The organism is Aureimonas endophytica, assembly GCF_014642635.1.
Classification (GTDB): domain Bacteria; phylum Pseudomonadota; class Alphaproteobacteria; order Rhizobiales; family Rhizobiaceae; genus Plantimonas; species Plantimonas endophytica.
In genome coordinates, this window is sequence record NZ_BMIQ01000001.1 from 557,117 (window position 1) to 612,105 (window position 54,989).

The window sequence follows — 54,989 nt, forward strand, 5'->3', positions numbered from 1 at the left end:
GCGCCTATCGGCTGGAGGTCTCCGGGCTGGTCGAGCGCCCGCTCAGCCTGTCGCTGGACGAGATCCGCAACATGCCGGCCCGCACGCAGATCACGCGGCACGACTGCGTCGAGGGCTGGAGCTGCATCGCGAAATGGACTGGCACGCCGCTCGGGCCCCTCCTCGATCAGGCGGGCGTCAAACCGACGGCGCGCTACGTCATGTTCGAATGTTACGACACGATGGAGCAGGGCTTCGCCGGGCCGGTGAAATATTACGAATCGATCGATCTGATCGATGCGCGGCATCCGCAGACGATCCTCGCCTATGGGCTGAACGGCGCGGCTCTGCCGGTGGCGAACGGCGCGCCGCTGCGCGTGCGGGTCGAACGGCAGCTCGGATACAAGATGGCGAAGTATGTCCGCGCCATCCGCCTGACCGACACGCTCGCCGGTGTCGGCGGCGGGCGCGGCGGTTATTGGGAAGACTACGGCTACGACTGGTTCGGCGGAATCTGATCAGGCCGCGCCGACCAGAATCGCGGCCGCCCGCATATCGGCGAAGCGCCGGGCGCGGCGCGCCTCGGCCTCTTCGTCGGCGCCCCATTGCTCGATGTTCCAGTCCTCGTCGACATGGGCGGCGGCCCAGGCGCGGTCGAGCGTCAGGCGCCCTTCGGCCACGGCGAGAGCGATCAGCGTGGAGCCGGTGATCGTCGTCATCTGATGCAGCGCGGCGATGCGGAACGGGTCGCTCTCGCCGGAAAGGCGCCCCCGGACGGCCGCGAGGCTCGCTTCCGGCTGGGCGACATGCATAACGCCCTCGCCGAGCAGGAATCGGGCCGCCAGCAGCCGTTCGGCCTCGGCGACGAGCGGGTCCCAAAGATCCTTCTGGCGCGCCACCAGCCGTTCCGGCCCATCGGCGCGATAGAAGAGAAGATCGGTCTCGGCATAGCGCGCCACCTCGTCGCGCACCGGGATCGGATCGTCGGCGACGCCGTCGATCACCGTGTTGACGAGACGCGTCAGAGGCATGGTGCCGGGATCGATCCGCTCGCCCTGCGCCCGCCATTCCGCCGCGATCGCCTCCGCCACCGCCAGCGACGGGACGGAAAGCGGGCGGCGGGATGGCGTCTTCAGCCCCTTTCCGTCGAGCAGCACGGCAAGACCGCCGTCGCGCGGCTCGACGGTCACATCCGTATAGAAGCGCTTCGGCAGGTCCGGCTGGGCCATTCGCTGGAGATCGGACATGGGTCAGGCCTCGCTGGCGCTTTCGTCGAAACCGAAGAGGTTGAAGGTCTGCACCATATGGGGCGGCAACGGCGCGATCTGATCGATCAGTCCGCGCCCGTCGGGATGGGGAATGCGGATGCGCCGCGCGTGGAGATGCAGGCGCTTCTGCACGCCGCCCGGGAACTCCCAGTTCGGATCGTCCTCGAAATACTTCGGATCGCCGATGATCGGATGACCGAGATGGGCGGCATGGACGCGCAGCTGATGCGTGCGCCCCGTATAGGGCTCCATCTCCAGCCAGGTGAAGCGCTGGGCGAGCGCTTCCACCACGCGATAATGCGACAGCGCATGGTCGGCGCCGGGATCGCCATGCCGGGCGATGCGCATGCGGTCGCCGTCCGGCGTCGATTCCTTCACGAGATAGGTGGAGATGCGCCCCTCCCGCTCGCGCGGCACGCCCTTCACCACCGCCCAATAGACCTTCTGCGTGTCGCGCTCGCGAAAGCTCTTGGTCAGCGCCACGGCGGCGCCGCGCGTGCGCGCCACGACGAGAATGCCCGACGTATCGCGATCGATGCGATGGACGAGACGCGGCTTCTCGCCCTTCTTGTTGCGCCAGGCTTCCAGCATGGCATCGACATGGCGCGAGACGCCGGAGCCGCCCTGCACGGCAAGGCCCGCCGGCTTGTTGAAGACGAGCACCTTCTCGTCCTCGTAGAGCAGCATCTGCGAGAGCACGTCGCCATCATGCCGATCGCGGATCGTGTTCATGGTCAGGGGGCCGGTCTTGCCGCGCGCGGCGTCGGCCTCGATCGGCGGCACGCGGATGATCTGGCCGGGCGCGACGCGCATGTCGGCCTTGGCCCGCCCGCCATCGACGCGGATCTGGCCGGAGCGCAGCAGCTTCTGCAGATGGCCGAAGCCGAGGCCGGGATAATGCAGCTTGAACCAGCGGTCGAGCCGCAGCCCCGCCTCGTCCGCCTCGACCTTCACTTGTGCGACGACCGCCATCCGCTATCCCTATCCTGTCGGCGGCAGCGATAGCATCATGCGAAGTGGCGCGCGAGCGCCAGCCCGGCGAAGAGCGCGCCGAAGCCGAGGATGAGGGTGCCCGCCACATAGGCGAAGGCCGTCGCGGCCTCGCCCCGCTCCCAGAGCACGGCCGTGTCGAGCGCGAAGGACGAGAAGGTGGTGAAGCCGCCGATGATGCCGGTGGCGACGAAGACGCGAAGCTCGGCCGAACCGCCGAGGCGCCGGGCCAAAAGCTCGATGAAGACCCCCATCGCGAAGGCGCCGACGAGATTGACCGTGAAGGTGCCGAGCGGCAGGCCCGGGCCGAAGAGGCGCGCCGCGCCGAGATTGACGAGCTGGCGGCCCACCGATCCGATGGCGCCGCCAAGCGCGACGAGGACGATCTGGTTCAGCATCGCGGGCCTCGCGCCTTCCCTCATTCGCCCCGTTCGCGGCGCAGCCGCGCCCAGTGATCCAGGCGCTTGGCGAGCGTCGCCTCGAAGCCGCGCGGCGTCGGGTCGTAGAACTGCTGGCGGCCGAGCTCCGAGGGGAAATAGTCCTGGCCGGAAAAGGCATCGGGCTCGTCATGGTCGTAGCGATAGCCGGAACCGTAGCCCTCGCCCTTCATCAGCTTGGTCGGGGCGTTGAGGATATGCTTCGGCGGCAGTAGCGAGCCGTTCTCCTTCGCCGCCCGCATCGCCGCCTTATAGGCGGTGTAGAGGGCGTTCGATTTCGGTGCGGTCGCGAGATAGACGGTCGCTTGCGCCAAGGCGAGTTCGCCTTCGGGCGAGCCGAGATAGTCGTAGGCATCCTTCGCGGCGCTGGCGATCACCAGCGCCTGCGGGTCGGCGAGGCCGATGTCCTCGGAGGCCATGCGCACCAGACGGCGGCCAAGATAGAGCGGGTCCTCGCCGGCATCCAGCATGCGGCAGAGATAGTAGAGCGCCGCGTCCGGGTCCGAGCCGCGCACCGATTTATGCAGCGCCGAGATGAGATTGTAATGGCCGTCCTGGCTCTTGTCGTAGACCGGGGCGCGGCGCTGGACGATCCGCTGCAGCGTCGCCGCGTCGAAGACCTCGCCGGGCTTGGCGGCGCGCCACACTTCCTCGGACAGCGTCAGAATCGCGCGCCCGTCGCCGTCCGCCATGCGGACGAGCATCGCCCGCGCCTCCTCGTCCAGCGGCAGCGTGCGTCCTTCCACCGCCTCGGCCCGCTCCACCAGCCGGGCGAGGCTCGCCGCGTCATGCGGGTGGAAGGTGAGGACGCGGGCGCGGGACAGAAGCGCGGCGTTCAGCTCGAAGGACGGATTCTCCGTCGTCGCGCCGACGAGAACGACCGTGCCGTCCTCCATCACCGGCAGGAAGGAGTCCTGCTGGGCGCGGTTGAAGCGATGGATTTCGTCGACGAAGAGCAGCGTCTGCCGGCCGTTCTGGCGACGCAGACGGGCCGCCTCGAACACCTTCTTCAGATCGGCGACGCCCGAGAAGATCGCGGAAATCTGCTCGAAGGCGAAATCGACCTGCGAGGCCAACAGACGGGCGACGGTGGTCTTGCCGGTGCCGGGCGGCCCCCAGAAGATCATCGAGCCGAGCGAACGGGTGCCGAGCATGCGCGTCAGGACGCCTTCCGGCCCGGTCAGATGGTCCTGGCCGACGACATCGCCGAGCGATTGCGGCCGCAGCCGATCGGCGAGCGGGCGCGCCGAGCCCGGCGCCGGGATGCCAGCGGGGGCCTTGTCGCGCGGCGGCGGCTCGCCGAAGAGATCAGCCATCGGCGCGGGTCATCGCACGACCTGCGCCAGCTTCTCGCCGTCGCGCATGATCTCGAAGCGCCAGCCGCGCCGGGTGTTCCCCGCCATCTTCTCCAGCGCGGCGGCGGAGCCGACCGCATCGCCGTTCAAGGTCAGGATCACGTCGCGCGGCTGCAGGGCGAAGCGCGCGGCGAAGGAGCCGGGCTGGATCGCGGTGACGACGACGCCCGTCATTTCCTGCGGCAGGTCGAGCTCGTCCGCCAGCCTCGGCGAGAGATTGGCGACGGTGGCGCCGGCGAAAGGCGTCTCGCCATCCAGCGTGCGCCGATCGGCGGCGGGCGTTTCCGGCGCCGGCTTCAGGGCGACATCGAGCGATTCCCGCTTGTCGCCGGAGAGGATCGTCAGCTTGGCGGAGCGGCCGATGCCGGCCGTCGCAAGGCGATAGCCGAGCGTATCGGGATCGATCACCTCGAAATTGTCGATGGCGAGCACGACGTCGCCGGCCTTGAGACCGGCGGCGGCGGCCGGCGTGTCGCGGATCACGTCCTCGACCAGGGCGCCGCGCGGGCGATCGAGGCCGAGCGCCTCGGCCACGTCGCGCGTCACCGGCACGAAACTCGCGCCGATGAAGGGCCGCTCGAACCGCCCGCCCTTCTTCGCCGATTCGACGAAGACGCGGACCATGTTCGACGGAATGGCGAAGCCGATGCCCTGTGACCCGCCGGAGCGCGAGAAGATCGCCGTGTTCACGCCGATCAGCTGGCCATGCACGTCGATCAGCGCGCCGCCGGAATTGCCGGGGTTGATCGCCGCATCCGTCTGGATGAAGAAGCCGAAATCGTTCTTGCCGATATGCGTGCGCGCCAGGGCCGAAACGATGCCGTTCGTCACCGTCTGACCGATGCCGAAGGGATTGCCGATGGCGAGCACGAGGTCGCCGATCTCCAGGCGATCCGAATCGGCGATGCCGAGCGTCGGCAGGGGGTTCGAGTCCTCGATCTTCAGGACGGCGAGATCGATGCGCTCGTCCTTCGACAGGATCCTGGCATCGAATTCCCGACCGTCGGCCAAAGCGACGCGCACCTCGTCGGCATCGGCGACGACATGGTTGTTGGTGACGATCAGGCCGCTCGAATCGACGATGACGCCGGAGCCGAGCGAGGATTGGACACGCGGCCGCTGGCGCTGCATCTGCCGGCCGAAGAACTGTTCGAAGAGCGGATCGCCGGCGAAGGGCGAACGCTGCTGCGGCAAGGTCTTGGCGGCATAGACGTTCACCACCGCTGGCGCGCTCTTCTTCACCAGCGGCGCGAAGGACATCTTCATCTGCGCCGCGTCGCCCGGCACCACGGCGCCGGCCTGGGCGGCGGGCGTCGCGGGAACGATCGGCAACGGCGTCTCTGCGAGCGCCCGGACGGAGCCGGAACCGAGACCGGCAAGCAGCATGACGGCTAGAACGGAACGATTCTTCACGCGACGATCCTCTCCGGCGACATCCGCGTCCGACGGCGGCTTTGGCTCATGGCCCTGAAGCCATGCCATTGCAACGAAAAAGGGGCCGCGAGCGGCCCCTTCCGACTGATCCGACGATGATATCCGCTCAGCGGGCGGAGACGTCCGCCGCCTGCATAGCCGGGCTGTCCCCCGCCGGGAGCTCGGCAGTGGCGTAGCTGGCGGTCAGGACGCCGAAGGCGCAGAAGGCCGCGAAGAGGGTAAGAAGCGTACGGCGCATGGAGGGGAGGCTCGGCTGGGGGTTGGTTTCCGTATGGTGCACGGAACTCATTTATCTTGCGTAAATTGCCACCGATCGGCGGCGGGATGGATTGTTCGCCATAGGAATGCCCTGTTCCGGCTTCGGTTTCGTCACGGTCGAAAAATCCTGCCGGAAAGCATGCGCCGCGCTATCGCATGGTTGACGCAAGCTTCGCTATCGCAAGCCGGCAACACCCGCGCCGTCTCGAAATTATGCACAGCCCGAAAGGGTTTAATGCAGACGGGCGGGAACGAGACCGTGCTCGGCGAGCGACAGCGCCGTGGCGGCGACCGTCTCTTCCGGCGGCAGAAAGGTCACACCCAGAATGTTTGTCGCCGGCCCGGCATCCAGATGCTTGATGCGTCCGAGCTCGGGCAGGGCTTGAGCCGCCTCCGAGGAGACGCGTGCGGCGAGACGGACCACCGGATCGGGCAGCGTCGCCTTCGGCAACCGCCAGCGCGCCTGCGGCACGGCGCGCCCGATCGCCGCCGCCATTTCGCGGAACGAGAGCGGGCCGGCGCTCGTGATGAAGCGGCGTCCGGCGGCCTCCAGCCGCTGCAAGGCCCGGACATGGGCCTGCGCCACGTCGCGCACGTCGACGATGCCGAGGGTGATCCGTGGCACGACGGGCAGAAGGCCCTGCATCATCATGCGGACGAAATGGACCGAGGTGCCGTGCTCGTCGTCGAGAAGCGGTCCGAGCACCAGCGAAGGATTGATGGTGACGAGATCGAAGCCGGCTTTCGCCGAAAAGTCCCAGGCCGCCGTCTCGGCCAGCGTCTTCGACAGGGCATAGGCGCTGATCGAGCGACTCTGGACGTTCGAGAAGTCGGCTTCGGTGAAGATCTGGTCCGGCCGATTCTCATGCCCGTAATAGATCGCGGCGACGGAGGAGGTGAGGACCACCCGTTCGGCCCCGGCCCGCTCGGCGGCGCGGAGCACCCGCAACGTGCCGCCCTTGGCGATGTCGGCGAGCGCCAGCTTGTCGCCCGGTGCTCGGCGCGGAAAGGGCGAGGCGACATGCAGGACGCAACGGCAGCCGGCGGCTGCCTCGTCCCAGCCGTCGTCCTGCGTCAGGTCGGCCTTGACGATCTCGAAGCGACGCTGGTCGAGCCCGAGCGCGCGAAAGGCGCGCAGCGTGTGCTCGCGCTTGCTGGAATAGCGGACGGTGCCGCGAACCCTATAGCCGGCCTGGAGCAGCGCCACGCAGACATGCTTGGCGATGAAGCCGGAAATGCCGGTGAGAAGAACGAGATCGCCTTCGGCCAATGCCGTCGCTCCAAGCCCTACGCCAAACTCAAGGCCAGAGATGCCGAAGGGCCCCGTAGGGCCCTTCCATGACTTCCGAATGTCGTCGCGGACGATCAGGCGGCGGCGTCCTCGCCGGCTTCCGCCTCGACGCGCTCGCGATCGAGCTTGCCGCGCGCGTCGACGTCGCGGTCCACGAATTCGATGACCGCCATCGGGGCGTTGTCGCCGCGACGGAAGCCGGCCTTCAGCACGCGCGTATAGCCGCCATTGCGCTCGGCATAGCGCGGGCCGAGCACGTCGAAGAGCTTCGTCACGACGCTCGGGTCGCGGACCTGCGAGATGGCCTGACGGCGGGCATGGAGATCGCCGCGCTTGCCGAGCGTGATCATCTTCTCGACGATCGGACGCAGGTCCTTCGCCTTCGGCAGCGTGGTGACGATCTGCTCATGCTCGATGAGCGAGGCGACCATGTTGGCGAACATGGCCTTACGGTGGCTGGCGGTGCGGTTGAGCTTCCGGCCGCGATTGGCGTGACGCATGGGTTCAGTTCCTCGAAAAGGGCCGGATCGTGCCGGCGGACGGCATCCTCGCTAACCCGGACGGGCCGGGTGCATGTGCCTTTGGATGATTGGCAGGCGAAGACCCGCCGCCCGGAGGCGACGGGTCGAGTCGTTGGGGATCAGTACTGATCCTCGAAGCGCTTGGCCAGGTCGTCGATGTTCTCCGGCGGCCAGGACGGCACTTCCATGCCGAGGTGCAGGCCCATGGAGGCCAGCACTTCCTTGATCTCGTTCAGCGACTTGCGACCGAAATTCGGGGTGCGCAGCATCTCCGCCTCGGTCTTCTGGATGAGGTCGCCGATATAGACGATGTTGTCGTTCTTCAGGCAGTTGGCCGAGCGGACCGAAAGCTCCAGCTCGTCCACCTTCTTGAGGAGGGCCGGGTTGAAGGCGAGTTCGGCGATCTGCTCGTCCTGGGCGCTCGCGCCACCACGGGCATCGCGCTGCGGCTCCTCGAAATTGACGAAGACCGAAAGCTGGTCCTGCAGGATGCGCGCCGCATAGGCGACGGCGTCCTCGCCCGAGATGGAGCCGTCGGTGACGATCTCCATGGTCAGCTTGTCCTTGTTGAGGTCCTGGCCCTCGCGGGTCGCCTCGACACGGTATGAGACCTTCTTCACCGGCGAGAAGAGCGCGTCGACCGGAATGAGGCCGATCGGCGCGTCCTCGGCCCGGTTCTGATCGGCCGGCACGTAGCCCTTGCCCGTGTTGACCGTCAGCTCCATGCGGATCTCGGCGCCCTCGTCGAGCGTGCAGATCTCGTGCTCGGGGTTGAGGATCTCGATATCGCCGACCGTCGAGATGTCGCCGGCATAGACGACGCCCGGACCCGACTTGCGCACGACCATGCGCTTCGGGCCTTCGGACTGCATCTTGATGGCGATTTCCTTGACGTTCAGCACGATGTCCGTGACATCCTCGCGCACGCCCGGGATCGAGGAGAATTCGTGCAGCACGCCGTCGATCTGGATCGCGGTGACGGCCGCGCCCTGGAGCGAGGACAGGAGCACGCGGCGCAGCGCGTTGCCGAGAGTCAGGCCGAAACCGCGCTCCAGCGGCTCGGCGACGAGCGACGCCTTGGCGCGATTGCTGCCGCTCTTGAAGACGACCTGATCCGGCTTGGTGAGATTCTGCCAGTTGCTTGCGATCATGACGATCAGCCTTTCAGTTCCTCGCCACCATCCAATCGTGGCGATAGGTCTGAGACGGGAGCCCGACCGCTCCCTGAACGAACGACATCCGCCCACCCGGCTCCGAAGAGAAACCGTGGCGGGCGGACGAAAAGACGGTGCGGTCTTAGACGCGGCGGCGCTTGCGCGGACGAACGCCGTTATGCGGGATCGGGGTCACGTCGCGGATCGACGTGATGGTGAAGCCCGCGGCCTGGAGGGCGCGCAGCGCCGACTCACGACCCGAACCCGGACCCGACACCTCGACCTCGAGGGTGCGCATGCCATGCTCCTGCGCCTTGCGGGCGCAATCCTCGGCGGCGATCTGCGCGGCGAAGGGGGTCGACTTGCGCGAGCCCTTGAAGCCCTGCTGGCCGGCCGACGACCAGGAAATGGCGTTGCCCTGCGCGTCGGTGATCGTGATCAGCGTGTTGTTGAAGGTCGACTGGACGTGCGCGACGCCCGTCGAGATGTTCTTGCGCTCGCGGCGGCGAATGCGCTGCTCCTTGGCCATTCTTTTTCTTCCTTAGATATCCACACCGCCGTAATGCCAGCGGCTCCACCACAGAAGCGCTCCCTCGCGGAGCGCCACCGATTACTTCTTCTTGCCAGCGATCGCCTTGGCGGGACCCTTGCGGGTGCGGGCGTTCGTATGGGTGCGCTGACCGCGAACCGGCAGGCCGCGACGATGACGCAGGCCGCGATAGCAGCCGAGATCCATCAGGCGCTTGATGTTCATGGTCGTCTCGCGACGCAGATCGCCCTCGACCTGATAGTCGCGGTCGATGATCTCGCGGATCTGCAGGACCTCGGCATCCGTCAGGTCGTTGACGCGACGCTCGGGCGCAAGATTCACCTTCTCGCAGATCTGCTGCGCATAGTACTTGCCGATGCCGTGGATGTACTGCAGCCCGATGACGACGCGCTTGTTGCTCGGGATATTGACGCCTGCGATACGGGCCAAGGACCGTACTCCTCAAGAGATGGGCGCTACGCCCGAATGTTGCTGGTGAAACGCCATGGACCAAGACGAGGAGGCTGAGCATTCGCAAAGGAAAGCCGCCCCGGTCGCGCCGGATTCGCGTTTGGTTCGTGCTATAGGCCCCGGCGCCCGGTAAAGTCAACCTTTCTAGGCATTTCCTTCACGCATCGGCTTTCGGCCGGGCACCGGCGCAGGGCGCGGCCGGAAACAGGCCGCCGGGGATCTCGCGGCGCGGCTGCAGGAAGAGCGCGACGAGGGCGGTCCAGCCCGTCTGATGCGCGGCGCCGAGCCCGGCGCCCGTCTCGCCGTGGAAATATTCGTGGAACGGCATCAGATCGGCGAAATGCGGATCGGCGGATGCGAGAGTCTGCGCGCCGAGCACCGCACGCCGCCCTTGCCCATCGCGCAGGAAGATCGTCGTCAGCCGGCGGGCGATCTCGTGGGCGGCCTCGGAGAGCGAAAGCTGGCGCCCGCTGCCGGCCGGACATTCCACCTTGTAGTCCGGCCCGTAGAAGTCCTCGAACGTGTGCAGGGCCTCGATCAGCAGCGCGTTGACCGGCATCCAGATCGGGCCGCGCCAGTTCGAATTGCCGCCGAACATGGTGGTGGTCGATTCTCCCGGCTCGTAATCGACGCTGAAGACCTCGTCGCCGGAGCGGAAGCGAAACGGATCGGCGGCATGGGCCTTCGAAACCGAGCGCAGGCCGTAATCCGACAGGAACTCGGTCTCATCCAACATCCGGGCGAGCAGCGCCCGCATCCGATGGTTCCGCAGAAGCGCGAGGAGCAGACGACCGCCCTCGCCCGGCCGATCGACATCGGAAACCTCGCTCGTCAGGTCCGGCCGATGTTCGAGCATCCAGCGCATGCGCGCCGCGAAGCCCGGAAAGCGCTGGCGCACATCGCTGGTCAGCACTTCCACGGCGCAGAGCGGAATGAGTCCCACCAGGGAGCGGACGCGCAGGAATTCCTTGCTGCCATCGGTCAGTTCCAGAACGTCGTAGAAGAACTGATCCTGCTCGTCCCACAGGCCCGTGCCGCCGGTCTTCGCCATGGCGGAGGCGATGCCGAGGAAATGCTCGAAGAACTTGGAGGCGATGTCCTCGTAGACCGCATCCGCCTCCGCGAGGAGCAGCGCGATATGCATGAGATTCAGCGCATACATCGCCATCCAGGCCGAGCCGTCGGACTGGTCGATATAGCCTCCCATCGGCAGCGGCGCCGAGCGATTGAACGGTCCGATATTGTCGAGCCCGAGAAAGCCGCCCTGGAAGAGGTTGCGTCCGTCGACATCCTTGCGGTTCACCCACCAGGTGAAGTTCAGCATCAACTTGTGGAAGACGCGCTCCAGGAAGGCCCGGTCGAAGCGGCCCGTCAGCGCCGCGTCCATCCGGTAGACGCGCAGCGCCGCCCAGGCCTGAACCGGCGGATTGGCATCGCCGAAGGACCATTCATAGGCCGGCAGCTGTCCGTTCGGATGCATGTACCATTCGCGGCCGAGGAGAAGCAGCTGGCTCTTGGCGAAGTCCGGGTCGATCAGCGCCATGGTGACGGCGTGGAAGGCGAGATCCCAGGACGCGTACCAGGGATATTCCCACTTGTCCGGCATCAGGATCACGTCGGAATTGTCCAGATGATCCCAATCCGCGTTGCGCCCCGCTTTCCGGCTCTCCGGCGGCTTGGGCTGCGCCGGATCGCCGTCCAGCCAGCGATGGACGTTGAAGTTGTAGAACTGCTTCGACCAGATCAGGCTGGCGAGCGCCTGGCGCTGCACGAGCCGCGCATCGGGGTCCGCCATGTCCCATTGCAGGGCGCGATAAAACTCGTCCGCCTCGTCGCGCCGCAGGCGGAAGACATTGTCGAAGGTGGCGACGCCCATATCGGCGCAGCTCTCGGGCGCGAGGCGGTAGCGCAGCACAAGCTTTTCACCGGAGGCGAGGACGTGGCGGCTATAGGCGGCGCATTTCGACCCCGTCTCGGCGGCGGGGCCGTTGCCGCCGGCGGTCACCCAATCGCCGATCGCGTCCTTCGGCAGGCGATCGCTCGGCGCTTCGCCGAAAAGCAATGTTCGATTCGTCTCGTTCTCGCAGAACAGGAACCGTGCCTCCTGCAACGCCGAGAAGCGGAGGGCGGGACGCTGCCCCTTCCGCCCGACGACGGTGTTCGGGCGATCCGGCACGATCTCGGCGCGCGGATTGCCGTCCTTCCAGTCCCAGGTGTTGCGCGCCCAGAAATGCGGGAGAATGCAGAGCGGCGCCGCATCCGGCCCGCGATTCTCGACCGTCACCCGCATCAGGATGCTGTCGGCGGCCGCCTTGGCATATTCGACCGTGACGTCGAAATAGCGTCGTTCGGCGAAGACGCCCGTATCGGCCAGCTCGTATTCCGGCAGGTTCTGCCCGCGCCGCCGGGCGTTTTCCGCGATCAGTTCGGCATAGGGAAAAGCGGCCTGCGGATATTTGTAGAGCATCCGCAGATAGGCGTGGCTCGGCACGGCATCGAGATACCACCAGAGCTCCTTCACGTCCTCGCCGTGATTGCCCTCCTCGTTGCCGAGCCCGAACATCCGCTCCTTCAGGATCGGATCGCTTTCGTTCCAGAGCGCCAACGCCAGACACCAGCGCTGCTTCTCGTCGGAAAAGCCGGCGATACCGTCCTCGCCCCAGCGATAGGCGCGGGAGCGCGCATGCTCGTGCGGGAAATAGCGCCAGGCATCGCCATCGGCGCTATAGTCCTCGCGGACCGTGCCCCATTGCCGTTCGCTGAGATAGGGTCCCCATTGGCGCCAGCCGCCCGCGGCCGCCTCGACGATGCGTCGCCCTTCCGCCGTCTCGAAAAGATGCGGAGCCTCCGTCCGACCGTCCATGTCGCCTCGCCGCCCGTGCCATGTCCCGTTGCGACATAGCAGGAAGCGGGGGCGGAAAAAGCAGAAGGCGGAAGCGGCACCATGCCGCTCCCGCCTTTCATTCGCTTGCCGTGATGGACCGAGCTCGAATCAGGCCGGCTGCGGCGCCGATTCGGTTCCGAGAACCGACTCGATGTCGGCGAACACCTCGTCGATCGGCTTCATGCCATCGACGAACTTCAGCACGCCCTTGCAATAGTAGAAGCCGACCAGCGGTGCGGTTTCCTTGTAATAGGCCTTGAGACGCGTCCGCATCGTCTCGGCATTGTCGTCGGGCCGACGAACGAAATCCGAATGCCCGCACTTGTCGCAGACGCCCTCGACCTTCGGCCGATGCGTGTCGTCGTGATAGGTGGTGCCGCAATTGGCGCAGGAGAAGCGGCCGGACACGCGGCGGACGAGCTCGTCGTCCTCGACGCGCATCTCGACCACGCAGTCGAGCTTCAGACCCTTGCCCTTCAGCATGGCCTCCGTCGCGTCGGCCTGCGCCAGCGTGCGCGGAAAGCCGTCCAGGATGAAGCCGTTGGCGCAATCCGGCAGTTCGATCCGATCGGCGACGATCTGGATGACGATCTCGTCCGACACGAGCTTGCCCGCCGACATGATCTCCTTGGCGCGCAGACCGACATCGGTCTTGGCCGCGACGGCCGCCCGCAGCATGTCCCCCGTGGAGAGCTGCGGGATACCGAATCGGTCGATCAGCTTCTTGGCTTGGGTCCCCTTCCCCGCCCCCGGTGGGCCCAGCAGAATCAGTCTCATCTCACTCCCCGTCTGCCGCCCCGCAGCTTCGCCTTGCGGACGAGTCCCTCGTACTGATGCGCGAGAAGATGTCCCTGGACCTGGGCGACCGTATCCATCGTCACGCTGACGACGATCAGCAGCGACGTACCGCCAAGATAGAACGGAACGCCGAGCGCCGAAATCAGGAATTCCGGCAGCAGACAGATGATGATCAGATAAATCGCGCCGATCACCGTGATGCGGGTCAGGACATAGTCGATATGTTCCGCCGTCCGCTCGCCGGGGCGGATGCCCGGAATGAAGCCGCCATGCTTCTTCAGATTGTCGGCCGTGTCTTTCGGATTGAACACCACCGCCGTGTAGAAGAAGGCGAAGAAGCCGATCATCGCCGCATAGAGCAGCATGTAGAGCGGCTGGCCGTGGCCGAGCGAGGCGACGATCGCCGTCGCCCAGCCGGGCAGATTCGCCGTGTTACCGAAATTGGCGAGCGTCACCGGCAGTAGCAGCAGAGAGGAGGCGAAGATCGGCGGGATGACGCCCGACGTGTTGAGCTTCAGCGGCAGATGCGACGTGTCGCCCTGGAACATGCGGTTGCCGACCTGCCGCTTCGGATATTGGATCAGCAGGCGGCGCTGCGCGCGCTCGAAGAACACGATGAAGGCGATGCAGGCGATGGCCGCAACGATGACGATCAGGATCACGGCGGTCGACAGCGCGCCGGTGCGGCCGAGATCGAGAAGATGCGCGACGGCGGTCGGCAGATTGGCGACAATGCCGGCGAAGATGATCAGCGAGATGCCATTGCCGATTCCGCGCGAGGTGATCTGCTCGCCCAGCCACATCAGGAACATCGTGCCGCCCGTCAACGTGATGACGGTGGAGAGGCGGAAGAACAGGCCCGGATCGGTGACGAGGTTCTGAGAGGTCTCGAGTCCGACCGCGATGAAATAGGCCTGGACCACGGCAAGCAGCACCGTGCCGTAGCGCGTATACTGGTTGATGATCTTGCGCCCCTGCTCGCCCTCCTTCTTGAGAGTTTCGAGCGACGGCACCACCGAGGTCATCAGCTGGATGATGATGGAGGCCGAGATATAGGGCATGATGCCGAGGGCGAAGATCGCCATGCGCCCGACGGCGCCGCCCGCGAACATGTTGAACAGCCCGAGAATGCCCGTCGACTGCTGCTGGAAAGCGCGCGCCAGGGCGTCGGGATTGATGCCGGGCATCGGGATATACGTGCCCAGGCGATAGACGAGAAGCGCGCCCAGCGTGAACCAGATGCGTTTCTTGAGGTCGGTCGCCTTGGAAAAGGCGCCGAAATTCAGGTTTGCGGCAAGTTGTTCCGCGGCCGAGGCCATCTCGTCATTCTCCGGCTAGCCACCGAGAAGGGTTCGCGGCCCGCGCCATACCCGCCCGATCACTCGCGAGAGATATGCGGTCCCGGAAACCCGAGCAAGCGGAGGCGCCGAGCGCCTCCGCCGGGGATCGTCTTAGGCTTCGGCCTCGGCGACCGGGGCCGCCGGCAGGGTCAGCGAACCGCCCGCCTTCTCGACCTTCTCGACGGCCGACTTCGACGCGCCGTTGGCGACGAGCGCGACCTTCGCGGTCAGTTCACCATCGCCCAGCACCCGCAGGCCGTCCTTCACGCGACGCAGCACGCCGGCGGCCTTCAGCGCCTCGACATCGATCGTCGCCTTGGCGTCGAGCTTGCCGGCATCGATCGCCTGCTGGATGCGGCCGACCGACACGATGTTGAAGTCCTTCGCGAAGATGTTCACGAAGCCGCGCTTCGGCAGACGGCGATAGAGCGGCATCTGGCCACCCTCGAAGCCGTTGATGGCGACGCCCGAGCGGGACTTCTGACCCTTGACGCCGCGACCGGCGGTCTTGCCGGAGCCGGAGCCGATACCGCGACCGAGACGCTTGCGCGAATGCGTGGCGCCCGGCAGATCGGAGATCTCGTTGAGTTTCATCGGAATGTCCTCCAGCCTCAGGCTTCGTCCACGATGCGGACGAGGTGGCTGACCTTGGCGATCGCGCCCCGGATGGAGGGCGTGTCCTCCAGCTCGCGACGGCGATGCATCTTGTTCAGGCCGAGCCCGATCAGCGTCTCGCGCTGCGTGCCCGGGCGGCGGATCGGGCTGCCGATCTGTTCGACGACGATCGTCTTGCCCGCGGTCTTGGTGTTCGACATGGCGTTCTGCTCCTCAGTCGCGCGGGATCACTCTTCCGCGCCGCCGAGGCCGCTGCGACGGGCCTGGAGCGTGGAATACTTGATGCCGCGGCGGGCAGCGACGTCCTTCGGATGCATCGAGTTCTTCAAGGCATCGAAGGTGGCGCGCACCATGTTGTAGGGGTTCGACGAGCCGAGCGACTTCGCCACGACGTCGTGCATGCCGACCGCCTCGAAGACCGCGCGCATCGGACCGCCGGCGATGATGCCGGTACCGGCCTCGGCGGAGCGAAGGAAGACCTTGCCGGCGCCATGGCGGCCGGCGACGTCGTGATGCAGCGTCCGCGCCTCGCGCAGCGGCACGAAGATCAGGTCGCGCTTGGCGGCCTCGGTCGCCTTGCGGATCGCCTCCGGAACTTCGCGGGCCTTGCCGTGGCCGAAGCCGACGCGACCCTTCAGATCGCCGACGACGACGAGCGCGGCGAAGCCGAAGCGACGACCACCCTTCACCACCTTGGCGACGCGGTTGATGTGAACGAGCTTGTCGACGAAGCCGTCGTCGCGCTCGCGGTCCTGACGATCCTGCCGATCGTTTCTGGGCGCCATGATCCTATCCTTATTCTTTTCCGGAAGGCGCTGCGGGAATGGGCCGCCCGATGAGCGACCCGGCTCAAGGCCGAAGCCGGAGCCCTATTGGAACTCCGGCTTCGCCCATAACGGATGGATGACGGAAAGAGAAGGGTCGCCCCTGGCCTTTCGCGCTCCGATCAGAAGGTCAGACCGCCTTCGCGAGCGCCCTCGGCCACGGCCTTGACGCGACCGTGATAGATGAAGGCGCCGCGATCGAAGACGACCTCGGTGACACCGGCTTCCTTCGCGCGGGACGCGAGAAGCTTGCCGACGGCAGCGGCCGCCTCGGTGTCCGCGCCGGTCTTCAGCGAGGACTTGAGGCTGGCGTCGAGGGTCGAGGCGGCGGCAAGGGTCACACCCTGCACGTCGTCGATGACCTGAGCGTAGATGTTCTTGGACGAACGGTGGACGGAAAGGCGCGGACGCCCGTTGGCCACCGCCTTCAGCGAGCGGCGAACGCGCGCGGCGCGCTTACGGAAGTTTTCCTTCGGGGAAGCCATGGTTCGGACCTTACTTCTTCTTGCCTTCCTTGCGGACGATCCGCTCGCCGGCATATTTCACGCCCTTGCCCTTATAGGGCTCGGGACCGCGATATTCACGGATCTCCGCCGCGACCTGGCCGACCTTCTGCTTGTCGATGCCTGTGACGACGATCTCGACCGGACGCGGGACGGCGACCGTGATGCCTTCCGGCACCTGATACACCACCTCGTGGCTGTAACCGAGGGCCAGCTGCAGGTTCTTGCCCTGCATCGCGGCACGATAGCCGACGCCGGAGATCTCGAGACGCTTCTCGAAGCCGGTCTTCACGCCCGTGAAGATGTTCGAGATCATCGTGCGCGACATGCCCCACTTGGAGCGGGCCGTCTTCGATTCGTCGCGGGGAGAGACGGCGACGGCGCCGTCTTCCATCTTCACCAGAACCTCGTCGTTCACCACGAACGAGAGCTCGCCCTTCGCGCCCTTCGCGCTGACCGTCTGGCCGTTCACCGAAACGGTGACGCCATCCGGGATCGCTACGGGCTTCTTGCCGATACGGGACATTGGAAAAACCTATCCTTCGTCGTGAGCGGGTCCGCCGGCGTCAGACGACGCGGCAGAGGACCTCGCCCCCGACATTCTGCTCACGCGCGTTGTGGTCGGCCATCACGCCCTTCGGGGTCGAAAGGACGGAGATGCCGAGGCCGTTGGCGACGTGCGGGATCGTCTTCGCCGAAACGTAGACGCGGCGGCCAGGCTTGGACACGCGGGCGATCTCGCGGATCACCGACGCGCCTTCGTAGTACTTGAGTTCGATCTCGAACTCCGACTTGCCGTTCTCGAAGGCGGTCTCGGTATAGCCGCGGATATAGCCTTCGTCCTTCAGCACGTCGAGCACGCGACCGCGCAGCTTCGACGCCGGGGTGGAAACCGAAGACTTCTTGCGCTCGACCGCGTTGCGGATGCGGGTGAGCATATCGCCGAGGGGATCAGAAAGGGACATGATACGCTCTCCTTACCAGCTCGACTTCACGATGCCGGGGATCTGGCCCTGATTGCCGAGTTCCCGGAGCGCGATACGCGACATCTTCAGCTTGCGATAGAAGGCCCGCGGACGGCCCGTGACCTCGCAGCGGTTGCGGATGCGCGTCTTCGACGAGTTGCGCGGCATGCCGGACAGGCGCAGCTGCGCCCGGAAGCGCTCCTCGATCGGCGCCTCCTGGTCCATGATCACCGCCTTCAGCGCCTCGCGCTTGGCGGCCAGCCGATCGGCGAGCTCCCGCCGACGGTTGTTCTTCTCGATCGAGCTCTTCTTGGCCATTGCAGGCTCCTCTACTCGCGGCCGTTACTGGCGGAAGGGGAAGTTCAGCGCCTTGAGCAGGGCGCGGGCTTCCTCGTCGGTGTTCGCCGTCGTACACACGATGATGTCCATTCCCCAGATCTGGTCGACCTTGTCGTAGTTGATCTCGGGGAACACGATGTGCTCCTTCAGGCCCATGGCGTAGTTGCCACGGCCGTCGAAGCTCTTGGGGTTGAGGCCGCGGAAGTCGCGGACGCGCGGCAGCGCGACCTGGATCAGGCGGTCCAGGAACTCATACATGCGATCCTTGCGGAGCGTCACCTTCGTTCCGATCGGCATGCCCTCGCGGACCTTGAAGCCGGCGATGGAGGTGCGCGCACGGGTGATCACCGGCTTCTGGCCGGCGATCTTGGCGAGATCCTCGGCCGCGACCGAGGGCTTCTTGGAGTCGCCGGTCGCCTCGCCGACGCCCATGTTGATGACGACCTTGTCGAGCTTCGGCACCATCATCTCGTTGGCATAGCCGAACTGCTTCAGGAGGTCGGCGCGGATCTGGTCCGCATAGACCTTCTTCAGGCGAGGAGTGTACTGGGCCTCAGGCATCGATCTGCTCTCCGGAACGCTTGGCGACACGCACCTTGCGGGCGTTCTCGCCCTCGCCCACCGTCTTGAAGCCGACGCGGGTCGGCTTGCCGTCCTTCGGGTCGGCGATCGACAGGTTCGACAGGTGGATCGAAGCTTCCTTCGACACGATCCCGGCTTCCTGGCTCGCCGTCTGGCGCTGGTGACGCTTTACCATGTTGACGCCACGGACGACCGCGCGGTCCTCCTTCGGCATCACCTGCAACACTTCGCCGGTGCGGCCCTTGTCCTTGCCGGCAGTCACGACGACCTTGTCGCCCTTCTTGATCTTCTGCATCGTCGCGGTTCCTTAGAGCACTTCCGGCGCCAGCGAGATGATCTTCATGTGGTTCCGGGCGCGAAGCTCGCGCGGAACCGGTCCGAAGATGCGGGTGCCGATCGGCTCCTTCTTGTTGTCGATCAGGACGGCCGCATTCGTATCGAAGCGGATCACGGAGCCGTCAGGCCGCCGGATATCCTTGGCGGTGCGCACGACGACCGCCTTCATCACATCGCCCTTCTTCACGCGGCCGCGCGGAATGGCCTCCTTGATGGACACGACGATCACGTCGCCCACCGAGGCATATTTCCGCTTCGAACCGCCGAGCACCTTGATGCACATGACACGACGCGCGCCGGAATTGTCCGCGACGTCGAGGTTTGTTTGCATCTGAATCATGTCAGCCGCCTTCGAACTGCGAGACAGGATCTCGCCGGAAGGCGGCGAGACTCATGCCGTTTGAAACTCTTGCGGGCCGGCGCCCCGATGCGCTCGGCCCTTCTTTCCAGGCGTCATCGGATCGCTCCGTTCCGCCGCGAGAAGTCAGGCGGTCGCCGCCTCGTTCTCCACCACGATCCAAGTCTTGTCCTTCGAGATCGGCTTCGTCTCCTGGATGAAGACCTGGTCGCCGACCTTCTTCGTGTTGTTCTCGTCGTGCGCCTTGTACTTCTTCGAGCGACGAACGGTCTTCTTGAAGAGCGGGTGCGTGAAGCGGCGCTCGACGAGGACCACGACGGTCTTGTCGTTCTTATCGGAAACGACGGTTCCCTGCAAAATGCGCTTGGGCATATCGTTTCGTCCTTACTTCGCGGCCGACTTCTGGCCGGCGATGGTCTTGATCCGCGCGATGTCGCGGCGAACCTGCCGGATGCGCGAAGTGTTCTCGACCTGGCCGGTGGCGCCCTGGAAGCGCAGGTTGAACTGCTCCTTCTTGAGCTTGGCCAGCTCGTCGGTGAGCTGGTCCTCGGTCATGGTCTTCAGGTCGGCGGCTTTCACAACGGCCTCCTTATTCCGGAATGCGCTGGATGAAACGCGTCTTGATCGGAAGCTTCGCGGCGCCGAGGCGAAGGGCCTCGCGCGCGACGTCTTCCGGGACGCCGTCCAGCTCGAACATGATGCGTCCGGGATGGACGCGGGCCGCCCAGTACTCGATCGCGCCCTTGCCCTTGCCCATGCGGACTTCGGTCGGCTTCGCCGTGACCGGCAGGTCGGGGAAGATGCGGATCCAGACGCGGCCCTGACGCTTCATCTGGCGGGTGATCGCGCGGCGGGCCGCCTCGATCTGGCGCGCGGTGACGCGCTCCGGCTCCATGGCCTTCAGGCCGAAGGAACCGTAATCGAGATTGGTGCCACCCTTCGCGGTGCCGTGAATGCGTCCCTTGAACGCCTTCCGGAACTTCGTGCGCTTTGGCTGCAACATTTCAGTTCACTCCATCCGGTCTCAGGCGTGCTCGCGCTCGCGCTCGCGACGGCGCTGACCGCCGGCCGGAGCCTCGCCCTCGACCGCGCGGCGCTCGGAGGCCATCGGGTCGTGCTCGAGGATCTCGCCCTTGAAGATCCAGACCTTCACGCCGCAAACGCCATAGGCGGTGTGCGCTTCGGCCGTACCATAGTCGATGTCGGCGCGCAGCGTGTGGAGCGGCACGCGACCTTCGCGGTACCATTCCATGCGCGCGATTTCCGCGCCGCCGAGACGGCCCGAGCAGTTGATGCGGATGCCTTCGGCGCCGAGACGCATCGCGGACTGCACGGCGCGCTTCATGGCGCGGCGGAAGGCGATGCGACGCTCGAGCTGCTGCGCGATCGACTGCGCGACCAACGTCGCGTCGGTCTCGGGCTTGCGCACCTCGACGATGTTGATGTGCGTCTCGGCCTTCGTCATCGTGCCGAGCTTCTTGCGAAGCTTCTCGATGTCGGCGCCCTTCTTGCCGATCACGATGCCCGGACGCGCCGAGTGGATCGTGATGCGGGCCTTCTTGTGCGGACGCTCGATGACGATCTTCGAGACCGCCGCCTGCTTCAGCTCCTCCAGGAGGAACTTGCGGATCGCCAGATCCTCGTGCAGCAGCTGGCCGTATTCGCCGGTATTCGCGAACCAGCGCGAGTCCCAGGTGCGGTTGATGCCGAGACGGAACCCGGTCGGATTGATTTTCTGGCCCATCAGGCGGCCTCCTCCTGCTCGGCGACCTCGCGGACGACGATCGTGAGATGCGAGAAGGGCTTCTCGATCCGGCTCGCGCGGCCGCGGCCACGGGCGTGGAAGCGCTTCATCACGATCGACTTGCCGACATAGGCCTCCGCGACGACGAGCGCGTCGACGTCGAGATCATGGTTGTTCTCGGCATTCGCCACGGCGCTCTGAAGGGTCTTCAGAACCGTCTCGGAGATCCGCTTGCGCGAGAAGGTCAGGTCCGCGATCGCCGTGCCCACCTTCTTGCCGCGGATCATGGCGGCGACGAGGTTCAGCTTCTGCGGGCTGACGCGGATCGTGCGGGCGACCGCGCGGGCCTCGTTGTCCTTGAGCTGGCGTTCCAGCTTCGGCTTGCCCATCGTTACTTCCTCTTCGCCTTCTTGTCAGCGCCGTGACCGTAATAGGTGCGGGTCGGGGCGAACTCGCCGAACTTGTGGCCGATCATCTCCTCGTTGACGGAGACCGGGATATGCTTGTTGCCGTTATAGACGCCGAAGGTGAGACCGACGAACTGCGGCAGGATCGTGGAGCGGCGGCTCCAGATCTTGATCACCTCGTTGCGGCCGCCCTCGCGAACCTTCTCGGTCTTCTTGAGAAGGTAACCATCGACGAACGGGCCCTTCCAGACTGAACGGGTCATGAAAAGATCCCTTCCTTACGACTTACGCTGATGACGCGAGCGCGCGATGAACTTGTCGGTCGACTTGTTCGAGCGCGTGCGCTTGCCCTTGGTCGGCTGACCCCAGGGCGACACCGGATGACGGCCACCCGAGGTGCGGCCTTCACCGCCGCCGTGCGGGTGGTCGACCGGGTTCATCGCGACGCCGCGAACATGCGGACGCTTGCCGAGCCAACGCGAGCGACCGGCCTTGCCGAGGCTCACATTGCCGTGGTCGGCATTCGACACCGCACCGACCGTCGCGAAGCAGGCGCCGGAGACGAGACGCTGCTCGCCCGAGTTCAGGCGCAGGATCGCCATGCCGGCATCGCGGCCGACGAGCTGGGCATAGGTGCCGGCGGAACGGGCGATCTGGCCGCCCTTGCCGGGCTTCATCTCGACATTGTGGATGATCGTGCCGACCGGCATGGCCGAAAGCGGCATCGCATTGCCCGGCTTCACGTCGACGCCGGAGGTGTTCGACACGACGTTGTCGCCGACCGCCAGGCGCTGCGGCGCCAGGATATAAGCGAGCTCGCCGTCTTCGTACTTGATCAGCGCGATGAAGGCGGTGCGGTTCGGATCGTATTCGAGACGCTCGACCGTGCCGACCGCGCCGAGCTTGCGGCGCTTGAAGTCGATCAGGCGATAGGTGCGCTTGTGACCGCCGCCCTGGAAGCGGGCCGTGACGCGACCATAGTTGTTGCGGCCGCCCTTGGAGGAGAGACCCTCGGTCAACTGCTTGACCGGCTTGCCCTTCCAGAGGCCCGAGCGATCGACGATGACCAGCTGGCGCTGGCCGGGCGTCGTCGGATTGTAAGTCTTCAATGCCATGACTTGTTTCCCCGCGCTCGACCCTTAGAGACCCGTCGAGACGTCGATCGAGTCGCCGTCGGCGAGCGTGACGATCGCGCGCTTCTGATCGCTCTGGCGGCCGACGCGGCCACGGAAGCGCTTGACCTTGCCCTTGCGGATCAGCGTGTTGACCGCCGTGACCTTGACGCCGAACAGCGCCTCGACGGCCGCCTTGATCTGCGGCTTGGTCGCCTTGAGGGCAACTTCGAAGGTCACTTGATTGTATTCCGACACCATGGTCGACTTTTCCGTGATCACCGGCGCGGTGATCACGTCGTAGTGGCGAAGGTCGCTCATTTGAACCGCTCCTCCAGGGCTTCGACCGCGGCCTTGGACAGAACCAGCGTCTGGCGGCGGAGAATGTCGTAGACGTTGATGCCCTGGACCGGCAGGACGTCGATATTGGCGATGTTGCGGGCCGAGCGCGAGAAGCCCTCGTCCAGCTGCACGCCGCCGATGAGAAGCGCGTTGGACAGGCCGAGCGTCTCGAAGGTCTTCGCGACCGCCTTCGTCTTGGCTTCCGCCGCGACGAGCTCGTCGACGACGATCAGGCCGCCGGCCTTCGCCTTCGCCGAGAGGGCGTGGCGCAGCGCCAGGGCGCGCACCTTCTTCGGCAGGTCATGGGCGTGGCTGCGGGCCTGCGGGCCGTGCGCCTTGCCACCGCCGCGGAACTGCGGCGCGCGGGCCGAGCCGTGACGGGCACGACCGGTGCCCTTCTGCTTGTAGAGCTTGGCGCCGGTACGGGCGATCTCGGCGCGGCCGAGCGACTGATGCGTGCCCTGCTGGCGCTTGGCCAGCTGATAGCGGACCATGCGCTGCAGGATGTCCTCGCGCGGGTCGAGGCCGAAGATCTCGTCGGCCAGCGTCAGCGTGCCGGCATCCTTGCCGTCGAGGGTCTTGACGGTGACGTCCATTTACTCGGCTCCCTCGGAAGCGGCGGCGGCCTGCCCGCCCTTGGTCGCAGCGGCGCGGAGCGCGGCCGGCTTGGGCGCGGCGTCCGGCAGCTTGCTCTTCACGGCGTCGCGGATCTCGATCCAGCCGCCCTTCGAACCCGGGATCGCGCCACGGATCAGGATGAGGCCCTTGTCGGCATCGGTGCGGACGACTTCGAGGTTCTGCGTCGTGACGCGAACCTGGCCCATATGCCCGGCCATCTTCTTGCCCTTGAACACCTTGCCGGGGTCCTGGCGCTGACCGGTCGAACCATGCGAGCGGTGCGACACGGAGTTACCGTGGGTCGCGCGGCCGCCACCGAAATTGTGGCGCTTCATGACGCCCTGGAAGCCCTTGCCCACCGACGTGCCCGTCACGTCGACCTTCTGGCCGGGAACGAAATGCTCGGCCGTGATCTCGGACCCGACCTCGATGAGGTTCTCGTCCGACACGCGGAACTCGACGAGCTTCGACTTCGGCTCGACGGACGCCTGGGCGAACACGCCGCGCATTGGCTTCGAGACGTTCTTGACCTTGGTGAGGCCGGCGCCGAGCTGGACGGCGGTATAGCCGTGCTTGCCCTCGGTCCGCTGCGCCACGACCTGCAGGTTCTCGACCTTCAGGACGGTGACCGGAACATGCTCGCCGGCGTCGTTATAGACGCGGGTCATGCCGATCTTCTGTGCGATAACACCTGACCGCATGGGATCTGGTCCTTCCCTATGGTCCGCTTAGAGCTTGATTTCGACGTCGACGCCGGCGGCCAGGTCGAGCTTCATCAGCGCGTCCACGGTCTGCGGGGTCGGGTCGACGATGTCGAGAAGGCGCTTATGCGTGCGCATCTCGAACTGCTCGCGCGATTTCTTGTCGATATGGGGCGAACGGTTGACCGTGAACTTCTCGATGCGGGTCGGCAGCGGGATCGGGCCACGCACATTCGCGCCGGTGCGCTTCGCCGTCGACACGATCTCGCGGGTCGATGCATCGAGAACACGGTGATCGAACGCCTTCAGGCGGATTCGGATATTCTGGCCGTTCATCAAATTCGTCCTCTCGTCGAGGTCGCCTGTTCAAAGGCGTTGTCCCGAGCGCTTCGGCGTTCTTCAATCTGTCATCCGGTCCGCCCTTCCGGCGAACCCTCTGCCCTGCCCTTCGGGGTCACGGGCGAAGCCGCGCGGCCTGTTGAGCCGCGCGGTTTGCTTTTGCGGTGTATGTCTTACTCGACGATCGAGGAGACGATGCCGGCGCCGACGGTGCGGCCGCCTTCGCGGATGGCGAAGCGCAGCTTCTCTTCCATCGCGATCGGAACGATCAGCTTGACGTCCATCGTCACGTTGTCGCCCGGCATCACCATCTCGGTGCCCTCGGGAAGCGTCACCACGCCCGTCACGTCCGTCGTGCGGAAGTAGAACTGCGGACGGTAGTTGGTGAAGAACGGAGTGTGGCGGCCGCCCTCTTCCTTGGTCAGGATGTAGGCCTCGGCCTTGAACGTCGTGTGCGGCTTCACCGAACCCGGCTTGCACAGAACCTGGCCGCGCTCCACGCCCTCGCGGTCCACGCCGCGAACCAGCGCGCCGATGTTGTCGCCCGCCTGGCCCTGGTCCAGAAGCTTGCGGAACATCTCGACGCCCGTCACCGTCGTCTTCTTCGTGTCGCGGATGCCGACGATCTCGACTTCCTCGCCCACCTTCACAACGCCGCGCTCGACGCGGCCCGTCACCACCGTGCCGCGGCCCGAAATCGAGAATACGTCCTCGATCGGCATCAGGAACGGCTGGTCGATCGGGCGCTCCGGCGTCGGGATATAGGCATCCACCTGCGCCATCAGCTCGCGAACCGCGTTCTCGCCGATCTCCTTGTTGGAGTCCTCCAGCGCCGCCAGCGCCGAACCCTTCACGATCGGAATGTCGTCGCCCGGGAACTCGTAGCTCGACAGAAGCTCGCGGATCTCAAGCTCAACCAGCTCCAGAAGCTCCGCGTCGTCGACCTGGTCCACCTTGTTCATGAACACCACGATCGCCGGAACGCCCACCTGGCGCGCCAGAAGAATGTGCTCGCGCGTCTGCGGCATCGGGCCGTCCGCCGCCGAACACACCAGGATCGCGCCGTCCATCTGCGCCGCGCCCGTGATCATGTTCTTCACGTAGTCCGCGTGCCCGGGGCAGTCCACATGCGCATAGTGCCGAGCCGGCGTCTCGTATTCCACATGCGCCGTCGAAATCGTGATGCCGCGCGCCTTCTCTTCCGGCGCCGCGTCGATCTGGTCGTACGCCTTGTATTCCCCGAAATACTTCGTGATCGCCGCCGTCAGCGACGTCTTCCCGTGGTCAACGTGCCCAATCGTCCCAATGTTAACGTGCGGCTTCGTCCGCTCAAACTTACCCTTGGCCATAACGGCACTCCATCATCTCGTGTGGGCAAAGCCCGAATGTGGTTGGTCCGACGCGTCGCGTCAGGCGTACTTCTTCTGGATCTCGTCCGCGACCTGGTTCGGAACCTGCTCGTAATGATCGAAGGACATCGTGTACTGCGCACGGCCCTGCGACATCGAACGGAGCGTGTTCACATAGCCGAACATGTTGGCCAGGGGAACCATCGCATTGACGGCCGTCGCGATACCCCGGGACTCGGTGCCCTGGATCTGACCGCGGCGGGAATTCAGGTCGCCGATGACGTCGCCGACATAGTCTTCCGGCGTCACGACCTCGACCTTCATGATCGGCTCGAGCAGCTTCGGACCGGCCTTCTGGATGGCCTCGCGGAAACCGGCGCGGGCCGCGATCTCGAAGGCAAGAACCGAGGAGTCGACGTCATGGAACGCGCCGTCGATGAGCTCGGCCGAAATATCGACCATCGGGAAGCCCGCGAGCGGACCGGAGGTCATGACCGACTGGATGCCCTTCTGGACGCCCGGGACATATTCCTTCGGGACCGAGCCGCCGACGATCTTGGACTCGAACTTGAAGCCCTCGCCCGCCTCGGACGGCTTGAACACCATCTTGACGCGCGCGAACTGGCCCGTGCCGCCCGTCTGCTTCTTGTGAGTGTAGTCGACCTCGGCCTGACGGGTGATCGTCTCGCGATAGGCGACCTGCGGGGCGCCGATATTCGCCTCGACCTTGTATTCGCGCTTCATGCGATCGACGATGATGTCGAGGTGAAGCTCGCCCATGCCGGCGATGATCGTCTGGCCGGACTCTTCGTCGGTCTTGACGCGGAAGCTCGGGTCCTCGGCGGCCAGACGGTTGAGCGCGAGGCCCATCTTCTCCTGGTCGCCCTTGGTCTTCGGCTCGATCGCGATCTCGATGACCGGCTCCGGGAACTCCATGCGCTCCAGAATGACCGGCTTCAGCGGGTCGCAGAGCGTGTCGCCGGTGGTCACTTCCTTAAGACCGGCCAGCGCCACGATGTCGCCGGCATAGGCTTCCTCGATGTCCGAACGCGAGTTCGAATGCATCTGGAGCATGCGGCCGATGCGCTCCTTCTTCTCCTTCACCGTGTTCTGCAGCGAGGCGCCCTTGGCGACCTTGCCCGAATAGATGCGGCAGAAGGTGAGCGAGCCGACGAACGGGTCGTTCATGATCTTGAAGGCGAGCATCGAAAGCGGCTCGTCGTCCGACGAATGACGCTCGACCTCGGCATCGGTCTTCGGATCGATGCCCTTGATGGCCGGAACGTCAAGCGGCGACGGCAGGTAGTCGACGACGCCGTCGAGCAGCGGCTGCACGCCCTTGTTCTTGAAGGCCGAGCCACAGAAGATCGGCGTGAACCACACGTCGCAGGTGCCCTTGCGGATCAGCGCGCGCAGCTTCTCGTTATCGGGCATGTTGCCCTCGAGATAGGCTTCCATCGCGGCCTCGTCGACTTCGACGGCGCCCTCGATGAGCTTCTCGCGATATTCCTCGGCCTGATCCTTGAGGTCGGCCGGGATCTCGACGACGTCCCACTTCGCGCCGAGGGTCTCGTCGCGCCAGATGAGGGCCTTCATCTCGATGAGGTCGATGACGCCCTTGAACTCGTTCTCGGCGCCGATCGGCAGCTGGACGACGATCGGACGCGCACCGAGGCGGCTCTTGACCATCTCGACGCAGCGGAAGAAGTCCGCGCCAGTCTTGTCCATCTTGTTGACGAACATCATGCGCGGCACGTGGTACTTGTCGGCCTGGCGCCAGACGGTTTCCGTCTGCGGCTCCACGCCGGCATTGGCGTCGAGCAGCGCGATCGCGCCGTCGAGCACGCGCAGCGAACGCTCGACCTCGATGGTGAAGTCGACGTGCCCGGGGGTGTCGATGATGTTGAAGCGACGGGTCTTGCCGTCGCGACCCTGCCAGAAGGTGGTCGTCGCGGCGGACGTGATGGTGATGCCGCGCTCCTGCTCCTGCTCCATCCAGTCCATCGTGGCGGCGCCGTCATGGACTTCGCCGATCTTGTGGGACTTGCCGGTATAGAAGAGGATCCGCTCGGTCGTCGTCGTCTTGCCCGCGTCGATATGGGCCATGATGCCGAAGTTGCGGTAGTCTTCGAGATTATATTCGCGGGCCATGGGGCGTCGCCTTTCGAAATCGGTCGCGGGTTACCAGCGATAATGCGAGAAGGCGCGGTTCGCTTCCGCCATGCGGTGCGTGTCTTCGCGCTTCTTGACGGCGGTGCCGCGATTGTTGGACGCGTCGAGCAGCTCGGCCGAGAGGCGGTCGACCATCGTCGTCTCGTTGCGATTGCGCGCCGCGCCGATCAGCCAGCGGATGGCGAGAGCCTGGCGACGCTCCGGACGGACATCGACAGGAACCTGATAGGTGGCGCCGCCGACGCGGCGGGAACGGACTTCGACATGCGGCGCGATGTTGTCGAGCGCCTGATGGAAGACGGCGAGCGCATCCTGACGGCTCTTGTTCTGAACCGAGTCGAAGGCGCCGTAGACGATCGTTTCGGCGATCGACTTCTTGCCGTCATACATGACGGCGTTCATGAACTTGGTGACGACGAGATCGCCGAACTTCGGGTCCGGGTGGATCTCACGCTTCTCGGCACGGTGGCGACGGGACATCTATTCGTTCTCTTCGATCTGACGCGGCGGGCTTACTTCGGACGCTTCGCGCCGTACTTCGAACGACGCTGCTTGCGGTCCTTGACGCCCTGCGTGTCGAGCACGCCGCGGATGATGTGGTAGCGAACGCCCGGAAGATCCTTCACGCGGCCGCCGCGGATCATGACGACGGAGTGCTCCTGGAGGTTGTGACCCTCGCCCGGGATGTAGCCGATGACCTCGAAGCCATTGACCAGACGCACCTTGGCGACCTTACGAAGCGCCGAGTTCGGCTTCTTCGGCGTGGTGGTGTAGACGCGCGTGCAGACGCCGCGCTTCTGCGGGTTGGCCTCGAGAGCGGGAACCGTATTGCGGTCCGTCGGACGAACGCGCGGCTTCCGGATCAACTGGTTGATGGTCGGCATTCCAGCCTTGCCTCTTCGATCAGTTCAGGTTCGGAACGAGCAGCCCATCGCGGACCGTGTTAGCCATGCGCGAAACCGGGCATTTGATCCACCTGATTGGCGGATTGCCCGGACACGATGCAGAGGACCGGAACCGGTCATGCGGCCAGCAATGTGACAACTCGTTGAACGAAGCCTTGTTTGAGGCGCTGTTCCGGGGCGTGGCGCCCTGCGGAAAATCAGCCTCACATCGGCTCTGTTGAAGCGCTAAGTACAGATTCGTTGGCGGCACGTCAACCCCGTGGGCGCAGGGCTTTGCGGCTTGTTAAGAAATCGCTCGCGTGTGGTCGCGGATCGCGTTCACGCGGTCCACCGGCTGGGTCTCTCATGCCGCCGGCCAAGACGAATTCGCCCGCCAAAGGCGTGGAGCGGCCCGTTTCCCAGCGGTCTTCTTCGGCGGGTCGATAGTTTGCTTGAAGCGCGGCGAATCGACTGCCGCGCCCTGCCCACCCTATACGAAAAAAGGCCGCCCTTTCGGACGGCCTTCTTCCATTCCATCGATCGACGCGGCTTACTCGGCCGCGTCGGTCATTTGCGTCAGGAGTCGATCCGACTGCGCGGTATTCGCAGCCTTCGAGCGGCGGTCCTCGACGATCAGATCGTCGCGCGAACCGGCGATGCGCCGGATCTGGGTCATGATGCCGCCGGTGCCGGCCGGGATGAGGCGGCCGACGATCACGTTCTCTTTGAGGCCCTGCAGCGTGTCCATCTTGCCAGCCACCGCCGCCTCGGTAAGGACGCGGGTGGTCTCCTGGAAGGACGCCGCCGAGATGAAGCTCGGCGTCTGCAGCGAGGCCTTGGTGATGCCGAGCAGCACCGGGTTGCCGGAGGCGGGCTTCTTGCCCTCTTCCGCCAGGCGCTCGTTCAGCTCCGCCAGCTCGATCCGGTCGATATGGTCGCCCGGGATCAGGCCGGAATCGCCGGCTTCCGTGATCTCGATCTTCTGCAGCATCTGCCGCACGATGACCTCGATATGCTTGTCGTTGATGAGCACGCCCTGGAGCCGGTAGACCTCCTGGATCTCGTTGACGAGGTAGCTCGCAAGAGCCTCCACGCCGCGAATCGCCAGGATGTCGTGCGGCGCCGGGTTGCCGTCGAGGATGTAGTCGCCCTTCTCGATGACGTCGCCTTCCTGGAGGTGGAACGGCTTGCCCTTCGGGATGAGATATTCCACCGGCTCGACGCCGTCCTCATGCGGCTCGATGATGACGCGCCGCTTGTTCTTGTAGTCGCGGCCGAAGCGCACTGTGCCGTCGATCTCGGCGATGATCGCGTTGTCCTTCGGACGACGCGCCTCGAAGAGCTCGGCGACGCGCGGCAGACCACCCGTGATGTCCTTCGTCTTGGCGCTTTCCATCGGAATGCGCGACAGGACGTCGCCCGCCTTCACCCGCGAGCCCGGCTCGACGGAGAGAATGGCGTCCACCGACAGGAAGTACCGGGCATCCGTGCCGCGCGCGAGCTTGGCGACCGAGCCGTCCTCCTTGCGGATGACCACCGCCGGCTTCAGGTTCTGGCCGCGCGGGCTGGCGCGCCAGTCGATGACCGAACGCTTGGTGATGCCGGTCGCCTCGTCGGCCTGTTCCGACACGGACACGCCGTCGACCAGATCCTCGAACTCCACGATGCCTTCGAGCTCGGTCATCACCGGACGGGTATAGGGGTCCCATTCGGCGATGCGCTGGCCGCGCCGCACCGTGTCGCCGTCGTCGACGAAGATGCGGCTACCGTAGGTGACGCGGTGCGAGGCGCGCTCCTTGCCGGCCTGATCGAGGATCAGGATGGCCATGTTGCGGCCCATCGCCACGAGACGGCCGTCCGAATCGCGCACGACGTTGCGGTTGCGGATCTGCACCGTGCCTTCGTACGAGGCTTCGAGGAAGGACGAGTCGACCACCTGCGCCGTGCCGCCCATGTGGAAGGTGCGCATGGTGAGCTGCGTGCCCGGCTCGCCGATCGACTGCGCCGCGATGACGCCGACGGCCTCGCCCATGTTGACGGGCGTGCCGCGCGCCAGATCGCGGCCGTAACAGACGGCGCAGATGCCGGTGCGCACTTCGCAGGTCAGCGCAGAGCGGATCGTCACCGACTGGATGCCGGCCTTCTCGACCTTCTCGACATCGGCTTCCTCCACCGTGCGGCCGCTCTCGACGATCACGTCGCCGGTCAGCGGATGCAGGATATCGCCGAGCGCGGTACGCCCGAGGATGCGCTGGCCGAGAGTCGCGACGACCTGGCCGGCATCGACGATCGGCTGCATCGTCAGGCCCTTGTCGGTGCCGCAATCGGTCTGCGTGATGATGCAGTCCTGCGCGACGTCGACGAGACGGCGGGTGAGATAGCCGGAATTGGCGGTCTTCAAGGCGGTGTCGGCCAGACCCTTGCGGGCGCCGTGGGTCGAGTTGAAGTACTCGAGCACGGTGAGGCCTTCCTTGAAGTTCGAGATGATCGGCGTCTCGATGATCTCGCCGGACGGCTTGGTCATCAGGCCGCGCATCGCCGCCAGCTGGCGCATCTGGGTCGGCGAACCGCGCGCGCCCGAATGCGACATCATGTAGATCGAGTTCATCGGCTTCTGACGGCCGGTCTCCTTGTTGAACTCGACCGCCTTGATGCGGGCCATCATCTCCTCGGCGATCTTGTCCGTGCACTTGGCCCAGGCATCGACCACCTTGTTGTACTTCTCGCCCTGCGTGATCAGGCCGTCATTGTACTGCTGCTCGTATTCCTTCGCGAGCGTCTGCGTCTCGCCGATCAGCTTCGCCTTCGTCTCGGGGATGACCATGTCGTCCTTGCCGAAGGAGATGCCGGCCGTGCAGGCGTGGCGGAAGCCGAGCTGCATGATGCGGTCGCAGAAGATGACCGTCTCCTTCTGACCGCAATGGCGGTAGACGGTGTCGATCATCTTGGAGATGTTCTTCTTCGTCATCAGCTCGTTGCAGATGTCGAAGGGCACCATGTGGTTCTTCGGCAGAAGCTGGCCGATGAGCATGCGGCCGGGCGTCGTCTCGTAGATCTTCGAGGTCTCGTTGCCGTCCTTGTCGACCGAGCGGATACGGCCGCGGATCTTCGTGTGCAGCGTCACCGACTTCGACCAGAGGGCGTGCTCAAGCTCGCCATAGTCGGAGAAGGCCATGCCCTGCCCCGGCTCGTTCTCGTTCATGATCGACAGGTAGTAGAGACCCAGCACCATGTCCTGCGACGGCACGATGATCGGCTGGCCGTTCGCGGGATGCAGGATGTTGTTGGTCGACATCATGAGGACGCGCGCCTCGAGCTGCGCCTCGATCGACAGCGGCACGTGCACCGCCATCTGGTCGCCGTCGAAATCCGCGTTGAAGGCTGTGCAGACGAGCGGGTGCAGCTGGATCGCCTTGCCTTCGATCAGGGTCGGCTCGAAGGCCTGGATGCCAAGGCGATGCAGCGTCGGCGCGCGGTTCAGAAGCACCGGATGCTCGCGGATCACCTCGTCGAGGATGTCCCAGACTTCCGGACGCTCCTTCTCCACGAGCTTCTTCGCCTGCTTCACGGTCGAGGAATAACCCTTGGCATCGAGCCGCGCATAGATGAACGGCTTGAACAGCTCTAGCGCCATCTTCTTCGGCAGGCCGCACTGGTGCAGCTTGAGTTCCGGACCCGTCACGATCACCGAACGGCCGGAATAGTCAACGCGCTTGCCGAGAAGGTTCTGGCGGAAGCGGCCCTGCTTGCCCTTCAGCATGTCGGACAGCGACTTCAGCGGACGCTTGTTGGCGCCCGTGATGACGCGGCCGCGACGGCCGTTGTCGAACAGCGCGTCCACCGCTTCCTGCAGCATGCGCTTCTCGTTGCGCACGATGATGCCGGGCGCGCGAAGCTCGATCAGGCGCTTCAGGCGGTTGTTGCGGTTGATGACGCGACGATAGAGATCGTTGAGATCGGAGGTCGCGAAGCGGCCGCCGTCGAGCGGCACGAGCGGGCGCAGGTCCGGCGGGATCACCGGCACGACGCGCATGATCATCCACTCGGGCTTGTTGCCCGATTCCAGGAAGTTCTCCACGATCTTAAGACGCTTCATCAGCTTCTTCATCTTAAGATCGGACGAGGTCTCGGCGATCTCCGAGCGCAGGTCGCCCGCAATGCGCTCCAGATCCATCGCCGCCAGAAGCGCCTGGATCGCCTCGGCGCCGATCAGCGCCGTGAAGGAATCCTCGCCATACTCGTCGACGGCGAGCATGTACTCCTCCTCCGACAGGAGCTGGTGCTCCTTGAGGGCGGTGAGGCCGGGCTCGGTGACGATGTAGTTCTCGAAATAAAGGACGCGCTCGATATCCTTCAGCGTCATGTCGAGCAGCGTGCCGATGCGGCTCGGCAGCGACTTCAGGAACCAGATATGGGCGACCGGCGCGGCCAGCTCGATATGGCCCATGCGCTCGCGGCGCACGCGCGAGAGGGTGACCTCGACGCCGCACTTCTCGCAGATGATGCCCTTGTACTTCATGCGCTTGTACTTGCCGCACAAGCACTCGTAGTCCTTGATCGGGCCGAAGATGCGCGCGCAGAACAGACCGTCGCGCTCGGGCTTGAACGTCCGGTAGTTGATCGTCTCCGGCTTCTTGATCTCGCCGAAGGACCAGGAAAGAATCTTCTCAGGCGAGGCCAGCGAGATACGGATCGAATCGAACGTCTGCGCCTGCACCTGGGGATTGAAGAGATTCATGACCTCTTGGTTCATGGCCTGTCTCCTAATGGGGCGGGCGGCCCCTTATGCGCCGGGTTGAGCGGCGCGAGGATTGGGTTCAGCGGAAGCGCCCGGTGCAAGGCGCTTCCAGGGCCGCGCGAGGGTCGCGGCGAATGTTCCAGGCTTATTCCGCCGCGTCGGGGAGACGCTCCAGCGGCGCTTCCGGTTCGGCCGAGTTCGCCAGATCGACATCGAGGCCGAGCGAGCGCATTTCCTTGACGAGAACGTTGAAGCTCTCGGGAATGCCCGACTCGAAGGCATCGTCGCCGCGCACGATCGACTCGTAGACCTTGGTGCGGCCGGCGACGTCGTCCGACTTCACCGTCAGCATCTCCTGCAGCGTGTAGGCGGCGCCATAGGCTTCGAGCGCCCAGACCTCCATTTCGCCGAAGCGCTGGCCGCCGAACTGTGCCTTGCCGCCGAGCGGCTGCTGCGTGACGAGCGAATAGGGGCCGATCGAGCGCGCATGGATCTTGTCGTCGACGAGATGGTGCAGCTTCAGCATGTAGATGTAGCCGACCGTCACCTGCCGATCGAAGGCCTCGCCGGTGCGCCCGTCATAGAGCGTCACCTGGCCGGAGCCGTTGAGACCCGCCTTTTCCAGCATCTCGACGATGTCGGCCTCCACCGCGCCGTCGAAGACGGGGGTGGCGATCGACACGCCCTTGCGCATCTGCTTGGCCAGCGCGACCACGCTGTCGTCGTCGAAGACGGCCACCTTCTCGTTGCGCTCCGAGGAGCCGAGCACGGCGCCGATCTCCTGACGCAGCGGCGAAGCGTCGTGGCTTTCGAGATAGCTCTCGTAAAGCGCGCCGATCCGCTTGCCCATGCCGGCGCAGGCCCAGCCGAGATGCGTCTCGAGAATCTGGCCGACATTCATGCGGCTCGGCACGCCGAGCGGGTTCAGCACGATGTCGACATGCGTGCCGTCCTCCAGGAACGGCATGTCCTCGACCGGCACGATGCGCGACACGACACCCTTGTTGCCGTGACGGCCGGCCATCTTGTCGCCGGGCTGGATCTTGCGCTTCACGGCGACGAAGACCTTCACCTGCTTCATGACGCCGGGCGGCAGTTCGTCGCCGCGCTGCACCTTCTCGACCTTGTCCATGAAGCGCGCTTCGAGCGTCTTCTTGGCCTCGTCATACTGGTTGCGCAGCGCCTCGACCTCGCCTTGGAGACGCTCGTCCTCGACGGCGAACATCCACCACTGCGAACGCGGGAACTCCTGCATCAGCTCGGGCGAGACGGAGGAGCCCTTCTTGAAGCCCTTCGGTCCCGCCACCGCGACCTTGCCGTCCAGCATTTCGGCGAGGCGGCCATAGGTGTTGCGGTCGAGGATCGCCTGCTCGTCGTCGCGGTCCTTGGCGAGGCGCTCGATCTCCTCGCGCTCGATCGCCATCGCGCGCTCGTCCTTCTCGACGCCATGCCGATTGAAGACGCGCACTTCCACGACCGTGCCGTAGGTGCCGGGCGGCATGCGGCTCGACGTGTCGCGCACGTCCGAAGCCTTCTCGCCGAAGATGGCGCGCAGCAGCTTCTCTTCCGGCGTCATCGGGCTTTCGCCCTTCGGCGTGATCTTGCCGACCAGGATGTCGCCCGGCTGCACCTCGGCGCCGATATAGACGATGCCCGCCTCGTCGAGATTCTTCAGCGCCTCTTCCGAGACGTTCGGAATGTCGCGCGTGATCTCCTCCGGCCCGAGCTTGGTGTCGCGCGCCATGACCTCGAACTCCTCGATATGGATCGAGGTGAAGACGTCGTCGGCGACGATCCGCTCGGACAGCAGGATCGAGTCCTCGTAGTTGTAGCCGTTCCACGGCATGAAGGCGACGAGCACGTTCCGTCCGAGCGCCAGATCGCCGAGATCGGTCGAGGGACCGTCGGCAATGATGTCGCCCTTGCGCACGCGGTCGCCCATCGTCACCAGCGGACGCTGGTTGATGCAGGTCGACTGGTTCGAGCGCTGGAACTTCATCAGGCGATAGATGTCGACGCCCGACTTGCCGGCCTCGACGTCCTCCGTCGCGCGGATGACGATACGGGTCGCGTCGACCTGATCGACGATGCCCGAACGGCGGGCGGCGATCGCCGCGCCCGAATCGCGCGCCACGACCGGCTCCATGCCGGTGCCGACGAAGGGCGCCTCGGCCCGCACCAGCGGCACGGCCTGACGCTGCATGTTGGAGCCCATGAGCGCGCGGTTCGCGTCGTCGTTCTCGAGGAACGGAATGAGCGCGGCCGCGACGGAGACGAGCTGCTTCGGCGAGACGTCCATGAGGTCGACATTCTCGCGCGGCGTCATGCCGACATCGCCGGCGTGACGGCAGACGATCAGCTCCTCGGCGAAGGTCATGTCGTCGCTGAGGATCGCGTTCGCCTGGGCGACGTGGTGCTTGGCCTCTTCCATGGCGGAGAGGTAGACGACGTCGTTCGTCACCTTGCCATCGATGACGCGCCGGTACGGGCTCTCGATGAAGCCGTACTTGTTGACGCGCGCGAAAGTCGCCAGCGAGTTGATGAGACCGATATTCGGGCCTTCCGGCGTCTCGATCGGGCAGATGCGGCCGTAATGCGTCGGGTGCACGTCGCGCACCTCGAACCCGGCGCGCTCACGCGTCAGACCGCCCGGGCCGAGCGCCGAAAGGCGGCGCTTGTGGGTGATCTCCGACAGCGGATTGGTCTGGTCCATAAACTGCGACAGCTGCGACGAGCCGAAGAACTCGCGCACGGCGGCCGCCGCCGGCTTGGCGTTGATCAGGTCCTGCGGCATGACCGTGTCGATCTCGACCGAGCTCATGCGCTCCTTGATGGCGCGCTCCATGCGCAGCAGGCCGACGCGATACTGATTCTCCATCAGCTCGCCCACCGAACGCACGCGGCGATTGCCGAGATTGTCGATGTCGTCGATCTCGCCGCGACCGTCGCGCAGGCCCACGAGCAGCTTTACGGCGGCGAGGATGTCCTCCTTGCGCAGGACGCGCACGGTGTCCTCGGCATCGACGTCGAGACGCATGTTCATCTTCACGCGGCCGACGGCCGAGAGGTCGTAGCGCTCGGGATCGAAGAACAGAGAATGGAACATGGCTTCCGCCGTTTCCATCGTCGGCGGCTCGCCCGGACGCATCACGCGATAGATGTCGTAGAGCGCGTCCTGGCGGCTCTCGTTCTTGTCCACCGCCAGCGAGTTGCGGATATAGGCGCCGACCGTCACGTGATCGATGTCGAGCACGGCGATCTCGTCATAGCCGGCATCGATGAGAACCTTCAGGGTCTTCTCGTCGATCTCGTCGCCGGCCTCCAGATAGACCTCGCCCGTGCGGAAGTTGACGATGTCCTCGGCGAGATAGTTGCCGTAGAGATCCTCTTCCGTCGCGCGGAGCGCCTTGACGCCCTTCTCCTTCAGCTGGCGGGCCTGGCGGGCGGTGACCTTCTTGCCGGCCTCCACCAGAACCTCGCCGGTATCGGCGTCGATGAGATCGACCACCGCGCTCTGGCCGCGCACGCGCTCGACCGAGAACGGCACGCGCCAGCCGTCCTTGTCCTTCTCGAACTTCACGATGTCGTAGAAGGTCGAGAGGATTTCCTCGGTATCCATGCCGAGCGCCATGAAGAGGCTCGTCACCGGAATCTTGCGGCGACGGTCGATGCGCGCATAGACGATGTCCTTGGCGTCGAACTCGATGTCGAGCCAGGAACCGCGATAGGGGATGACGCGGGCGGCGAAGAGCAGCTTGCCCGAGGAATGCGACTTGCCCTTGTCGTGGTCGAAGAAGACGCCCGGCGAGCGGTGCATCTGCGAGACGATCACGCGCTCGGTGCCGTTGACGATGAAGGTGCCGTTCGACGTCATGAGCGGCATGTCGCCCATATAGACGTCCTGCTCTTTGATGTCCTTGATGGACTTGGAGTTGGTGTCGGGATCGATATCGAACACAATGAGGCGCAGCGTCACCTTCAGCGGCGCGGCGAAGGTGAGGTCGCGCTGCCGGCACTCGTCGACGTCGAACTTCGGCGCCTCGAACTCGTACTTGACGAATTCCAGCATCGCCTGACCCGAGAAGTCGGAGATCGGGAAGACGGACTTGAAGACGGACTGGAGGCCCTCGTCGGGACGGCCGCCGGCCGGTTCCTTGACCATCAGGAACTGGTCGTAGGACGCCTTCTGCACTTCGATGAGATTCGGCATTTCCGCGACTTCGGGAATGGACCCGAAGAACTTGCGCACTCGCCTGCGACCGCTGAACGTCGTCGTCTGAGACATCGTCGCTCCTTCATTCCGCTGCGCCGGAACAGCGGGCATTGACATATATCTCCCTTCCGGAAGGGAGATCCCGCGAAGCGACGGGGGCGGACCGTCGCGCGGGCATCGCATTCATCGAGCGCCGTTGCCGGCGCCGTCCGAGTCTCCGCACCGCCGAAGGGCGGTCTGGACACCCGCACCCGATCGAAGTCCGATCGGCGCATGGCCTTCTCTTTCAGCGCGGAAAGCGGAACGGCAGAAGCCGTCCCGCTCACCTTCATGCGCGGCAAGCGCCAGGGCCGAAGCCCCGGGCTTACTTGATCTCGACCTTGGCGCCAGCCTTCTCGAGCTGGTCCTTGATCTTGGCGGCCTCGTCCTTCGACACGCCTTCCTTCACCGGCTTCGGCGCGCCATCGACGAGATCCTTCGCCTCCTTCAGGCCGAGCGAGGTGATCGCGCGGACTTCCTTGATGACGTTGATCTTCTGGGCGCCGGCATCGGCGAGGATGACGTCGAACTCGGTCTTCTCTTCCTCGACCGGAGCGGCGGCACCACCCGCGCCACCGGCGGCGGCGACCGCGACCGGAGCGGCGGCGGAGACGCCCCACTTCTCTTCGAGCATCTTCGAGAGCTCGGCCGCCTCGAGGACGGTCAGCTTCGACAGGTCTTCAACGATCTTGGCGAGATCGGTCATGTTCATGTTTCCTTAGGTTCGAACAATCAGGTTGGAGCGAGGAACAAGCCTCACGCCGCTTCGTCCTTCTTGGCATAGGCCGCGAAGACGCGGGCGAGCTGAGCCGCCGGCGCCGCTACGACGGACGCGATGCGCTGAGCCGGCGTCTGGATCATGCCCAGAAGCTTGCCGCGCAGTTCGTCGAGCGACGGGAGCGTGGCGAGAGCCTTCACTCCTTCCGCGTCGAGGGCCGTGGTGCCCATGGCTCCGCCGAGGATCACGAGCTTGTCGTTGGTCCTGGCGTAGTCGTTGGCCACCTTCGGAGCCGCGATGGGATCGGGCGCATAGCAGACGAGCGTCTGCCCCTGGAACAGGTTCGCGATCCCTTCGGCATCCGTGCCTTGAAGAGCGATCTTGGCGAGGCGGTTCTTCGCGACTTTGACGGTCGCACCCTGCGCGCGCATCTTCGACCGGAGGTCGTTCATCTGCGCGACGGTGAGACCGGCGTAGCGAGCCACGACGACGGAGCCCGAGCCCTTGAAGGTCTCGTGCATCTCGGCGACGAACTCGCGCTTTTCCGCTCTGTCCACTGCCACTCTCCACTGTGGCGAAAGTCCGGAAACCCGAACCTCCACCGGTTGCCTTATGCCGCTTCGGAGACCGAAGCGACGCTCGAGGATCCTGTCCCCTCGCGCCCCTTCCTTTCGGAACCGGATCCTCTGGGGATCCGCATGCGGCGCAAGGCAGTCTGAGAGTTCGAACCGATGCCCGGCCGAAGCCGAACGAATTTCAATCGAACACCCCATCTCATGCAGGCTTTCGGGCGATTAAGAGCCTCGGCCGGAGCCTCGGTTCGCCTGCAATCTCGGACAGGTTGGGAAAGCGTCTGGCGCTTTCCCGCATCCGAGGCGACGAGCGCCCCGGAATTTCTTGGAGGGGAGCGCCGCATATGGGGGCGCGTCCCGTCGATGAAAAGCCCCGCCCGGACCGGGCGGGAGCGATTAGGCGGAGGCCTGGAGGCTCGAAAGATCGACCTTCACGCCCGGACCCATGGTCGAGGTGATCGAGACGCGCTGGAGATAGTTCCCCTTGGCGCCCGACGGCTTCGCCTTCTGCACCGCGTCGGTGAAGGCGCGGATGTTCTCGGCGATCGCCTCGGCCTCGAAGGAGACTTTGCCGATGCCGGCATGGATGATGCCGGCCTTCTCGACGCGGAACTCGACGGCGCCACCCTTCGACGCCTTGATGGCGGCGGTGACGTCCGGCGTCACGGTGCCGACGCGCGGGTTCGGCATCAGGCCGCGCGGGCCGAGCACCTTGCCGAGGCGGCCGACGAGGCCCATCATGTCCGGCGTGGCGATGGCACGGTCGAAGTCGATCGTGCCGCCCTGGACGATCTCGACGAGATCCTCGGCGCCGACGATGTCGGCGCCCGCCGCGCGGGCTTCGTCAGCCTTGGCGCCGCGCGCGAAGACCGCGACGCGCACCGTGCGGCCCGTGCCGTTCGGAAGGTTGACGACGCCACGGACCATCTGGTCGGCATGGCGCGGATCGACGCCGAGATTCATCGCGATCTCGACCGTCTCGTCGAACTTCGCGCTGGCGCGCTCCTTGATCATCTGCACGGCCTCGGCGAGGCCGTAGAGCTTGGTGCGGTCGATGCCCTCGCGGGACTTGGCAATGCGCTTCGCGATCTTCGCCATTGTCTCAGCCCACAACCTCGAGACCCATCGAACGCGCCGAACCTTCGATCATCGCCATGGCGGCGTCGACGTCGTTCGCGTTGAGGTCCTTCATCTTCTTCTCGGCGATCTCGCGCACCTGCTCGCGGGTCACCTTGCCGGCCACCTGCTTGCCGGGCGTCTTCGACGCCGACTGGATGTTCGCCGCCTTCTTCAGGAAGTAGCTCACCGGAGCCGTCTTCATGACGAAGGTGAAGGACTTGTCCTGGTAATAGGTGATGACCACCGGAACCGGGGAGCCCTTCTCCATTTCCTGGCTCTGCGCGTTGAACGCCTTGCAGAACTCCATGATGTTGATGCCGCGCTGGCCGAGGGCCGGACCGATCGGCGGCGACGGAGTCGCCGAACCGGCCTTCACCTGCAGCTTCAGCTGGCCTGCGATCTTCTTAGCCATAGCTTCTGCCTCTATTTTCCATTCGCCGACCCCTTACGGAGCGGCGAGTTGCAGCCGCGCGGTGCGGCATCCGGCCGGCCGGCTCCAGCCGACCTCGCCTCCCGCGCATGACCGGGACCGCCGTGGCGGCCCCGACTCCGATCAGACCTTCTCGACCTGACCGAATTCGAGATCGACGGGCGTCGCGCGCCCGAAGATCGAAACTTCCACCTTGAGACGGGCCCGCTCGGCATCCACCTCCTGCACCACCCCGTTGAAGGAGGCGAAGGGACCGTCGGACACGCGCACCTGCTCGCCGACATCGAAGAGCACCGTCGGCTTCGGCCGGTCGACGCCTTCCTGCACCTGATGCAGGATGCTCTCGGCCTCCTTGTTGGAGATCGCGACCGGCTTGTGCGAATGCCGGTCCTCACCGAGGAACCCGGTGACGCGGGCCGTGTTCTTGACCAGGCTGATCACCTGATCGGTGAGATTCGCCTTCAGGAGGACATAGCCGGGGAAGAACTTCCTCTCGGCATCGACCTTCTTGCCGCGGCGGACTTCCACCACCTTCTCGGTCGGAACGACGATCTGCTCGATGAGGTCGGACAAGCCCTTCTGGCGAGCCTGCTCCTCGATCGACTCGGCCACCTTCTTCTCGAAGTTGGAATAGGCTTGAACGATGTACCAGCGGGCTGTCATGTCTATCGAATATTCCCGGCGTATCAGAGGCTGGCGCCTTGGATCAGGCTCATCGCATAGCCGAACACCATGTCGGCGATGAAGAAGAACGCGGATGCGAAGACGACCATCAGCATCACCATGACCGTCGAGATCGTCGTCTCGCGACGCGACGGCCACACAACCTTCGAGGTCTCGGTACGGACCTGCTGAAGGAAGGTGAAGGGGTTGGATTTCGCAGCCATACAGCGCTCACGGCCAAAGGCGCGTCGAAGCGAAGACCACCTCGCGCGCCAAAATTCTTAAGGTGAGGGCTTATTAGAGGGAAGCGAAGTGATTCACAAGTCCCGATCGAAAGCAATCACGAAATTCGTGATGTCGGGATGGTGGCAGGGGCAGAGGGGCTCGAACCCCCGACCTGCGGTTTTGGAGACCGCCGCTCTACCAACTGAGCTATACCCCTAACGAGAGCACCGATTAGTCGGCGGCGCCGATTTTGGCAAGCTCTATTCGCGCGGTCCCTGCCGGGCGGCGAGCCGCTCCTTGCGCGTCGGCGGCTTGAGGCGGCGCAGAAACGTGTCGAATAGCGCCTGGAGCCGCGTCAGCGACAGGAGGCGATCGACCATCGCGTCGGTGGCGGCCAGCCGGTCGGCTACGGTCTCGGCGGCCGCGAGGCCCACGTCCTCGCGCGCAATCTCGGGGAACCGCCGCGCGAATCGCTGGAGCGGCGAGCCCGACGCGCCCTCCTCGCCGAGCGACAGCCGGCCGGCGCGTTCGAGCAGCCGCAGCGCCGTCTGCTCGAAGGACCAGTCGTGATCCCTGAAGAGCTTCCATTGCAGGCTGCGCCGCGCGGAGAAGCCGGCCAAGAGAAGGTTTCGGCCGAACCGCTGTTCGGCGAGCCAGACGCCAAGGGCGAAGCCGCTCGTCGCCACATGGCCGGACGGATAGAAATCGGCATATGCGCCGGAGAGGTCGAGATGGCCGACCGGCCGTGGTCCGAACTCCTCGCGGCGGCTGAAGGTCTCGCGCGGGCCGACCTTTAGATTCAAAATGCCGGCGAAACTCGCGGCGGCGAAGGGTTCCACCACGCGCTCGACCTCGCGACGGTAGACGATATTGGCTCCCGCCTCGCTCGACCGGGCGACGAGCAGCGCCGGCCGCTCGAACCGGCCCGCGAGTATCTTGTAGGTCTTGTTGAAGAATACGAAGAGCGCCCCCGGCCCGGCCGTCGCCATCAGGTGCTCCAGGTCTACCGCCTCGCTATTGGCGACGAGGATCACCTCGTCGAAACGCGCGAAGAACTCGCGCCATTCGCCGGCGCTCGACGGCAGGACCGGGAGATCCGAACCGGCCGCGGGAGTTGGAGCCAAATCGCTCACGCGGCGCCGCCGGAGGGGTTCTTCCCGGCCAGCAGCCGGTCGCGCGTCCGCTTCTTGCGCGATGGCGGCCGGATGCGGCGCAGGAAATCGCGGATCGCGAGCTGCGGCTTCAGCGAGGAATAGATGTGATCGAGCACCCGGTTGGTGCCGCCCAGGCGGTGCGACAGCACCTCCATGGCCGTGGTCGAGAGCTCCTCCGGCGTGATCTCCGGAAAATCCGCCATCAGGGCGCGCGACGGCCATCGGTCGAAATAATTGCCGGCGCGGAAGAGCCGAAGCCGGTCGTTCTTGTACATCAGGTTGAGGACGATCTGTTCCCAGGTCCAGTCGTGCGAATCGAACACGCGCCACTCGGCTTCTCGGACGCCGCTGAAGCCGGAAAGATAGATCGGCATCGGCAGGTTCTGCTGCGCCAGCCAGACGGCCAGGGCGAAGCCCGAGCTCGGCCAGCGCTGGCCGGCGGGATACATTCGCTGCGCCCAGGTCTCGAGATCGAGAAACCCGGCCGGGACCCCGCGAAACTCCTCCGGCTTCGAGAAGACCTCCTTGTCGCGGGCGCGCATGTTGAGGACGCCGTGGAAATTCGGCCCCTCGAGCAGCGACAGGACCTCGGTCAGTTCGTTGCGATAGACGAGCGCCGAGCCGACCGGCGTCGAGCGCGAGATCAGCAGGCAGTCGCGGTGAAACGGCGCGTCGAGGATGCGGTAGACGCGGTTGAAGAAGACGAAAATCGGGCGCTCGCCGATCTCTGGCGCGGCGAGCACCGCCGCCGCGTCGCGGCTGTTGGCGACGAGCACGATGGCGGAGAAGCCGGCGAAGAAGCCCTTCGCATCGCCCGGCAGCGTCGCGATGGCCCGCTTGCCCCCGTCACCCGCCTCGGCCGAAGCCGACTGGACAGGAGCGCCTGATCCCTCGATCGCCATGGGACGCGTCAGGAGCGCTGCGTGACGTGCAGCGTGCGCTCGCGCGCCGCGAACCATTCGTCGGCGTAATCGTCCTTGGCATATTCGGTGAAATAGGGTCCGCCATCGGTGAAATGCACGTTCCGCGCCTCGGCGTCGTAGTCATATTCGTTGACGAGCCAGTTCCAGGCCGGGGGCAACGCACCGATCTGGTCGTCGTTCTCCAGCCACTTGAACTGATGGAGTTGCAGGCCCGTGGCCGTGTTCACGTAGTCCGGCGTCAGCGTCGTGCAGCGCGCATTGTTGAAGAGGATGACGCTCGACCAGTTCTTCTTCTCGTACTTGGTCTGCGTCTGGCCGAGGAACTTCGTTTCCACCTTCGGCACGTAGTCGTGCTTCACGCACATGGCGGCATAGCGCTCGTCGCGCAGCGCCCAGAGTTCGGCGATGTCGGCGCGCATTAGCATGTCGCAATCCATGAAGAGGCTCCAGCCCTCGAAATTCGAAAGGGCCGGGACGAGGAAGCGGGAGAAGGAGAATTCCGTCGTCTGCAGCGCGTTGCGCTCGCGCGTGAAGATGCCGCCGAGATTGCCGAGCACGATCGGCGAGAAGACGACCGGGATCGAGGACTTCTCGAGAATGCTCTGGACGAGCACGTGATAGGCGACCGTTTCCTTCGAATCGAAGCCGATGAAGACCCGCGCGACGTCCAAGCTCATGCGACGAAACCTCTCAAACCTTTGGCGATGCGGCGCTGGCGTCTTACGCCCCGGCGCGACGGGCGACAACCGCCCGCGTTCGGGAAACATGCGGCGGGATCGGTGGATCTGGACGACCAATGCGAGCGCGCGATAAGGCAGCGCCCGCGTCCGGCGCCGATTTCGGCTGACGGAGGCGGGGCGCCAGGTCGGCGCGCGCCTGGCCAGCAACAGGAGAAGCCGTTGAGGCGCTCGTCATCGATCTCGCGAGGCACGGCGATCCCGATCCTCATGTATCACCATGTCGTCGCGAGGCCGCCGCGAGGCACGCCGTCGCGCTATCTCTTCGTCGAGCCGCGCCGTTTCCGCGCGCAGATGCGGCTGTTGAAGCTGCTCGGCTATCGCGGCTGTTCGATGGCCGAACTCGCCCCTCATCTGCGCGGCGAAGCGAGCGGCAAAGTCGTCGGCATCACCTTCGACGACGGCTTTCGCAATGTCTACGACCATGCCCTGCCGGTTCTCGAAGAATGCGGCTTCACGGCGACGACCTATTTCGTCAGCCGGCAGGTCAACGGCCACAATGCCTGGGATACGGGCTTCCTGCCGCAGATGCCTTGCATGACGAAGGCGGAACTGCGGGATTGGCAGGCGCGCGGTCAGGAGGTCGGCGCCCACACCCTCGATCACGAGCGTCTCGCCGCCCTGCCGATAGCGGCGGCCGAGCGCCAGATCGCCGGCTCCAAGGCGGAACTCGAGGACATGATCGGCCGCCCCGTCGAGGCCTTCAGCTATCCTTATGGCAGCTTCAGCGAAGCCGTCGTCGAGATGGCGCGCGGCTCCGGCTTCACCACGGGGACGACGACACTGTCCGGCAAGGCGACCGCGACGCACGATCCGTTGCGCCTGCCGCGCATGACCGTCGGCGGGTCGGACGGCTATCTGCGCTTTCTCGGCCGGAAGATCTTTTAAGCCCGTTCGAGCATCATGCTGTCCGGCGCATGCGACGATGGCGGCGCTTCGGACCAGACGGACTGCCCGTCGAGCAGATGTTTCTCGATGCCGCGCGTCTCGCGCCAGGCGCGACCGAGATCCTCGATAAAATAATCGCCGATTTCACCGACGACGCGGTTGCGCAGGCGCAGGACATGCGCCTCCAAGCTCGGATTGAGCCCCCGGCAGAACTGCTTTTCGGGGTCGAAACGCGGATCGAGGAGACGTGCGGCCGACCGCGCGACGCTGCCCCGGTAGAAGGAGGGGCTGGTGAGAAAGTTCGGGATCCTGATCTTCATCGGCAGCGCGAGGCCGAAGAGCCGGCGTGACCGCTTGATGGTGCAGAAAGGCCCCTTGGCGGCGATGTCCCAATTCTTGTTGGCGTGATTGAAACTCACCTGCGCCGTCCGCTTCTCGGCGAAGAATGGCAGGATGTCGGCCGGCGCGACCGGTTTTCGCAACAGCCAGTCGTCTTCCAGGTGAAGAACGATTTCCGCGCGGCTGGCGGCCCAGACACGTGCGACCGCCGCCGCGAAACCGGCTTCGTTCGGATGGAAGATTTCCGCCTGCGGATCGTAGGCACGGATGAGTTCGGCGCATTCCTCGCCGGCTCGCGACGTCCCGAACACCGGATCGATATTGGCGATCACGCGTTGCAGCGCGAAATTGCGAAACAGATTCCGATCGAAGGAGTCGAGCGTGCGGACGAGCAGGTCCGGTCGCCGAGTCGCGACTATACATACATCGATCGATGGCATGGCGGCAGCGGAGACCAGACGCTGTTACGGATCGGCGCCGAAGAAAATCGGCAACCCGTAGCCATCTAACAGGTTTTCCAGCAGCAACGCCAGATCAAACTTTCACTGAGCTTATAGCGTCTGCGGCTTTGTTGAAACCCCTGCCCTGCAAGGCTTCGTCGTTTCGCGACGGCTGAGCGCTTCGTCTGTCCGGCGTTCGGGAAGCGGGCGACGGACGACGATACGTCGCCGGAGGAGCCTATGATGGCTCCGCGCGCCGATTGCCTTGTAACGTCAACGCGATATCCCAAGAGCTTCGGATCGAACGCCGCTTCCGCGTGAGGAATTGTCGCGTGCTTCGCTCCCTCATCGAGCGACAAGCCAGGCCGCGATGTTCTATCCCGTCGAGACCGCCAGCCACTGGAAAGGCATCGGTCGCCTCACCCTTCGGAAGCGTTTCTCCGCCTTCAGGCGCGATCGGCGGCAGCGCCAGGCGATGGCGGCGCATGCGCCAGTGGATCTCGTCCCCCTCCATCGCGCGAGCGGACCGCTTCTGCGCTCGGACGTCGTTCTTCTCTGCGTCACCCGCAACGCCATGGCGTTCCTGCCCTCGCTGCTGGCGCATTATCGAAGGCTCGGCGTCAAGCGCTTCGCCTTCGTCGATGACCGCTCGGGCGACGGCTCGCGCGAATGGCTGGCGGCCCAGCCGGATGTCGATCTCTTCGGCTCGCGGGCCAGCTTTCGCGACAGCGAGGGCGGCCTCACCTGGCGCGACATGCTCGTCGCCCATTACGGCTATGGCCGCTGGTATGTGTCGATCGACAGCGACGAGTATCTCGTCTTTCCCGGCTACGAGACGCGCGGCCTCGCCGATTTCATCCTCGACCTCGAACGGGTTCGCTCGAAACGCGTCCATGCGGTGATGCTCGATCTCTATCCCGAGGGGCCGCTCGGCGCGGTCGCGCCGCCGCCCGCCGCCGAGACCTTTCCGGCCGAGGTCTGTCCCTTCTACGACGGCACGGACTACGCGATCGCCAACGAGAAATTCGGCACGGCCGTGCGGGGCGGGCCGCGCCGGCGCCTGTTCGGCGCCGATATGCGGATCAGCAAGTTCCCGCTGCTCCTTGCCGACCGGGCGACGCGCTTCGCCAGCGGCAGCCATCACGGCCCCCTGCCGCTCGCCCGCAATTACGCGCCCGTCCAGGCGGTTCTCCTCCATCACAAGTTCGGCGCCGGTTCGGTCGCGACCTTTCGCCGGATCGCCTCCGAAGGCACCCATGCGAACGGCTCGATCTTCTATCGACGGATCGTTGAGAAGGACGGCTTCGACGAGACCGCCATTCTGCATTTCGACGGATCGCGGCGGTTCGAAGGGTCCGAGAAGCTCGTCCGCGACGGCATGATGCAGGATCTCCGCCGCCCGCTCCGGCTCTGACGGCGCGCGCGGTTGATCGGGACGGAGCGCCCCGCTAGTCTCGAAAGCCTCGCGCCTGCCGTGCCTTAGCCGAAATTCCCGCTCGAAAACGGATCGTCCGCAATGTCCGCCATACCCCTTCGGAACGACAGGCCCGCCGCCGAGGCCTCGACGCGGGTCGATCCGCCGATCCGCGTCCTCTATGCGCTCGACCAGTTTCCGCAACTGTCCGAATCCTACATCAATGCCGAGATCGAGCGCATGCTCGAATGGGGCGTCGAGGTGGAGGTCTGGTCCTCGACCAGCCCGAAATCGGAAGGCCGGCCGGTCGACGTGCCCATTCATCGCGGCACGCTGGTGGAGACGATCCAGCGCCGGAAACCGGAGATCGTCCACACCCATTGGACGCAGAGCGCCCTGAAATACAAGGACGCCGCCAAGCGCATGGGCGTGCCGATGACGGCGCGCGGCCATTGGCATTTCGTGCCGAAGCAGATCCAGAAGGTGGAGGACGAGCCGACAATCGTCCGGCTCTTCATGTTCCCGCATCTGGCGAACAAGTGGAAGAGCATGACCGATAAGATCGTGCCGATGCTCGCCTGCTACCATCACGAATGGGTGGCGCCGCGCCGGCCGAAGAACCGCAAGATGCTGATGCGCACCGCCGCCTGCAAGCGCTCCAAGGATCTGGCGAATTTCATCCGCATCGCGGCCAAGCTGCCGGACTACCGCTCCGTGATGATCCTCTGCAGCCTTGGCCCGAACGATTATTATCGCGAGCTAGAGGCGCTGAACCGCGAACTCGGCAGCCCGGTCGAGATGGTGCGCGACATCACCTACGAGGAGGTCGCCGCCTACATGGCGGAGGCGGGCCTCTACGTCCACACCTACGATCCGGACGTCTCCTTCGGCATGCCCGTCTCGATCGTCGAGGCCATGGCGGCGGGCTGCACGGTGCTCGCGCGCGATGTCGAGGGCGCGAGCGCCTATCTCGGCGACACCGGCCGCGTCTACAAGGATCTGGACGAGGCCGCCGCGCTGGTGCGCGCGACCGAAAGTTGGTCGGAGCTCGAATGGCAGGAGGCCGAGCGGCGCTCGCGCGAGCGCGCCGCGCGCCATTTCGATGACCGGCAGATCCTCGTGCCGCTGCTCGACACCTGGAAGGACATCGCCGCCGAGCGGCGCGCGGCCGGCGACGAGTCTCTCTCGATGGTCGAAAAGTTCCGGCGCTGGAGCGGCCTCGGCTACAAGCGGGTCTGACGCTTCGGCCACCGCCGCTCGCGGCGGGGCCGGAGATCCGGGCAAGAAAAAAGGCGGGCCCTGCGGCCCGCCTTTTTCGTTTCCAGCACCGCGCGGCCTGTTGAGCCGCGCGGTTTGCTTTTGCGGTGTATGTCTTACTCGACGATCGAGGAGACGATGCCGGCGCCGACGGTGCGGCCGCCTTCGCGGATGGCGAAGCGCAGCTTCTCTTCCATCGCGATCGGAACGATCAGCTTGACGTCCATCGTCACGTTGTCGCCCGGCATCACCATCTCGGTGCCCTCGGGAAGCGTCACCACGCCCGTCACGTCCGTCGTGCGGAAGTAGAACTGCGGACGGTAGTTGGTGAAGAACGGAGTGTGGCGGCCGCCCTCTTCCTTGGTCAGGATGTAGGCCTCGGCCTTGAACGTCGTGTGCGGCTTCACCGAACCCGGCTTGCACAGAACCTGGCCGCGCTCCACGCCCTCGCGGTCCACGCCGCGAACCAGCGCGCCGATGTTGTCGCCCGCCTGGCCCTGGTCCAGAAGCTTGCGGAACATCTCGACGCCCGTCACCGTCGTCTTCTTCGTGTCGCGGATGCCGACGATCTCGACTTCCTCGCCCACCTTCACAACGCCGCGCTCGACGCGGCCCGTCACCACCGTGCCGCGGCCCGAAATCGAGAATACGTCCTCGATCGGCATCAGGAACGGCTGGTCGATCGGGCGCTCCGGCGTCGGGATATAGGCATCCACCTGCGCCATCAGCTCGCGAACCGCGTTCTCGCCGATCTCCTTGTTGGAGTCCTCCAGCGCCGCCAGCGCCGAACCCTTCACGATCGGAATGTCGTCGCCCGGGAACTCGTAGCTCGACAGAAGCTCGCGGATCTCAAGCTCAACCAGCTCCAGAAGCTCCGCGTCGTCGACCTGGTCCACCTTGTTCATGAACACCACGATCGCCGGAACGCCCACCTGGCGCGCCAGAAGAATGTGCTCGCGCGTCTGCGGCATCGGGCCGTCCGCCGCCGAACACACCAGGATCGCGCCGTCCATCTGCGCCGCGCCCGTGATCATGTTCTTCACGTAGTCCGCGTGCCCGGGGCAGTCCACATGCGCATAGTGCCGAGCCGGCGTCTCGTATTCCACATGCGCCGTCGAAATCGTGATGCCGCGCGCCTTCTCTTCCGGCGCCGCGTCGATCTGGTCGTACGCCTTGTATTCCCCGAAATACTTCGTGATCGCCGCCGTCAGCGACGTCTTCCCGTGGTCAACGTGCCCAATCGTCCCAATGTTAACGTGCGGCTTCGTCCGCTCAAACTTACCCTTGGCCATCAGGCGCTCCTCAGGAATTCAGTTCGGGCGCGACATACTGGCGGAGCAACGGAATAGCAAGGGCGCCGGAGGCCGGCGCCGGCGGCATTATCGTTTTGCCGCCCGTTCATCGCTCTGGAAAAGCTTCAGATAGCGACGGGCATAGAGCGGCATGCGCGCCTTCCGGTCGCCCTTGAAATGCAGGATGCGGGTGAAGAGAGGGTAAAGGCCGAGCCGGAGCATCCAGGGGCGCGGCGTGCGATTGTAGAGCCGACCCGGCGCGAAGCGCACCGACAGCCCCTCGCGCTCGGCCGTCACCGTCTGGTAGCGCCCGGCGCGCGGGGGCGCGAGGAGCCGCGCCAGGGCCACCTGGTCGCCATACCACCGCTTTTCCTCCTCCGGCAGATCGGCGCAGACCGCATGGAGCCGGTCGAAGAAGCGGCAGACCTCGGCATGCGCCTCGGTCCGTGCGACGATCAGCCCCGCATTGATCGGCATGGCCGCGAAGCGGCGATGGGTGACCGCGAGATTAGCGCCCGGCGCCAGAAGTTCATCGAAGCGGCGCATGACGAGCATGTCGGTATCGAGAAAGACGACCACGGTGCCCGGCACGACGCTCCGCACATAGTCGCGATATTCGCGCAGCCGCTCCACCATGACGTGATTCGGGTCGAGCTCGCGCGTTTGCAACCGGACGATCGACCCGACGCCCGATTCAGCACCGAGCGCGTTCGTCAGGAGCACCACCTCGGCTCGCGGGTAGAGAGCGAGAATCGAACGGGCCAGCAGCGTCACGAGCCCGCCCATCTCCGGGTCGCGCTGCCGGAAGACATAGGCCATGACGAAATGTAGCGGCGCTTCGCCGGCGACGGCCGGATCGGTCGATGACATCAGACCGTTCCAAGTCGGCGGCTGGTGGGCAAGGCGGAGCGAAATGGAGCGGGTAGCGGGAATCGAACCCGCATATTCAGCTTGGAAGGCTGCTGCTCTACCACTGAGCTATACCCGCGCTGCGGCAATGATAAGCCAGTCGATGACGACCTGCAACGCTTGTTCGGCTGGTGGAGGGGGTTGGATTCGAACCAACGTAGGCTGAGCCAACGGATTTACAGTCCGTCCCCTTTAACCACTCGGGCACCCCTCCAGCCCGGTCGCGAGCGCCTCGGCGCCGCCCCGGAGAAGCGGGAACTCGTTGCCGTCGTCCCCGTCCGTGGGGCGCCTTATGCAGGGGCCGCCCCGCGCTGTCAACCGAGTGGTTGAGGGGAAGATGAAGCTTTTGTAGAAGCGGCCCATGAGCGACGAGCCGAAGACCCATACGCCGAAAGACAGCCATTATGCGCGCCTGCGCCGCGCGCATCGCGACCGCACGGCGACGCCCGGCGAGAGCGCGGCGCCGAAGCGGGCGCGGCCCCATCATCCGGGCCAGCCGGGCGCGAGCGATCGCGTGCGCCTCTACGGGCTTCACACCGTCGCGGCGGCGCTCGGCAATCCCGAACGGCGTCTTCACAAGCTTCTGGCGACGCGCAACGCGCTGGCGCGCCTGGAACTCGACACCGACGCCCTGCCCTGTCCCTTCGAGATCGTCGAGCCACGGGCGCTCGACGTCGCGCTCGGCTCGGACGCCGTGCATCAGGGCGTGATGCTGGAGGCCGAGCCGCTGCCGCAGCGCCGCGTCGCGGATCTCTCCCAGGCCTCGCTGGTTCTGGTGCTCGACCAGGTGACAGACCCGCACAATGTCGGCGCGATCCTGCGCTCGGCCGTCGCCTTCGGGGCGGGTGCCGTCATCTCCACCACCCGCCATTCCCCGCAGGAATCGGGCGTCCTGGCGAAGTCGGCCTCCGGCGCGCTCGAGCATGTGCCGAGCATCCAGGTCGTCAATCTCGCGCAGGCCCTCGATGAACTGTCGGCGCAGGGCTTCCAGACCATCGGTCTCGATTCGGAAGGGGCGGAAGAGCTCGAACCTTCCTTCAAGGCTGGCCGAATCGCGCTCGTCCTCGGCTCGGAGGGCAAGGGTCTGCGGCAGAAGACGCGCGAGACCGTCGACGTGCTGGCACGCCTCGAAATGCCGGGCGCGATCCGCTCCCTCAACGTCTCGAACGCGGCGGCCGTCGCGCTCTATGCGGCGCGGCGGCATCTGGCTTCGGCCGAGGGCTGAACCCTCAGATCTCGACTTCGACCCGGCCGATCGGCTTCGAACAGCAGGCGAGGATATAGCCCTCCTCGATCTCGTCGTCGCGAATGCCGCCATTATGCACCATGTGCACGTTGCCGGAGACTTTCCGCGTCTTGCAGGTGCCGCAGACGCCGAACTGGCAGGCGCTCGGGATATTCAGCCCGTTCGCCTTCGCGACCGAGAGAATCGTGTCGGTCTCGGTGCATTCCGCCTCGATGCCGGATTCGGTGAAGCGGATCGAGGCGCCCCGCCCTTCCTCCGGCACGATGTCGCCCTGCGGCACGAGCTCGGCCGTCTCGACCGGCGCCTGGAAGCTTTCCTCGTGATAATGCGCCATGCCGAAGCCGGAGGCGTTGAGGATGTCGCGCACCCCTTGCATGAAGGGCGCCGGGCCGCAGCAGAAGACCTCGCGATCGTGATAGTCCGGGGCGATCAGTTCCAGCATCAGGCTGTTCAGCCGGCCGCGATAGCCGGTCCAGATGCCGTGCGGGTCCGGCCGCTCGACGACGAAGGTGACGTCGATCTCCGGCACGCGCTCCATCATCAGTTCCAGCTCGCGCCGGAAGATGATGTCGGAGGGCGAGCGGGCGCAATGGATGAACTTGATATCCGTCTTGCGCCCGTAATCGTAGACCCAGCGCGTCATCGACATCATCGGCGTGACGCCGGAGCCGGCCGAGACGAAGAGATAGCGCTCGGCCGGATGCTGCTCGAAGGTGAAGGTGCCGGCCGGGCCGAAGGCCTTCAACCGGACGCCGGGGCGCACGTTCTCGAACATCCAGCGGCCGGCGATGCTGCCGGCCTGCGCCTTCACCGTCACCGAGACGGAGAGCGGCCGCGAGGGGCTGGAGGAGAGCGTGTAGGTCCGAAGGATCGTGCCGTTCTCCGTCGGTAGTTCCAGCGTGACGAACTGGCCGGGCGCGTAGCGGAACCAGCTGTCACTCGGGGTCTGGAACGAGAAGGTGCGCACGTCCTGCGTTTCGGGCAGGACGCCGACGCATTCGAGCACCTGCGCCTTGTCGTTCCAGCGCGGCAACTCGTCGATATGCTTGTGCCGCAGCAGCGCGTTTTCCATCTGCGGAACGGCCTCAGGCGACTTCCGCCAGATGCGGCAGCCGCTCGCCGCGCAGCCGCTTGTCCATAAAGTCGCAATACCAGTCGACGAACTGGATCACGCCGCCTTCGTGGACCGCCGAATAGGGACCGGGCCGATAGGCCGGCGACAGGATGCCGATCTGATTCTCCTCGATGATCTGCCGGTCCTGGTCGTTGGTGGCGATCCAGACCTTGGTCATCTCGTCCAGCGAATAGTCGACGCCTTCCTTCGCGTCCTTGTGGACCAGCCACTTGGTGGTGACTTCCGTCTCGGTCGGCCCCTTCGGCAGGACGCGGAAGGAGACGGCATGGTCGCCCAGCATGTGGTTCCAGGTCGAAGGATAGTGGAAGAGCAGCATGGTGCCGATCTTCGGAATGGTGACGCCCTCGCTCAAAGGCCGGCTGACCGCCGCCTTGCCGCTCATCGTGTAGCTCACCGCGTCGCGGAGCAGCGGCATGCGCGCCGTGCGGAACTGGCCGAGCGGATCGATCTGGAACTTCGAGGGCAGGCCCGCCGCCTCGCAGCGCTGCCAATGTTCCTGGATCTCCGGGTCCTCATGCGCGTCGACGCCGGTGGCGCCCGGCGCTTCGGGATAGGTGCGGCAGAGTTCCGGGTGGCTGCCGGCGCAATGGTAGCATTCCCGGTTGTTCTCCCAAGTCAGCTTCCAGTTGCCCTTCTCGACGATGGTCATCTCGAAGGCGACCTTCGCCTCGGTCAGGCGGTGCGGCGCGAGATAGGGCTCGATCATGGCGCGGACCGGCTGGAAGTTCATCGGTTGCTCGGCCAGCGACACGAAGACGTAGCCCGCGACCGTCTCGCAATGCAGCGGCTTCAGGCCGAACTCGGCCGGCTTGAAGTCCGGCCCCATGTCGCGGGCGAAAAGCAGCCGCCCGTCGAGCTCGTAGGTCCATTGGTGATAGGGGCAGACCAGCTTCGCCGCCGTGCCCTTGGCGGCCGAGCAGATGCGCGAGCCGCGATGGCGGCAGGAATTGTGGAAGGCGCGAATGGTCTTCTGGCCGTCGCGGACGACGACGATCGGATAGTCGCCCACCTGCAGCGTCAGATAGCTGCCGGGCTTCGGCAATTCGCAGTCATGGCCGACGAAAAGCCAGTCGCGATACCAGATGTTCTCCAGGTCGAGCTGGTAGAAGTCGGGGTCGCAATAGAACTCCCGATCGAGGCTGAACCCCGGTTTCCGTTGCTGGAACTTGGCCAGCATTGCGTCGCGTATGGTCATGCCCTTTTCCCGTATCCTGTGACGGACGCTTCCGCACGCTTCATGGAAGGCGGGAGGCCTGACGGGGAACCGATGGTGCCGGCTGTCCCCGCCGTCCGGTTTTCGAGGCGCTCGCGAAGGGCGGGCGCTGTCCGATGGGCAAGTCTCCGCCGAATGGGCCGGCCGGGCGCCGACAAAAGCGACAAGCCGCCGCGCTAGCTACGACATGCCGTCGCCTCTGCCGCTCAGAGAGAGGCGACGAGCCGCGATTCGGGCGGCGCGAAGCCGAGGCGCAGGCTCATCGCCGACTTGTCCGCCACGAGATCGGCGATCGTGTAGCCGGCCAGCACCTCCAGAAAGGCTTCCAGCGCCTCGTGCAGCGCGCCGTTCAGACCGCAATTGCCGATCAGCGGGCAATCGCTGCCGCCCGGCTCGAAACATTCGGCGAGGGAGAAGTTCTCCTCC

61 protein-coding genes and 3 tRNA genes (2 of these 64 running past the window's edge) are annotated in these 54,989 nt (G+C 65.5%); 5 read left to right on the top strand and 59 right to left on the bottom strand.

All coding sequences use genetic code 11. The features are described from left to right. Positions 1-497 carry the 3' portion of a molybdopterin-dependent oxidoreductase gene (locus IEY14_RS02795; RefSeq protein ID WP_188906683.1) on the top strand. The gene continues 289 nt to the left of window position 1, outside the view, so 497 of the gene's 786 nt are visible here — the last part of the coding sequence; the start codon falls outside the window, past its left edge; its stop codon occupies positions 495-497. Here IEY14_RS02795 and IEY14_RS02800 read toward each other — a convergent pair whose 3' ends face one another. The 51 genes from IEY14_RS02800 to IEY14_RS03045 form a co-directional block, all read right to left on the bottom strand. Further along, complete coding sequence (locus IEY14_RS02800; RefSeq protein ID WP_188906684.1) at positions 498-1,226, bottom strand: ATP12 family chaperone protein; 729 nt, start codon at positions 1,224-1,226, stop codon at positions 498-500. Between the two features lie 3 nt (positions 1,227-1,229). Beyond that, complete coding sequence (locus tag IEY14_RS02805; RefSeq protein ID WP_188906685.1) at positions 1,230-2,219, bottom strand: RluA family pseudouridine synthase; 990 nt, start codon at positions 2,217-2,219, stop codon at positions 1,230-1,232. Positions 2,220-2,254: 35 nt separating this feature from the next. Beyond that, on the bottom strand, positions 2,255-2,635 hold the full coding sequence (crcB, locus tag IEY14_RS02810; RefSeq protein ID WP_210318260.1) for a fluoride efflux transporter CrcB: 381 nt from the start codon (positions 2,633-2,635) through the stop codon (positions 2,255-2,257). Positions 2,636-2,655: 20 nt separating this feature from the next. Beyond that, on the bottom strand, positions 2,656-3,990 hold the full coding sequence (locus tag IEY14_RS02815) for a replication-associated recombination protein A (protein ID WP_188906686.1): 1,335 nt from the start codon (positions 3,988-3,990) through the stop codon (positions 2,656-2,658). 9 nt (positions 3,991-3,999) lie between these two features. Next, positions 4,000-5,415, bottom strand: a complete 1,416-nt coding sequence (locus IEY14_RS02820; RefSeq protein ID WP_188907365.1) for a DegQ family serine endoprotease — start codon at positions 5,413-5,415, stop codon at positions 4,000-4,002. Positions 5,416-5,569: 154 nt separating this feature from the next. Then, complete coding sequence (locus IEY14_RS26080; protein WP_280515011.1) at positions 5,570-5,701, bottom strand: hypothetical protein; 132 nt, start codon at positions 5,699-5,701, stop codon at positions 5,570-5,572. A 252-nt stretch (positions 5,702-5,953) separates the two neighbouring features. Next, positions 5,954-6,991: an SDR family oxidoreductase gene (locus IEY14_RS02825; RefSeq protein WP_188906687.1), complete on the bottom strand. Its 1,038-nt coding sequence runs from the start codon at positions 6,989-6,991 to the stop codon at positions 5,954-5,956. A 95-nt stretch (positions 6,992-7,086) separates the two neighbouring features. Then, on the bottom strand, positions 7,087-7,512 hold the full coding sequence (gene rplQ / locus IEY14_RS02830) for a 50S ribosomal protein L17 (RefSeq protein WP_188906688.1): 426 nt from the start codon (positions 7,510-7,512) through the stop codon (positions 7,087-7,089). A gap of 140 nt (positions 7,513-7,652) precedes the next feature. Continuing rightward, positions 7,653-8,684, bottom strand: a complete 1,032-nt coding sequence (locus IEY14_RS02835; RefSeq protein WP_188906689.1) for a DNA-directed RNA polymerase subunit alpha — start codon at positions 8,682-8,684, stop codon at positions 7,653-7,655. A gap of 145 nt (positions 8,685-8,829) precedes the next feature. After that, positions 8,830-9,216: a 30S ribosomal protein S11 gene (gene rpsK, locus IEY14_RS02840; RefSeq protein ID WP_188906690.1), complete on the bottom strand. Its 387-nt coding sequence runs from the start codon at positions 9,214-9,216 to the stop codon at positions 8,830-8,832. 81 nt (positions 9,217-9,297) lie between these two features. Continuing rightward, on the bottom strand, positions 9,298-9,666 hold the full coding sequence (gene rpsM, locus IEY14_RS02845; RefSeq protein ID WP_188906691.1) for a 30S ribosomal protein S13: 369 nt from the start codon (positions 9,664-9,666) through the stop codon (positions 9,298-9,300). 178 nt (positions 9,667-9,844) lie between these two features. After that, a complete protein-coding gene (locus IEY14_RS02850) occupies positions 9,845-12,550 on the bottom strand; it encodes an MGH1-like glycoside hydrolase domain-containing protein (protein ID WP_188906692.1) in 2,706 nt (901 codons plus the stop codon). 129 nt (positions 12,551-12,679) lie between these two features. Continuing rightward, complete coding sequence (locus tag IEY14_RS02855; protein ID WP_188906693.1) at positions 12,680-13,348, bottom strand: adenylate kinase; 669 nt, start codon at positions 13,346-13,348, stop codon at positions 12,680-12,682. Next, positions 13,345-14,688, bottom strand: a complete 1,344-nt coding sequence (secY, locus tag IEY14_RS02860; protein ID WP_188906694.1) for a preprotein translocase subunit SecY — start codon at positions 14,686-14,688, stop codon at positions 13,345-13,347. The genes IEY14_RS02855 and secY overlap by 4 nt, the downstream gene beginning before the upstream one ends. 132 nt (positions 14,689-14,820) lie before the next feature. Continuing rightward, positions 14,821-15,303, bottom strand: a complete 483-nt coding sequence (gene rplO, locus IEY14_RS02865) for a 50S ribosomal protein L15 (RefSeq protein ID WP_188906695.1) — start codon at positions 15,301-15,303, stop codon at positions 14,821-14,823. 17 nt (positions 15,304-15,320) lie between these two features. Continuing rightward, positions 15,321-15,524 carry a 50S ribosomal protein L30 gene (gene rpmD, locus IEY14_RS02870; RefSeq protein ID WP_188906696.1) on the bottom strand — a complete coding sequence of 68 codons (204 nt, stop codon included), beginning with the start codon at positions 15,522-15,524 and terminating at the stop codon, positions 15,321-15,323. A 27-nt stretch (positions 15,525-15,551) separates the two neighbouring features. Continuing rightward, positions 15,552-16,109 (bottom strand): 30S ribosomal protein S5, encoded by a 558-nt coding sequence (gene rpsE / locus IEY14_RS02875; RefSeq protein ID WP_188906697.1) that lies wholly within the window; start codon positions 16,107-16,109, stop codon positions 15,552-15,554. A gap of 161 nt (positions 16,110-16,270) precedes the next feature. Further along, the gene (gene rplR, locus IEY14_RS02880; protein WP_188906698.1) at positions 16,271-16,633 is read right to left on the bottom strand and encodes a 50S ribosomal protein L18; all 363 of its coding nucleotides are present in this window, start codon (positions 16,631-16,633) and stop codon (positions 16,271-16,273) included. Positions 16,634-16,643: 10 nt separating this feature from the next. Beyond that, positions 16,644-17,177 carry a 50S ribosomal protein L6 gene (gene rplF / locus IEY14_RS02885; RefSeq protein ID WP_188906699.1) on the bottom strand — a complete coding sequence of 178 codons (534 nt, stop codon included), beginning with the start codon at positions 17,175-17,177 and terminating at the stop codon, positions 16,644-16,646. 40 nt (positions 17,178-17,217) lie between these two features. Next, on the bottom strand, positions 17,218-17,616 hold the full coding sequence (gene rpsH, locus IEY14_RS02890) for a 30S ribosomal protein S8 (RefSeq protein ID WP_188906700.1): 399 nt from the start codon (positions 17,614-17,616) through the stop codon (positions 17,218-17,220). Between the two features lie 12 nt (positions 17,617-17,628). Beyond that, complete coding sequence (gene rpsN / locus IEY14_RS02895) at positions 17,629-17,934, bottom strand: 30S ribosomal protein S14 (protein ID WP_188906701.1); 306 nt, start codon at positions 17,932-17,934, stop codon at positions 17,629-17,631. 24 nt (positions 17,935-17,958) lie between these two features. Next, a complete protein-coding gene (gene rplE / locus IEY14_RS02900; RefSeq protein WP_188906702.1) occupies positions 17,959-18,516 on the bottom strand; it encodes a 50S ribosomal protein L5 in 558 nt (185 codons plus the stop codon). Then, positions 18,509-18,832 carry a 50S ribosomal protein L24 gene (gene rplX, locus IEY14_RS02905; protein ID WP_188906703.1) on the bottom strand — a complete coding sequence of 108 codons (324 nt, stop codon included), beginning with the start codon at positions 18,830-18,832 and terminating at the stop codon, positions 18,509-18,511. The genes rplE and rplX overlap by 8 nt, the downstream gene beginning before the upstream one ends. 12 nt (positions 18,833-18,844) lie before the next feature. Next, a complete protein-coding gene (gene rplN / locus IEY14_RS02910; protein WP_150972966.1) occupies positions 18,845-19,213 on the bottom strand; it encodes a 50S ribosomal protein L14 in 369 nt (122 codons plus the stop codon). Between the two features lie 144 nt (positions 19,214-19,357). Further along, the gene (gene rpsQ / locus IEY14_RS02915; protein ID WP_188906704.1) at positions 19,358-19,603 is read right to left on the bottom strand and encodes a 30S ribosomal protein S17; all 246 of its coding nucleotides are present in this window, start codon (positions 19,601-19,603) and stop codon (positions 19,358-19,360) included. 12 nt (positions 19,604-19,615) lie between these two features. After that, complete coding sequence (gene rpmC / locus IEY14_RS02920; protein ID WP_188906705.1) at positions 19,616-19,810, bottom strand: 50S ribosomal protein L29; 195 nt, start codon at positions 19,808-19,810, stop codon at positions 19,616-19,618. A gap of 10 nt (positions 19,811-19,820) precedes the next feature. Beyond that, positions 19,821-20,234, bottom strand: coding sequence for a 50S ribosomal protein L16 (gene rplP / locus IEY14_RS02925; protein ID WP_188906706.1), 414 nt, complete (start codon positions 20,232-20,234; stop codon positions 19,821-19,823). Between the two features lie 21 nt (positions 20,235-20,255). After that, positions 20,256-20,975, bottom strand: coding sequence for a 30S ribosomal protein S3 (rpsC, locus tag IEY14_RS02930; RefSeq protein WP_188906707.1), 720 nt, complete (start codon positions 20,973-20,975; stop codon positions 20,256-20,258). Further along, positions 20,975-21,364, bottom strand: coding sequence for a 50S ribosomal protein L22 (gene rplV / locus IEY14_RS02935; protein ID WP_188906708.1), 390 nt, complete (start codon positions 21,362-21,364; stop codon positions 20,975-20,977). The genes rpsC and rplV overlap by 1 nt, the downstream gene beginning before the upstream one ends. A gap of 2 nt (positions 21,365-21,366) precedes the next feature. Next, the gene (rpsS, locus tag IEY14_RS02940; protein WP_188906709.1) at positions 21,367-21,645 is read right to left on the bottom strand and encodes a 30S ribosomal protein S19; all 279 of its coding nucleotides are present in this window, start codon (positions 21,643-21,645) and stop codon (positions 21,367-21,369) included. Between the two features lie 15 nt (positions 21,646-21,660). Next, positions 21,661-22,497, bottom strand: a complete 837-nt coding sequence (gene rplB, locus IEY14_RS02945; RefSeq protein ID WP_188906710.1) for a 50S ribosomal protein L2 — start codon at positions 22,495-22,497, stop codon at positions 21,661-21,663. A 24-nt stretch (positions 22,498-22,521) separates the two neighbouring features. Then, a complete protein-coding gene (locus IEY14_RS02950; protein WP_188906711.1) occupies positions 22,522-22,815 on the bottom strand; it encodes a 50S ribosomal protein L23 in 294 nt (97 codons plus the stop codon). Next, entirely contained in the window at positions 22,812-23,432 is a 621-nt protein-coding gene (rplD, locus tag IEY14_RS02955) for a 50S ribosomal protein L4 (protein ID WP_188906712.1), read from the bottom strand. The genes IEY14_RS02950 and rplD overlap by 4 nt, the downstream gene beginning before the upstream one ends. Next, the gene (rplC, locus tag IEY14_RS02960; protein WP_188906713.1) at positions 23,433-24,155 is read right to left on the bottom strand and encodes a 50S ribosomal protein L3; all 723 of its coding nucleotides are present in this window, start codon (positions 24,153-24,155) and stop codon (positions 23,433-23,435) included. A 27-nt stretch (positions 24,156-24,182) separates the two neighbouring features. Then, positions 24,183-24,491, bottom strand: coding sequence for a 30S ribosomal protein S10 (rpsJ, locus tag IEY14_RS02965; protein WP_007066362.1), 309 nt, complete (start codon positions 24,489-24,491; stop codon positions 24,183-24,185). Between the two features lie 176 nt (positions 24,492-24,667). Beyond that, on the bottom strand, positions 24,668-25,843 hold the full coding sequence (tuf, locus tag IEY14_RS02970) for an elongation factor Tu (RefSeq protein WP_188906714.1): 1,176 nt from the start codon (positions 25,841-25,843) through the stop codon (positions 24,668-24,670). Positions 25,844-25,903: 60 nt separating this feature from the next. Further along, positions 25,904-27,994: an elongation factor G gene (gene fusA, locus IEY14_RS02975; RefSeq protein WP_188906715.1), complete on the bottom strand. Its 2,091-nt coding sequence runs from the start codon at positions 27,992-27,994 to the stop codon at positions 25,904-25,906. Positions 27,995-28,024: 30 nt separating this feature from the next. Beyond that, positions 28,025-28,495 carry a 30S ribosomal protein S7 gene (gene rpsG, locus IEY14_RS02980; protein WP_188906716.1) on the bottom strand — a complete coding sequence of 157 codons (471 nt, stop codon included), beginning with the start codon at positions 28,493-28,495 and terminating at the stop codon, positions 28,025-28,027. Positions 28,496-28,527: 32 nt separating this feature from the next. Further along, positions 28,528-28,899 carry a 30S ribosomal protein S12 gene (gene rpsL / locus IEY14_RS02985; protein WP_152045808.1) on the bottom strand — a complete coding sequence of 124 codons (372 nt, stop codon included), beginning with the start codon at positions 28,897-28,899 and terminating at the stop codon, positions 28,528-28,530. A 550-nt stretch (positions 28,900-29,449) separates the two neighbouring features. Further along, entirely contained in the window at positions 29,450-33,652 is a 4,203-nt protein-coding gene (gene rpoC / locus IEY14_RS02990) for a DNA-directed RNA polymerase subunit beta' (protein ID WP_188906717.1), read from the bottom strand. A gap of 130 nt (positions 33,653-33,782) precedes the next feature. Further along, positions 33,783-37,922 (bottom strand): DNA-directed RNA polymerase subunit beta, encoded by a 4,140-nt coding sequence (gene rpoB, locus IEY14_RS02995; protein ID WP_188906718.1) that lies wholly within the window; start codon positions 37,920-37,922, stop codon positions 33,783-33,785. Positions 37,923-38,214: 292 nt separating this feature from the next. Next, entirely contained in the window at positions 38,215-38,595 is a 381-nt protein-coding gene (gene rplL, locus IEY14_RS03000) for a 50S ribosomal protein L7/L12 (RefSeq protein ID WP_188906719.1), read from the bottom strand. A 50-nt stretch (positions 38,596-38,645) separates the two neighbouring features. After that, a complete protein-coding gene (gene rplJ / locus IEY14_RS03005; RefSeq protein ID WP_188906720.1) occupies positions 38,646-39,164 on the bottom strand; it encodes a 50S ribosomal protein L10 in 519 nt (172 codons plus the stop codon). A 411-nt stretch (positions 39,165-39,575) separates the two neighbouring features. Then, entirely contained in the window at positions 39,576-40,277 is a 702-nt protein-coding gene (gene rplA, locus IEY14_RS03010; protein ID WP_188906721.1) for a 50S ribosomal protein L1, read from the bottom strand. Between the two features lie 4 nt (positions 40,278-40,281). After that, the gene (rplK, locus tag IEY14_RS03015) at positions 40,282-40,710 is read right to left on the bottom strand and encodes a 50S ribosomal protein L11 (RefSeq protein WP_188906722.1); all 429 of its coding nucleotides are present in this window, start codon (positions 40,708-40,710) and stop codon (positions 40,282-40,284) included. Positions 40,711-40,851: 141 nt separating this feature from the next. After that, positions 40,852-41,391, bottom strand: a complete 540-nt coding sequence (gene nusG / locus IEY14_RS03020) for a transcription termination/antitermination protein NusG (protein WP_188906723.1) — start codon at positions 41,389-41,391, stop codon at positions 40,852-40,854. 23 nt (positions 41,392-41,414) lie between these two features. Continuing rightward, positions 41,415-41,615 (bottom strand): preprotein translocase subunit SecE, encoded by a 201-nt coding sequence (secE, locus tag IEY14_RS03025; protein WP_188906724.1) that lies wholly within the window; start codon positions 41,613-41,615, stop codon positions 41,415-41,417. Between the two features lie 142 nt (positions 41,616-41,757). Then, a tRNA-Trp gene (locus IEY14_RS03030) sits at positions 41,758-41,833 on the bottom strand. 43 nt (positions 41,834-41,876) lie between these two features. Beyond that, positions 41,877-42,749, bottom strand: a complete 873-nt coding sequence (locus IEY14_RS03035) for a 3-deoxy-manno-octulosonate cytidylyltransferase (protein ID WP_244639274.1) — start codon at positions 42,747-42,749, stop codon at positions 41,877-41,879. Then, positions 42,746-43,672, bottom strand: a complete 927-nt coding sequence (locus IEY14_RS03040) for a 3-deoxy-manno-octulosonate cytidylyltransferase (protein WP_188906725.1) — start codon at positions 43,670-43,672, stop codon at positions 42,746-42,748. Before IEY14_RS03040 ends, IEY14_RS03035 begins: the two co-directional genes overlap by 4 nt. Positions 43,673-43,680: 8 nt before the next feature. Next, on the bottom strand, positions 43,681-44,370 hold the full coding sequence (locus IEY14_RS03045) for a glycosyltransferase family protein (RefSeq protein WP_188906726.1): 690 nt from the start codon (positions 44,368-44,370) through the stop codon (positions 43,681-43,683). A 222-nt stretch (positions 44,371-44,592) separates the two neighbouring features. Here IEY14_RS03045 and IEY14_RS03050 point away from each other — a divergent pair, with 222 nt between their 5' ends. Then, positions 44,593-45,318, top strand: coding sequence for a polysaccharide deacetylase family protein (locus IEY14_RS03050; RefSeq protein ID WP_244639275.1), 726 nt, complete (start codon positions 44,593-44,595; stop codon positions 45,316-45,318). Here the strand turns inward: IEY14_RS03050 and IEY14_RS03055 are convergent. Next, on the bottom strand, positions 45,315-46,097 hold the full coding sequence (locus IEY14_RS03055) for a hypothetical protein (protein ID WP_188906727.1): 783 nt from the start codon (positions 46,095-46,097) through the stop codon (positions 45,315-45,317). The two genes, IEY14_RS03050 and IEY14_RS03055, sit on opposite strands and share 4 nt — an antisense overlap. Before the next feature lie 370 nt (positions 46,098-46,467). On the opposite strand from IEY14_RS03055, the gene IEY14_RS03060 reads away from it, so the two are divergent. Next, a complete protein-coding gene (locus IEY14_RS03060) occupies positions 46,468-47,511 on the top strand; it encodes a glycosyltransferase family 2 protein (protein WP_188906728.1) in 1,044 nt (347 codons plus the stop codon). 102 nt (positions 47,512-47,613) lie between these two features. After that, positions 47,614-48,750, top strand: coding sequence for a glycosyltransferase (locus IEY14_RS03065; RefSeq protein ID WP_188906729.1), 1,137 nt, complete (start codon positions 47,614-47,616; stop codon positions 48,748-48,750). Positions 48,751-48,884: 134 nt separating this feature from the next. Here the strand turns inward: IEY14_RS03065 and tuf (IEY14_RS03070) are convergent, their stop codons facing one another. The 4 genes from tuf (IEY14_RS03070) to IEY14_RS03085 form a co-directional block, all read right to left on the bottom strand. Beyond that, a complete protein-coding gene (gene tuf, locus IEY14_RS03070) occupies positions 48,885-50,060 on the bottom strand; it encodes an elongation factor Tu (RefSeq protein ID WP_188906714.1) in 1,176 nt (391 codons plus the stop codon). An 87-nt stretch (positions 50,061-50,147) separates the two neighbouring features. Further along, complete coding sequence (locus tag IEY14_RS03075; RefSeq protein ID WP_188906730.1) at positions 50,148-50,930, bottom strand: hypothetical protein; 783 nt, start codon at positions 50,928-50,930, stop codon at positions 50,148-50,150. A gap of 44 nt (positions 50,931-50,974) precedes the next feature. Continuing rightward, positions 50,975-51,048, bottom strand: a tRNA-Gly gene (locus IEY14_RS03080). 50 nt (positions 51,049-51,098) lie between these two features. Beyond that, positions 51,099-51,183 (bottom strand) — tRNA-Tyr (locus IEY14_RS03085). A 147-nt stretch (positions 51,184-51,330) separates the two neighbouring features. On the opposite strand from IEY14_RS03085, the gene rlmB reads away from it, so the two are divergent. Continuing rightward, positions 51,331-52,194, top strand: a complete 864-nt coding sequence (gene rlmB, locus IEY14_RS03090; RefSeq protein WP_188906731.1) for a 23S rRNA (guanosine(2251)-2'-O)-methyltransferase RlmB — start codon at positions 51,331-51,333, stop codon at positions 52,192-52,194. A gap of 4 nt (positions 52,195-52,198) precedes the next feature. Here the strand turns inward: rlmB and IEY14_RS03095 are convergent, their stop codons facing one another. From IEY14_RS03095 to rirA, 3 genes are all read right to left on the bottom strand, one after another. Continuing rightward, on the bottom strand, positions 52,199-53,287 hold the full coding sequence (locus IEY14_RS03095; protein WP_188906732.1) for an FAD-binding oxidoreductase: 1,089 nt from the start codon (positions 53,285-53,287) through the stop codon (positions 52,199-52,201). 13 nt (positions 53,288-53,300) lie between these two features. Continuing rightward, entirely contained in the window at positions 53,301-54,545 is a 1,245-nt protein-coding gene (locus tag IEY14_RS03100) for an aromatic ring-hydroxylating oxygenase subunit alpha (RefSeq protein WP_188906733.1), read from the bottom strand. Between the two features lie 224 nt (positions 54,546-54,769). Then, positions 54,770-54,989: the end of an iron-responsive transcriptional regulator RirA gene (gene rirA, locus IEY14_RS03105; RefSeq protein ID WP_188906734.1), read on the bottom strand. 245 nt of this gene lie beyond the right edge of the window; 220 of the gene's 465 nt are visible here — the last part of the coding sequence; its start codon lies off the right edge, out of view; it ends in the stop codon at positions 54,770-54,772.

Bases quoted from the DNA above. Each gene is read 5' to 3' on its own strand.
- IEY14_RS02800 (WP_188906684.1), bottom strand. From the start codon at position 1,226: ATGTCCGATCTCCAGCGAATGGCCCAGCCGGACCTGCCGAAGCGCTTC.
- IEY14_RS02805 (WP_188906685.1), bottom strand. From the start codon at position 2,219: ATGGCGGTCGTCGCACAAGTGAAGGTCGAGGCGGACGAGGCGGGGCTG.
- crcB (WP_210318260.1), bottom strand. From the start codon at position 2,635: ATGCTGAACCAGATCGTCCTCGTCGCGCTTGGCGGCGCCATCGGATCG.
- IEY14_RS02815 (WP_188906686.1), bottom strand. From the start codon at position 3,990: ATGGCTGATCTCTTCGGCGAGCCGCCGCCGCGCGACAAGGCCCCCGCT.
- IEY14_RS02820 (WP_188907365.1), bottom strand. From the start codon at position 5,415: ATGCTGCTTGCCGGTCTCGGTTCCGGCTCCGTCCGGGCGCTCGCAGAG.
- IEY14_RS26080 (WP_280515011.1), bottom strand. From the start codon at position 5,701: ATGCGCCGTACGCTTCTTACCCTCTTCGCGGCCTTCTGCGCCTTCGGC.
- rplQ (WP_188906688.1), bottom strand. From the start codon at position 7,512: ATGCGTCACGCCAATCGCGGCCGGAAGCTCAACCGCACCGCCAGCCAC.
- IEY14_RS02835 (WP_188906689.1), bottom strand. From the start codon at position 8,684: ATGATCGCAAGCAACTGGCAGAATCTCACCAAGCCGGATCAGGTCGTC.
- rpsK (WP_188906690.1), bottom strand. From the start codon at position 9,216: ATGGCCAAGGAGCAGCGCATTCGCCGCCGCGAGCGCAAGAACATCTCG.
- IEY14_RS02850 (WP_188906692.1), bottom strand. From the start codon at position 12,550: ATGGACGGTCGGACGGAGGCTCCGCATCTTTTCGAGACGGCGGAAGGG.
- IEY14_RS02855 (WP_188906693.1), bottom strand. From the start codon at position 13,348: ATGAGACTGATTCTGCTGGGCCCACCGGGGGCGGGGAAGGGGACCCAA.
- secY (WP_188906694.1), bottom strand. From the start codon at position 14,688: ATGGCCTCGGCCGCGGAACAACTTGCCGCAAACCTGAATTTCGGCGCC.
- rplO (WP_188906695.1), bottom strand. From the start codon at position 15,303: ATGAAACTCAACGAGATCTCCGATCTGCCGGGCGCCACGCATTCGCGC.
- rpmD (WP_188906696.1), bottom strand. From the start codon at position 15,524: ATGTCGAACACCAAGACCGCGGGCAAGACGATCGTCGTCGAACAGATC.
- rpsE (WP_188906697.1), bottom strand. From the start codon at position 16,109: ATGGCGCCCAGAAACGATCGGCAGGATCGTCAGGACCGCGAGCGCGAC.
- rplR (WP_188906698.1), bottom strand. From the start codon at position 16,633: ATGGCTTCCCCGAAGGAAAACTTCCGTAAGCGCGCCGCGCGCGTTCGC.
- rplF (WP_188906699.1), bottom strand. From the start codon at position 17,177: ATGTCCCGTATCGGCAAGAAGCCCGTAGCGATCCCGGATGGCGTCACC.
- rpsH (WP_188906700.1), bottom strand. From the start codon at position 17,616: ATGTCCCTTTCTGATCCCCTCGGCGATATGCTCACCCGCATCCGCAAC.
- rpsN (WP_188906701.1), bottom strand. From the start codon at position 17,934: ATGGCCAAGAAGAGCTCGATCGAGAAGAACAACCGTCGGCGGGAGCTC.
- rplE (WP_188906702.1), bottom strand. From the start codon at position 18,516: ATGCCTGAGGCCCAGTACACTCCTCGCCTGAAGAAGGTCTATGCGGAC.
- rplX (WP_188906703.1), bottom strand. From the start codon at position 18,832: ATGCAGAAGATCAAGAAGGGCGACAAGGTCGTCGTGACTGCCGGCAAG.
- rplN (WP_150972966.1), bottom strand. From the start codon at position 19,213: ATGATTCAGATGCAAACAAACCTCGACGTCGCGGACAATTCCGGCGCG.
- rpsQ (WP_188906704.1), bottom strand. From the start codon at position 19,603: ATGCCCAAGCGCATTTTGCAGGGAACCGTCGTTTCCGATAAGAACGAC.
- rplP (WP_188906706.1), bottom strand. From the start codon at position 20,234: ATGTTGCAGCCAAAGCGCACGAAGTTCCGGAAGGCGTTCAAGGGACGC.
- rpsC (WP_188906707.1), bottom strand. From the start codon at position 20,975: ATGGGCCAGAAAATCAATCCGACCGGGTTCCGTCTCGGCATCAACCGC.
- rplV (WP_188906708.1), bottom strand. From the start codon at position 21,364: ATGGGCAAGCCGAAGCTGGAACGCCAGCTCAAGGACAACGAGGCCCGC.
- rpsS (WP_188906709.1), bottom strand. From the start codon at position 21,645: ATGACCCGTTCAGTCTGGAAGGGCCCGTTCGTCGATGGTTACCTTCTC.
- rplB (WP_188906710.1), bottom strand. From the start codon at position 22,497: ATGGCATTGAAGACTTACAATCCGACGACGCCCGGCCAGCGCCAGCTG.
- IEY14_RS02950 (WP_188906711.1), bottom strand. From the start codon at position 22,815: ATGAGCGACCTTCGCCACTACGACGTGATCACCGCGCCGGTGATCACG.
- rplD (WP_188906712.1), bottom strand. From the start codon at position 23,432: ATGGACGTCACCGTCAAGACCCTCGACGGCAAGGATGCCGGCACGCTG.
- rplC (WP_188906713.1), bottom strand. From the start codon at position 24,155: ATGCGGTCAGGTGTTATCGCACAGAAGATCGGCATGACCCGCGTCTAT.
- rpsJ (WP_007066362.1), bottom strand. From the start codon at position 24,491: ATGAACGGCCAGAATATCCGAATCCGCCTGAAGGCGTTCGATCACCGT.
- tuf (WP_188906714.1), bottom strand. From the start codon at position 25,843: ATGGCCAAGGGTAAGTTTGAGCGGACGAAGCCGCACGTTAACATTGGG.
- fusA (WP_188906715.1), bottom strand. From the start codon at position 27,994: ATGGCCCGCGAATATAATCTCGAAGACTACCGCAACTTCGGCATCATG.
- rpsG (WP_188906716.1), bottom strand. From the start codon at position 28,495: ATGTCCCGTCGCCACCGTGCCGAGAAGCGTGAGATCCACCCGGACCCG.
- rpsL (WP_152045808.1), bottom strand. From the start codon at position 28,899: ATGCCGACCATCAACCAGTTGATCCGGAAGCCGCGCGTTCGTCCGACG.
- rpoC (WP_188906717.1), bottom strand. From the start codon at position 33,652: ATGAACCAAGAGGTCATGAATCTCTTCAATCCCCAGGTGCAGGCGCAG.
- rpoB (WP_188906718.1), bottom strand. From the start codon at position 37,922: ATGTCTCAGACGACGACGTTCAGCGGTCGCAGGCGAGTGCGCAAGTTC.
- rplL (WP_188906719.1), bottom strand. From the start codon at position 38,595: ATGACCGATCTCGCCAAGATCGTTGAAGACCTGTCGAAGCTGACCGTC.
- rplA (WP_188906721.1), bottom strand. From the start codon at position 40,277: ATGGCGAAGATCGCGAAGCGCATTGCCAAGTCCCGCGAGGGCATCGAC.
- rplK (WP_188906722.1), bottom strand. From the start codon at position 40,710: ATGGCTAAGAAGATCGCAGGCCAGCTGAAGCTGCAGGTGAAGGCCGGT.
- nusG (WP_188906723.1), bottom strand. From the start codon at position 41,391: ATGACAGCCCGCTGGTACATCGTTCAAGCCTATTCCAACTTCGAGAAG.
- secE (WP_188906724.1), bottom strand. From the start codon at position 41,615: ATGGCTGCGAAATCCAACCCCTTCACCTTCCTTCAGCAGGTCCGTACC.
- IEY14_RS03040 (WP_188906725.1), bottom strand. From the start codon at position 43,672: ATGGCGATCGAGGGATCAGGCGCTCCTGTCCAGTCGGCTTCGGCCGAG.
- IEY14_RS03045 (WP_188906726.1), bottom strand. From the start codon at position 44,370: ATGAGCTTGGACGTCGCGCGGGTCTTCATCGGCTTCGATTCGAAGGAA.
- IEY14_RS03055 (WP_188906727.1), bottom strand. From the start codon at position 46,097: ATGCCATCGATCGATGTATGTATAGTCGCGACTCGGCGACCGGACCTG.
- IEY14_RS03060 (WP_188906728.1), top strand. From the start codon at position 46,468: ATGTTCTATCCCGTCGAGACCGCCAGCCACTGGAAAGGCATCGGTCGC.
- IEY14_RS03065 (WP_188906729.1), top strand. From the start codon at position 47,614: ATGTCCGCCATACCCCTTCGGAACGACAGGCCCGCCGCCGAGGCCTCG.
- tuf (WP_188906714.1), bottom strand. From the start codon at position 50,060: ATGGCCAAGGGTAAGTTTGAGCGGACGAAGCCGCACGTTAACATTGGG.
- IEY14_RS03075 (WP_188906730.1), bottom strand. From the start codon at position 50,930: ATGTCATCGACCGATCCGGCCGTCGCCGGCGAAGCGCCGCTACATTTC.
- rlmB (WP_188906731.1), top strand. From the start codon at position 51,331: ATGAGCGACGAGCCGAAGACCCATACGCCGAAAGACAGCCATTATGCG.
- IEY14_RS03095 (WP_188906732.1), bottom strand. From the start codon at position 53,287: ATGGAAAACGCGCTGCTGCGGCACAAGCATATCGACGAGTTGCCGCGC.
- IEY14_RS03100 (WP_188906733.1), bottom strand. From the start codon at position 54,545: ATGACCATACGCGACGCAATGCTGGCCAAGTTCCAGCAACGGAAACCG.